The sequence below is a fragment of the Aeromonas sp. 600527 genome, assembly GCF_049175415.1.
In the GTDB taxonomy this organism is placed as follows: Bacteria; Pseudomonadota; Gammaproteobacteria; order Enterobacterales; family Aeromonadaceae; genus Aeromonas; species Aeromonas veronii_A.
Window position 1 is genome coordinate 1 of the sequence record NZ_JAAKVA010000022.1, and the last position, 57,295, is coordinate 57,295.

Annotated in this window: 50 protein-coding genes; 25 read left to right on the forward strand and 25 right to left on the reverse strand. The window is 59.1% G+C overall.

Annotated features, from left to right (window positions below):
- Nucleotides 1-223 precede the first annotated feature (223 nt).
- Together G5154_RS19380 and G5154_RS19385 are read right to left on the reverse strand one after the other, a co-directional pair.
- Nucleotides 224-658 carry a YcgN family cysteine cluster protein gene (locus tag G5154_RS19380; RefSeq protein WP_322112874.1) on the reverse strand — a complete coding sequence of 145 codons (435 nt, stop codon included), beginning with the start codon at nt 656-658 and terminating at the stop codon, nt 224-226.
- Nucleotides 659-1,110: 452 nt separating this feature from the next.
- Nucleotides 1,111-1,596, reverse strand: a complete 486-nt coding sequence (locus G5154_RS19385; protein ID WP_421251266.1) for a cell division inhibitor — start codon at nt 1,594-1,596, stop codon at nt 1,111-1,113.
- A 230-nt stretch (nt 1,597-1,826) separates the two neighbouring features.
- Between G5154_RS19385 and G5154_RS19390 the strand changes: the two genes are divergently transcribed.
- Complete coding sequence (locus G5154_RS19390) at nt 1,827-2,024, forward strand: DUF4250 domain-containing protein (RefSeq protein WP_005333612.1); 198 nt, start codon at nt 1,827-1,829, stop codon at nt 2,022-2,024.
- 375 nt (nt 2,025-2,399) lie between these two features.
- Complete coding sequence (locus G5154_RS19395; protein WP_005333609.1) at nt 2,400-4,874, forward strand: glycogen/starch/alpha-glucan phosphorylase; 2,475 nt, start codon at nt 2,400-2,402, stop codon at nt 4,872-4,874.
- Between the two features lie 371 nt (nt 4,875-5,245).
- On the opposite strand, the gene G5154_RS19400 is transcribed toward G5154_RS19395, so the two are convergent.
- Both G5154_RS19400 and trxC read right to left on the reverse strand, forming a co-directional pair.
- Complete coding sequence (locus G5154_RS19400) at nt 5,246-6,631, reverse strand: DASS family sodium-coupled anion symporter (RefSeq protein ID WP_337072889.1); 1,386 nt, start codon at nt 6,629-6,631, stop codon at nt 5,246-5,248.
- A 161-nt stretch (nt 6,632-6,792) separates the two neighbouring features.
- Nucleotides 6,793-7,227 carry a thioredoxin TrxC gene (trxC, locus tag G5154_RS19405; protein WP_005346144.1) on the reverse strand — a complete coding sequence of 145 codons (435 nt, stop codon included), beginning with the start codon at nt 7,225-7,227 and terminating at the stop codon, nt 6,793-6,795.
- Between the two features lie 166 nt (nt 7,228-7,393).
- On the opposite strand from trxC, the gene G5154_RS19410 reads away from it, so the two are divergent.
- The 4 genes from G5154_RS19410 (at nt 7,394) to G5154_RS19425 (ending at nt 14,488) form a co-directional block, all read left to right on the forward strand.
- On the forward strand, nt 7,394-10,198 hold the full coding sequence (locus G5154_RS19410) for a response regulator (protein ID WP_421251267.1): 2,805 nt from the start codon (nt 7,394-7,396) through the stop codon (nt 10,196-10,198).
- Between the two features lie 166 nt (nt 10,199-10,364).
- Complete coding sequence (locus tag G5154_RS19415; RefSeq protein WP_421251268.1) at nt 10,365-12,101, forward strand: ABC transporter transmembrane domain-containing protein; 1,737 nt, start codon at nt 10,365-10,367, stop codon at nt 12,099-12,101.
- Complete coding sequence (locus G5154_RS19420; protein WP_421251269.1) at nt 12,098-13,849, forward strand: ABC transporter transmembrane domain-containing protein; 1,752 nt, start codon at nt 12,098-12,100, stop codon at nt 13,847-13,849. The genes G5154_RS19415 and G5154_RS19420 overlap by 4 nt, the downstream gene beginning before the upstream one ends.
- A 165-nt stretch (nt 13,850-14,014) precedes the next feature.
- The gene (locus G5154_RS19425) at nt 14,015-14,488 is read left to right on the forward strand and encodes a DUF4442 domain-containing protein (protein ID WP_005352552.1); all 474 of its coding nucleotides are present in this window, start codon (nt 14,015-14,017) and stop codon (nt 14,486-14,488) included.
- Nucleotides 14,489-14,521: 33 nt separating this feature from the next.
- Here G5154_RS19425 and ybcJ read toward each other — a convergent pair whose 3' ends face one another.
- Nucleotides 14,522-14,755, reverse strand: coding sequence for a ribosome-associated protein YbcJ (gene ybcJ / locus G5154_RS19430; protein WP_005333598.1), 234 nt, complete (start codon nt 14,753-14,755; stop codon nt 14,522-14,524).
- 274 nt (nt 14,756-15,029) lie between these two features.
- On the opposite strand from ybcJ, the gene G5154_RS19435 reads away from it, so the two are divergent.
- The 3 genes from G5154_RS19435 (at nt 15,030) to pdxY (ending at nt 17,490) form a co-directional block, all read left to right on the forward strand.
- Nucleotides 15,030-15,593 (forward strand): VC2662 family protein, encoded by a 564-nt coding sequence (locus G5154_RS19435; protein WP_005346130.1) that lies wholly within the window; start codon nt 15,030-15,032, stop codon nt 15,591-15,593.
- 83 nt (nt 15,594-15,676) lie between these two features.
- Nucleotides 15,677-16,453, forward strand: a complete 777-nt coding sequence (locus G5154_RS19440; protein WP_421251270.1) for a DUF429 domain-containing protein — start codon at nt 15,677-15,679, stop codon at nt 16,451-16,453.
- A gap of 173 nt (nt 16,454-16,626) precedes the next feature.
- Nucleotides 16,627-17,490 (forward strand): pyridoxal kinase PdxY, encoded by an 864-nt coding sequence (gene pdxY / locus G5154_RS19445; protein WP_216953460.1) that lies wholly within the window; start codon nt 16,627-16,629, stop codon nt 17,488-17,490.
- Between the two features lie 75 nt (nt 17,491-17,565).
- On the opposite strand, the gene G5154_RS19450 is transcribed toward pdxY, so the two are convergent.
- Nucleotides 17,566-17,958: an NUDIX hydrolase gene (locus G5154_RS19450; RefSeq protein ID WP_216978908.1), complete on the reverse strand. Its 393-nt coding sequence runs from the start codon at nt 17,956-17,958 to the stop codon at nt 17,566-17,568.
- A 337-nt stretch (nt 17,959-18,295) separates the two neighbouring features.
- On the opposite strand from G5154_RS19450, the gene G5154_RS19455 reads away from it, so the two are divergent.
- Together G5154_RS19455 and G5154_RS19460 are read left to right on the forward strand one after the other, a co-directional pair.
- Nucleotides 18,296-19,141: a DUF5718 family protein gene (locus G5154_RS19455; RefSeq protein WP_421263982.1), complete on the forward strand. Its 846-nt coding sequence runs from the start codon at nt 18,296-18,298 to the stop codon at nt 19,139-19,141.
- A 58-nt stretch (nt 19,142-19,199) separates the two neighbouring features.
- Nucleotides 19,200-19,640, forward strand: a complete 441-nt coding sequence (locus tag G5154_RS19460; protein WP_421244969.1) for an acetyltransferase — start codon at nt 19,200-19,202, stop codon at nt 19,638-19,640.
- A 62-nt stretch (nt 19,641-19,702) separates the two neighbouring features.
- On the opposite strand, the gene G5154_RS19465 is transcribed toward G5154_RS19460, so the two are convergent.
- From G5154_RS19465 to G5154_RS19475, 3 genes are all read right to left on the reverse strand, one after another.
- Nucleotides 19,703-20,020 carry a DUF4377 domain-containing protein gene (locus tag G5154_RS19465; RefSeq protein WP_337072881.1) on the reverse strand — a complete coding sequence of 106 codons (318 nt, stop codon included), beginning with the start codon at nt 20,018-20,020 and terminating at the stop codon, nt 19,703-19,705.
- A 93-nt stretch (nt 20,021-20,113) separates the two neighbouring features.
- The gene (locus G5154_RS19470) at nt 20,114-21,400 is read right to left on the reverse strand and encodes a citrate synthase (protein WP_005346116.1); all 1,287 of its coding nucleotides are present in this window, start codon (nt 21,398-21,400) and stop codon (nt 20,114-20,116) included.
- A 189-nt stretch (nt 21,401-21,589) separates the two neighbouring features.
- On the reverse strand, nt 21,590-21,778 hold the full coding sequence (locus G5154_RS19475; protein ID WP_005346115.1) for a hypothetical protein: 189 nt from the start codon (nt 21,776-21,778) through the stop codon (nt 21,590-21,592).
- Nucleotides 21,779-21,842: 64 nt separating this feature from the next.
- Here G5154_RS19475 and sdhC point away from each other — a divergent pair, with 64 nt between their 5' ends.
- The 9 genes from sdhC (at nt 21,843) to G5154_RS19520 (ending at nt 32,486) form a co-directional block, all read left to right on the forward strand.
- Nucleotides 21,843-22,220: a succinate dehydrogenase cytochrome b556 subunit gene (sdhC, locus tag G5154_RS19480; RefSeq protein ID WP_005346101.1), complete on the forward strand. Its 378-nt coding sequence runs from the start codon at nt 21,843-21,845 to the stop codon at nt 22,218-22,220.
- Nucleotides 22,214-22,558 (forward strand): succinate dehydrogenase, hydrophobic membrane anchor protein, encoded by a 345-nt coding sequence (gene sdhD / locus G5154_RS19485; RefSeq protein WP_005346100.1) that lies wholly within the window; start codon nt 22,214-22,216, stop codon nt 22,556-22,558. The genes sdhC and sdhD overlap by 7 nt, the downstream gene beginning before the upstream one ends.
- A 1-nt stretch (nt 22,559) precedes the next feature.
- A complete protein-coding gene (gene sdhA / locus G5154_RS19490) occupies nt 22,560-24,326 on the forward strand; it encodes a succinate dehydrogenase flavoprotein subunit (RefSeq protein WP_323905619.1) in 1,767 nt (588 codons plus the stop codon).
- Nucleotides 24,327-24,342: 16 nt separating this feature from the next.
- Nucleotides 24,343-25,059, forward strand: coding sequence for a succinate dehydrogenase iron-sulfur subunit (locus G5154_RS19495; RefSeq protein WP_041210304.1), 717 nt, complete (start codon nt 24,343-24,345; stop codon nt 25,057-25,059).
- A 114-nt stretch (nt 25,060-25,173) separates the two neighbouring features.
- Nucleotides 25,174-27,984, forward strand: coding sequence for a 2-oxoglutarate dehydrogenase E1 component (gene sucA, locus G5154_RS19500; protein WP_421251271.1), 2,811 nt, complete (start codon nt 25,174-25,176; stop codon nt 27,982-27,984).
- Between the two features lie 33 nt (nt 27,985-28,017).
- Complete coding sequence (gene odhB / locus G5154_RS19505; RefSeq protein ID WP_421251272.1) at nt 28,018-29,205, forward strand: 2-oxoglutarate dehydrogenase complex dihydrolipoyllysine-residue succinyltransferase; 1,188 nt, start codon at nt 28,018-28,020, stop codon at nt 29,203-29,205.
- A 104-nt stretch (nt 29,206-29,309) separates the two neighbouring features.
- Nucleotides 29,310-30,476 (forward strand): ADP-forming succinate--CoA ligase subunit beta, encoded by a 1,167-nt coding sequence (sucC, locus tag G5154_RS19510; RefSeq protein ID WP_005346090.1) that lies wholly within the window; start codon nt 29,310-29,312, stop codon nt 30,474-30,476.
- Entirely contained in the window at nt 30,476-31,348 is an 873-nt protein-coding gene (sucD, locus tag G5154_RS19515; protein ID WP_005346088.1) for a succinate--CoA ligase subunit alpha, read from the forward strand. The genes sucC and sucD overlap by 1 nt, the downstream gene beginning before the upstream one ends.
- Nucleotides 31,349-31,550: 202 nt before the next feature.
- Nucleotides 31,551-32,486, forward strand: coding sequence for a 5'-nucleotidase (locus G5154_RS19520; protein WP_421251273.1), 936 nt, complete (start codon nt 31,551-31,553; stop codon nt 32,484-32,486).
- Nucleotides 32,487-32,885: 399 nt separating this feature from the next.
- Here the strand turns inward: G5154_RS19520 and G5154_RS19525 are convergent, their stop codons facing one another.
- Entirely contained in the window at nt 32,886-34,826 is a 1,941-nt protein-coding gene (locus G5154_RS19525) for an amidohydrolase (protein WP_421251274.1), read from the reverse strand.
- Nucleotides 34,827-35,051: 225 nt separating this feature from the next.
- Between G5154_RS19525 and G5154_RS19530 the strand changes: the two genes are divergently transcribed.
- The gene (locus tag G5154_RS19530; RefSeq protein WP_421251275.1) at nt 35,052-35,747 is read left to right on the forward strand and encodes a TetR/AcrR family transcriptional regulator; all 696 of its coding nucleotides are present in this window, start codon (nt 35,052-35,054) and stop codon (nt 35,745-35,747) included.
- A gap of 40 nt (nt 35,748-35,787) precedes the next feature.
- On the opposite strand, the gene G5154_RS19535 is transcribed toward G5154_RS19530, so the two are convergent.
- The 13 genes from G5154_RS19535 to G5154_RS19595 all read right to left on the reverse strand — a co-directional run bounded on the left by G5154_RS19535 (nt 35,788) and on the right by G5154_RS19595 (nt 50,225).
- A complete protein-coding gene (locus G5154_RS19535) occupies nt 35,788-36,240 on the reverse strand; it encodes an NUDIX hydrolase (RefSeq protein ID WP_421251276.1) in 453 nt (150 codons plus the stop codon).
- A 54-nt stretch (nt 36,241-36,294) separates the two neighbouring features.
- Nucleotides 36,295-36,924 (reverse strand): DUF2268 domain-containing putative Zn-dependent protease, encoded by a 630-nt coding sequence (locus G5154_RS19540; RefSeq protein WP_043824168.1) that lies wholly within the window; start codon nt 36,922-36,924, stop codon nt 36,295-36,297.
- A 91-nt stretch (nt 36,925-37,015) separates the two neighbouring features.
- On the reverse strand, nt 37,016-38,200 hold the full coding sequence (gene nrfF, locus G5154_RS19545) for a heme lyase NrfEFG subunit NrfF (protein ID WP_421251277.1): 1,185 nt from the start codon (nt 38,198-38,200) through the stop codon (nt 37,016-37,018).
- The gene (locus tag G5154_RS19550) at nt 38,197-38,784 is read right to left on the reverse strand and encodes a DsbE family thiol:disulfide interchange protein (RefSeq protein ID WP_421251278.1); all 588 of its coding nucleotides are present in this window, start codon (nt 38,782-38,784) and stop codon (nt 38,197-38,199) included. Before G5154_RS19550 ends, nrfF begins: the two co-directional genes overlap by 4 nt.
- Entirely contained in the window at nt 38,781-40,742 is a 1,962-nt protein-coding gene (gene nrfE / locus G5154_RS19555) for a heme lyase NrfEFG subunit NrfE (RefSeq protein ID WP_421251279.1), read from the reverse strand. Before nrfE ends, G5154_RS19550 begins: the two co-directional genes overlap by 4 nt.
- 162 nt (nt 40,743-40,904) lie before the next feature.
- Nucleotides 40,905-41,858 (reverse strand): cytochrome c nitrite reductase subunit NrfD, encoded by a 954-nt coding sequence (gene nrfD / locus G5154_RS19560; protein WP_421251280.1) that lies wholly within the window; start codon nt 41,856-41,858, stop codon nt 40,905-40,907.
- Nucleotides 41,859-41,945: 87 nt separating this feature from the next.
- On the reverse strand, nt 41,946-42,638 hold the full coding sequence (gene nrfC, locus G5154_RS19565; RefSeq protein WP_130632454.1) for a cytochrome c nitrite reductase Fe-S protein: 693 nt from the start codon (nt 42,636-42,638) through the stop codon (nt 41,946-41,948).
- Nucleotides 42,635-43,225 (reverse strand): cytochrome c nitrite reductase pentaheme subunit, encoded by a 591-nt coding sequence (nrfB, locus tag G5154_RS19570; protein ID WP_421251281.1) that lies wholly within the window; start codon nt 43,223-43,225, stop codon nt 42,635-42,637. The genes nrfC and nrfB overlap by 4 nt, the downstream gene beginning before the upstream one ends.
- A gap of 51 nt (nt 43,226-43,276) precedes the next feature.
- A complete protein-coding gene (gene nrfA, locus G5154_RS19575) occupies nt 43,277-44,722 on the reverse strand; it encodes an ammonia-forming nitrite reductase cytochrome c552 subunit (RefSeq protein WP_421251282.1) in 1,446 nt (481 codons plus the stop codon).
- Nucleotides 44,723-45,344: 622 nt separating this feature from the next.
- Nucleotides 45,345-46,547 carry an anaerobic glycerol-3-phosphate dehydrogenase subunit GlpC gene (gene glpC, locus G5154_RS19580; RefSeq protein ID WP_421251283.1) on the reverse strand — a complete coding sequence of 401 codons (1,203 nt, stop codon included), beginning with the start codon at nt 46,545-46,547 and terminating at the stop codon, nt 45,345-45,347.
- A gap of 51 nt (nt 46,548-46,598) precedes the next feature.
- Entirely contained in the window at nt 46,599-47,864 is a 1,266-nt protein-coding gene (gene glpB / locus G5154_RS19585; RefSeq protein WP_421251284.1) for a glycerol-3-phosphate dehydrogenase subunit GlpB, read from the reverse strand.
- Nucleotides 47,854-49,527, reverse strand: coding sequence for an anaerobic glycerol-3-phosphate dehydrogenase subunit A (gene glpA, locus G5154_RS19590; RefSeq protein WP_421251285.1), 1,674 nt, complete (start codon nt 49,525-49,527; stop codon nt 47,854-47,856). Before glpA ends, glpB begins: the two co-directional genes overlap by 11 nt.
- A gap of 242 nt (nt 49,528-49,769) precedes the next feature.
- Nucleotides 49,770-50,225 (reverse strand): YchJ family protein, encoded by a 456-nt coding sequence (locus G5154_RS19595; protein WP_421251286.1) that lies wholly within the window; start codon nt 50,223-50,225, stop codon nt 49,770-49,772.
- A 123-nt stretch (nt 50,226-50,348) separates the two neighbouring features.
- On the opposite strand from G5154_RS19595, the gene G5154_RS19600 reads away from it, so the two are divergent.
- The 4 genes from G5154_RS19600 to G5154_RS19615 all read left to right on the forward strand — a co-directional run bounded on the left by G5154_RS19600 (nt 50,349) and on the right by G5154_RS19615 (nt 55,268).
- The gene (locus G5154_RS19600; RefSeq protein WP_421251287.1) at nt 50,349-52,016 is read left to right on the forward strand and encodes a methyl-accepting chemotaxis protein; all 1,668 of its coding nucleotides are present in this window, start codon (nt 50,349-50,351) and stop codon (nt 52,014-52,016) included.
- Between the two features lie 130 nt (nt 52,017-52,146).
- Nucleotides 52,147-53,358 carry an ROK family transcriptional regulator gene (locus G5154_RS19605; RefSeq protein ID WP_005346056.1) on the forward strand — a complete coding sequence of 404 codons (1,212 nt, stop codon included), beginning with the start codon at nt 52,147-52,149 and terminating at the stop codon, nt 53,356-53,358.
- A gap of 174 nt (nt 53,359-53,532) precedes the next feature.
- Nucleotides 53,533-54,288, forward strand: coding sequence for a tRNA-uridine aminocarboxypropyltransferase (locus G5154_RS19610; protein ID WP_421251288.1), 756 nt, complete (start codon nt 53,533-53,535; stop codon nt 54,286-54,288).
- Between the two features lie 203 nt (nt 54,289-54,491).
- Nucleotides 54,492-55,268: a TSUP family transporter gene (locus G5154_RS19615; RefSeq protein ID WP_005333472.1), complete on the forward strand. Its 777-nt coding sequence runs from the start codon at nt 54,492-54,494 to the stop codon at nt 55,266-55,268.
- Nucleotides 55,269-55,344: 76 nt separating this feature from the next.
- Here G5154_RS19615 and G5154_RS19620 read toward each other — a convergent pair whose 3' ends face one another.
- Together G5154_RS19620 and G5154_RS19625 are read right to left on the reverse strand one after the other, a co-directional pair.
- A complete protein-coding gene (locus G5154_RS19620) occupies nt 55,345-56,211 on the reverse strand; it encodes a LysR family transcriptional regulator (RefSeq protein WP_421244987.1) in 867 nt (288 codons plus the stop codon).
- A 69-nt stretch (nt 56,212-56,280) separates the two neighbouring features.
- On the reverse strand, nt 56,281-57,198 hold the full coding sequence (locus G5154_RS19625) for a DMT family transporter (protein ID WP_421244988.1): 918 nt from the start codon (nt 57,196-57,198) through the stop codon (nt 56,281-56,283).
- Nucleotides 57,199-57,295 lie beyond the last annotated feature (97 nt).

Here is a 57,295-nt window from a genome sequence, read left to right on the forward strand (position 1 = left end):
TGCCTCTGCCTCTGCCTCTGCCTCTGCCTCTGCCTCTGCCTCTGCCTCTGCCTCTGCCTCTGCCTCTGCCTCTGCCTGCTTCCCAAATGTGCAGTTGGGAGAAGGGGTCAGGTTTAGCCTGCCAGATATGAGTGGGGCTTAAGCCAACACACTACAAACCCTGCATGCAGAAACAACAAGGGCTGCACAATGTGCAGCCCTTGCCTCTGGAAAATAGCGGGTATCAGCTGGCCCAGGTGATGATGTGATCGATCCATTCACCCGCCTGATCCTCGTGAATGACCTTGCCACGGACGGATTGACCTGCCTGATGCATCGCGGAGCGACTGCCGGTTAGCAGAGGATGCCACTCTGGCAGAACGTCACCTTCAGCCAGCAGACGATAGGCGCAGGTTGAGGGGAGCCAGTCATATTCGGCGATCTTGTCATGGGTGATCTGCAGACAGTCAGGCTCTTTTTTGAAACGATTGGCGTAATCAGAGCACTGACAGGTCTTGGTGTTAAGCAAATTGCAGGCGACATTGGTGAAAACCAGTTCGTCGGTATCTTCATCGATCAGCTTGTTGAGGCAGCATTTTCCGCAACCATCGCAGAGAGATTCCCATTCGGACTCAGTCATCTGCTGCAGACTCTTGGTCTGCCAAAAAGGGGATTGCATCATACCGCTCACTTATTACACCTGATAAAACGCGTGATTATACCCCTTGTTACCCGGTATTTCAAGGAGAGGGTCACTCCGGTGGGCAAATTGTCGTGATCAGCTCAAATGAATGCAATGACTCACCGTCTCTATATTGCTCAAACGGGTTCGCTGTTGGGCAGTTAGCCCCGCAGGCTTGAATACTTGGGCTGCATGATTGTCCACTTCAGGTTTTACTTTCTGCTTCTGCTTCTGCTTCTGCTTCTGCTTCTGCTTCTGCTTCTGCTTCGATATTAGCCACATCTGCTGATGTTTGTCTGCTTGCAGCGAGCAGGGCCAAATGATCTTCGATGCCTGCCGTCGGGCTGTTGCACGCTTGTCTTTCAAATAAAGCCGCTGGTCACATATTGTTTGTGCCCTTCTGTCACTGCGACCCGCGGGAGAGCCTGCGTAGGCGTTCGTTTTTTGTCTTAATGATTGAGATAGATATCTTGCTCTGCATAGGCCAGCAGAGGTTTGCCGGGGTTTGTCCGTTTCGCGCCAAAGAAGCGGGTGAATACGCCAGATTGCTGCCCCATTCGCTGTAGTTTGACGTGATCCAGCTCGATCTGCTCAGGTAGCCAGGTAAATACGGCTGCACAGTGACCATTACCCAGACTGCGCTCCAGAGTTTGCTGCCAGTTCTTGATTTTGGGGCTATGTACCACCAGCACTCTCTTGGGATCGATGCCTCGCTCCTCCAGACGGCTTACTGTGGGTCGTCCCGGTGGGGCGATCAACAAGATCCAGCCGGTATGAGCCTCCCCAAGCTTTGTCAGCTCGCTCAGAAACTGATCATCAGACTGGATAGTCACACCATAATGAGCCAACTCCGCTTTGCAGGCGGTTCTGGTGGGCCAAGGCTTGCTCATGACACGATTCATCGCAAAGGGCAGTGAGTGCAGGGGCTGGTTCATATATGGGTTTCCTGTATGAATATCCAAGCTGTATGCGCATACAGTAGTTCTATCCTGTGGCAGTGACAAGGTGTTTTTGCTGAAAAATGTGATGGTGTTGGCATGTGTCGTTAGTAAGGTTATGTTTTTAAACACTATTTAATATAAAGCTGGTTGGGTGTTTTTCGTACTATGGACAAAACTTGCGTAACCGCCCATGGTTATACAGGTCATTTACAGGAGGTGCCGCCATGGATATCAGTACCTTGCAACGTCTTGATGCCAACATCTTGCTGGGCATCATCAATGAGAAGCTAAGGCTTGAGTGTGACGGGTTGGAGGAGTTGCTGGCCTATTACGATATGAGTGAAGAGCAGTTGGCAGGGCGTCTGGATCAGATTGGGTACCATTACGATCCATTGAGCAATCAGTTCAAGGCACATCTTTAAGGGTGCAATGATTGCTTCATATTTATACGGTAATTTTTCAGGTACATTGAAATCGGTTTCAATGTGTCGTCTTGCTGCCTATTTTCAGGGATTTTCAAGGCTTGGCAATCTCTGAAAACCTATTCATGCCAGAATATTTTTATTGTTTCATTAAGCTTATGATAATAAAGGGAATGTTTGTTTTTGTGCGATCAATTAAAGGAAAGGGTTTTCAAGCTTTTCAGGCTGTTTTTATCGGTTAAAGTGTGACTTGCGTTAACTTTTAATTCTGCCGCTTTAGTTAGTATTCTCACGCCGGTACATATTTTGAGATAACAACAGCGCCGGTCCCGCAAGCGGGATAACAATTTTATTTGTAACGAAGGAATATGGTTTATGGCTACCAAGAAGAAGACAGACCAGGATCTCCAACTGGATAAAGATCAGCTCAAGGCGAGTATCGTGCGTCACCTGCGTTCTACCTTGGGAACAAGCGAACAGAAAGCCTCTCCCGAAGCGTGGTGGAAAGCCACTGCGGCGGCCGTCAATGAACAGGTGTACGAGCGCCTGACCCGCACTCAGCAGACTCATTTCAAGAAAGATACTCGTGCGATTCACTATCTCTCTGCTGAATTCCTGATGGGACGATTGACTTCCAACAACCTGCACAACCTCTCCCTCTACAAGACTTGCGAAGAGGCGCTGGGCGAACTTGGTCTGGAACTGACCGACCTGTGCGAACAAGAGCCGGATATGGCACTCGGCAACGGCGGCTTGGGTCGTCTGGCTGCCTGCTTCATCGACTCGCTGGCCACTCTGAACTATCCGGCGGTTGGTTACGGTATCCACTACGAACACGGTCTGTTCCGTCAGGAAATCCAGGATGGCCGCCAGATCGAGCGTCCGGACTCCTGGCGTGAATATGGCAACCCATGGGAGATCTGCCGTCCCGAGTCGGTACAAGAAGTGCCGCTCTATGGCTATGTCGAGACCGTGTTTGGTGACAATGGTGGCCTGAAGAAGGTATGGCACGCCGGGCGCAAGATCAAAGGGGTGCCTTGGGATATTCCGGTGGTCGGTTTTGGCGGTCATACCGTCAACATCCTGCGTTTGTGGGAATCCCGCGCCTCCGAGTTTTTCGATTGGGACGTGTTTAACGCAGGTGGTTACATCGACTCCCAGGCTGAGAAAGCCCAGGCCGAGACCATCTCCAAGGTGCTGTATCCGAACGATGAGACCGATGCAGGTAAAGAGCTGCGTCTGATCCAGCAGTACTTCTTCTGTGCTTGTTCCATCAAGGACATCATGCGCCGCTACAAGCGGGTCCATGGCAGTGACTTCAGCAACTTTGCCGCGCAAATTGCCATTCAGCTTAACGATACTCACCCGACTGTCGCCATCCCGGAACTGATGCGGGTGCTGGTGGACGAGGAAGATCTGAACTGGGATGCCGCTTGGGCCATTTGCTATCAGGTATTCTCTTATACCAACCACACTCTGCTGCCGGAAGCGCTGGAGAAGTGGTCGGTCAGCCTGTTCGAGAAAGTACTGCCTCGCCATCTGGAGGTGATTTACGAGATCAACGCCCGTTTCCTGAACGAGTTGGTGGAGCCCAAGTGGCCGGGCAACGATGCCATCAAGGCCAAGCTCTCCATCATCGAAGAGGGTGATGTACGCAAGGTTCGCATGGGCAACCTGTGCGTGATCGGTTCGTCCAAAGTGAACGGTGTGGCCGAGATCCACTCCAAGCTGGTGAAGGAAGATCTCTTCCCCGAGTATGCCGAGCTGTGGCCGGAAAAAATGTGCAACGTGACCAACGGGGTAACCCCGCGTCGCTGGCTGCTGGCGTGCAACCCGGAACTGGCTGGCCTCTACAACGAAGTAGTGGGGAAGGAGTGGCCGCTGCAACTGGACAAACTGCGTGGCGTGGTGAAGTTTGCCGACGACAAGGCGTTCCAGCAGCAGTTCATGACCATCAAGCGTCACAACAAAGAGAAGCTGGTCAAGGTCATCAAAGACGAAACAGGTATCGATGTCAGTGCCGAGGCGATCTTTGATGTTCAGATTAAGCGTCTGCACGAGTACAAGCGCCAGCAGCTGAACCTCATTCACATCATGGCGCTCTATCGTCGTCTGCTGGCCAACCCGGACTATGACATGCATCCGCGCGTGTTCATCTTCGGCTCCAAAGCGGCGCCCGGTTACAAGCTGGCCAAAGACATTATCTATGCCATCAACAAGCTGGCGGATCGGGTCAATAACGATGCTCGTATCCAGGGCAAGCTGAAAGTGGTGTTCATGCCGAACTACCGCGTGAGTCTGGCCGAGAAGTTGATCCCGGCGGCAGATGTCTCCGAGCAGATCTCTACTGCAGGCTACGAAGCATCCGGTACCGGCAACATGAAGATGGCGCTCAACGGTGCAATCACCATCGGGACGCTGGATGGAGCCAACATCGAGATCGCCGAAGAGGCGGGGGCCGAAAACTGCGCCATCTTCGGTCTGAACGTGGACGAAGTGAAGTCGCTGAAGGCGCGCGGTTACAACCCGTACGACTTCTACTATGCCAACTCCGAGCTCAAAGCCGTGCTGGACTGGTTTGATACCGACTACTTCACCCCGGGTCGTCCGGGTGAGCTGGCCTCCATCAAGCGCTCCTTGCTGGAAGGGGGAGACCCTTACCTGACCTTGGCGGACTTCCAGTCCTACTCGGATGCACACAAGCTGATCGATACCTGGTATCGGGATCCGGCGCTGTGGGCGAAGAAGGCCATTATCAACTCTGCCACCATGGGCAAGTTCAACTCTGACCGCTCCATTCAGGATTACGTTGATCGCATCTGGAAGCTGAAACCCTGCAACATTGGTTGATCGCTTCTGAATATGAGAACCCCGCTATGCGGGGTTTTTTTATGGCTGTAGGTATCGAGCATGAATATTGGCACACCATTCGGGACAAAATTGTGCTCAGAGCCAGATGCACAAGACATCGATTTATAACTTCTTCTGTTATTGCTAACCCTATTCCGGCAACAACACTCATCTCCTGGTCTCAGGATTGCGCAACTTTAGGAAGCCAACATCATTTGTACTCTCGGGGCTGTCGCATAGCACAAGCTGATGGATGTACAGGGATGTGGCAGATGGTCGTGAGTGTGCCAAAAAAGAGAAAGCCCCGACGATACGGGGCTTTGTTGGTACTTGGGGTTAATTGAGGAGCGCGGTGAGCGTGCAACCTTCCATCAATGCAGTATGTCGCCCATGAAATAGGCAAGCAGGGTCAAAATGACGGTGAAGACCAGGTTCAGCACCAGACCCGCCCGCATCATCTCACGCTGCTGGATATGACCGCTGGCGAAGACAATTGCGTTGGGCGGGGTGGCTACCGGCAGCATGAAGGCGCACGAGGCACCGACAGCGATCAGTACGGAGACGACAATGGGAGAGACTCCCAGTGCCTCTGCGACTCCGGCAAACAGTGGAACCAGCAGAGCGGCGGTAGCGGTGTTGGATACCAGCTCGGTCAGGAACACCACGAAGGCGGCAAGACAGAGCAGGATGACGAAGATCGGCATGGTGGCCAGACCGTTGGATAGGTGCTCCGCCAGGAAGGCGTTGGCCCCGGTCTGCTTAAGGATGGCGCTCAGGGTCAAGCCGCCACCAAACAGCATCAGTACTCCCCAGTCGGTGTTCTGGTTGATGTCATCCCAGCTTGCCACTCGGCTGACGGCAATGGCGATGATGGCTCCCATGGCGATCAGTGTATCAAATTGAGGTATTCCTCCCAGCGCCTGGGCAATAGGCTGGGAGCCAATCCACAACAGCACTGTGGTCAGAAAGATCAGCAGAGTCACCTTGCGCTGGCCAGTCCACTCTATGGTCACCTGCTCGGTGCTGACCTGGTGCGAGAGGTTGGGGCGGGTCACGAGATAGAGCAGACCGATCCCCACGGGCATGAAGATGAGGACTACAGGGATACCAAATTTCAGCCAGTCAGTAAAACCAAGTCCCATTTGGGCTGCTGCGATGGCGTTGGGCGGGCTGCCGACCAGGGTGCCGATACCGCCAATACTGGCGCTGTAGGCAACACCAAGCAAGACGAAGACCAGAGTACGCCGCTCCTTGTGAATGTCGAGGCCTTTGAGCATGCCAAGAGCCAGCGGCATCATCATGGCGGCGGTGGCGGTATTGCTGATCCACATGGAGAGTGCCGCAGTAATACTGAAGAGTACGATAGCAGCCCAGCCGAGGTGTCCCTTGGCAAGCTGCATCACCTTACCGGCAATCTGGGTGTCTAGTCCCTGTTTGGAAAGTGCAGCCGCCAAGGCAAATCCGCCAAAGAAGAGGAATAGTACCGGGTTAGCGAAGTCGGTCAACGACTTGCTCATATCAAACACCCCGAGCAGGGTGGCAAGCACCGGGATGGAGATCGCGGTGATAGTGATATTCACCGCTTCGGTTAGCCAGAGAATGGCGATAAAGATCAGAATGCCCAGCCCCTTGTTGACCATGGGGTCAAAAGGGAGCCAGGCGAGCATGGCGCATAGCAGGAGCAGATCCAGGATAACGATCCCGGTTTTGATATCCAGCCAACGAGATGGAGTTGCGGGTACAGCCGATGTGTGCATATCGTTCTCTCGGTTAATTTATGGTTGTTTTTGTGTTGCCGAGATTACATCCATTCACTTGTTTGAAACAGACTCACATATTGAAAATCAGCCTCTACTCACACACTCATTGATAAAAAAGGGGATTACCACACGCAAATAAAACAATATTGAAACATAAGTTAAACATTGATGAGCTGTGCCAGCCACTGCTTGAACATGGTTTTAGGCAAGGAGCCATTTATCTGATCCACCAGCTTGCCCTGCTTGAAGACCATCAGAGTGGGGATGCTGCGAATGGCATAACGTGTTGCAATTGCGCTTTGCTGCTCGGTATCGACCTTTACAAAGCGCATTCGAGGTTCGAGTTCGTTTGCCACGTCATGAAAGACGGGAGAGAATTGTTGGCAAGGTCCGCACCAGCTGGCCCAAAAATCGACCACGACCGGAATATCGGAGCTGATAAGGGTATCGAAGTTATCAGCCTTCCCGAGGCAAGGGGTCTGGCTGAACAGAGACGCCTTGCAGTGCCCACATTTGGCGGACTGGTTTACGTGGGTGGAGGGCAGGCGGTTTCTGGTAAAGCAGTGGCTACAATAAGTAGTGATAAATGACATAATAGCCTCCTTGAAGAGCGGCTCTGGTGGCTGTGACGAGAATAGTGCCAGAGTTAAATAGTCAAACAACGTTAACACAGTGCTCGGCTGGGGTGGATACTTCCACTCCGGGTTCTGCCCAAGCCGGATAATTCAGCGGCCCTTATAAGTAGAGAGTCAAAACGGGATGAATAAAGGATCACGGAAGAGCCCTGTGGTACTGCTGCTGGTTGCTGCCTTGTTGCTTGGCTTCTCGGTTATGTGCTGGCAGTTGCTTAGCCAGCAGCAGCGCGCATACAGCCTGAATCAGGCTGCGGAGGCTGTGCTGAACAGAATCAACACTGACAGTGTTTACCTGCTTGGTCGAGAGAGTGCCAATGATAGCAACGTCCAGCAACGGCTCGTCCAGTTATCCGGTATTCTGGATAGCTTTGTTCACAAAATCCGCAGTGATGCCGAGGTTGAGCAAACTCCTCTTTCCCGGAGGTTGCTGCAGGATTTGGATCTCTACCAGATGGAGCTGGCCAGACTGTACAGCATGGAAAAGGCGGTAGAATATATCGCGCAACCCTTTCAGCATCAGCTTGAGAAGGTTCGCACTATCACGCCGGCAGAGAGCCTTTTGCATCGTGACCTGAATGAGTTGGCCCAACTCAGCCATTTTTTGCAACACAGCGCCGATAACCAGTATCAACAACAGTTGAGCTTGTTGCAGCGCGATCTCGCTTCCCATTATGGCTCGCAACCCGAGGTGATCACCTTGGTTAACCTGAGCAAGGATTTGAGTCGTCAGGTGATGGCTTATCATACCCTGCGCCATCGTCTAATCGATATGCAGGTGAGCGATAACCTGGTGCGCTGGAAGATGGATAAACTGGAGCGGGCTTCATCATTGCTGAACCGCTTCTATTTAATGGTGCTTGGCGGTGCCTTGATCAGTTTTGTGCTGGTGGCCTATACCCTGTGGCGTCGTAATCAGAAATTGAGCGAGTTGTCCCGTCAGACAACTTTGCTGGCCCAGGCCAAAAGTGATTTTTTGGCCAACATGAGTCACGAGATCCGCACCCCCATGAACGCCATCATCGGCTTCAGCTCGCTGGCACTGCAGACTGAGCTTGATCAGCAACAGCGGGACTATCTGGGCAAGATCAAATCCTCATCCGATACCTTGCTTCTGCTGATCAATGACATCCTGGATTTGACCAAGGTGGAGTCCGGCAAACTGACGCTCGAGGAGATCGACTTCGATCTTAGCGAGCAGCTCGATTCGCTGGCAGGCATGTTTGCCGATTTGGCGGAGCGCAAACATGTGGAAGTGATCATTCGCAAGTCACCCGAGGTGCCGGTCTTTTTGCGTGGTGATCCCCTGCGGTTGGGGCAGGTGCTGGTCAATCTGGTGAATAATGCCATCAAATTCACCGAACGTGGCGAGGTCGAAGTCTGCATCGAGCTGGCCAACACTCATCCCATGCGGATCCGCTTCAGCGTGCGCGACACCGGTATTGGCATTGCTGAAGAGAAGCAGACTCAACTATTTCAGGCCTTTACCCAGCTGGAGGCGGGAAATACCCGTAAATATGGTGGCTCGGGTCTGGGGCTCAATATCTCCCAGCGGCTGGTTGAACTGATGGGAGGGCGGATCACCGTACAGAGCAAGCCCGGTGTCGGCTCTTTGTTCAAGTTCGATATACCGATGGCGCAAGCGGTCTATGGGGTGGCTGGACGAAAAGTCTTCTTCGAGAACCAACCGCTGGTGATGGTAATGGACGACAACGAACTGGTGCTGGATCTGGCCAAGGATATTCTCACTCGCGCAGGCGTGCGAGTGCTGCCGGTCAACTCCCTTTCCCGTGCCCGTCAGCTGCTCCGTGAAGAGGGGCCCAATCTGCGGCTGGCCATTCTCGACTGGCGCATGGGTCAGGAGGATGGACTCGATCTGGCGCTGGAGATGTATCAACACAGCCAGTGGCGGCGGATCCCCATCCTGATGATCAGTGCCTGGGCCAGGGAGGGGCTACACGCCCGGATGGACAGCATGGGACTGGTCCATTTTCTGCCCAAACCGATGACCGAGAATGCCCTGCTGGCCAAGGTGGACGAGCTGCTCAACGGCAGCTCCTACGAGCTCAACCTGCGCAAGGCCGAAGTGCAAGGGGATCAGCAGCACTTCAAATCCCTGTTGCAGGGTACCCGAGTGCTGTTGGCCGAAGACAACCGGGTCAATCAGCAGCTCATCATCGAGTATCTGCGGCGGGTCGATGCGGCGGTGTGCGTGGTCAGCAATGGTCGGGAGGCGGTGGAGCGGGTCGCCGAGCAGCCTTTTGACGTGATCCTGATGGATTTGCAGATGCCGGTGCTGGACGGGCTCGATGCTACCCGCCAGATCCGCAAGATGGTCGACAAACACGATGTGCCCATCATTGCCCTCACCGCCAGCGCCATGCCCGGTGACAAGGAGCGTTGCCTGGGGGTGGGGATGAATGGCTATGTCACCAAGCCGGTGAGCAAGCTGGATCTCTACAACAACCTGCTGCAGTGGGTAAAGCCGCAAGGGGTGGAGCAGGCGGGGATCATGGAGGTGAAACCGCCGGATATGATCGGGATCCTCGATCTGCAGGATGCACTCAAGCGGCTGGAGCAGGACAAGGAGGCATTGCAGATTCTGTTCAAGCTGTTCATGTCGGAGCACAAGGACGATCTGTGGGAGATCCGCTCCGCTCTGCGCCGTCAGCAGCCCGAGGTGGCCAGCAAGCTGCTGCACACCCTCAAGGGGGTGTCGGCCAATATCTCGGCGGCCCGTCTGCAATTGGTGGCTGGCGAGCTGGAGTGGCGCCTGCGGCAAAACGAGGTGCTAAGCGAGACGGATCTGGAGCAGTTGCAACAGGTCTTTAGCCAGACCCGGGAAGAGGTGTCACACTTCCTGTTGACCGGTGAGCAGCATGAAAATTCGTATAATCCCTATTCATCAGGGGATGATCGCATGTCACAGTGAATTAAATAGTAATTATTCTCAACCATCCCGGTTCGGGATATGATGAGCTTTCGTTCGAATCGCCTCCAGCCGGAGGCGATTGTTTTCATTCTTCTATTTCTGCGTGGCTTCTCTGATGGCCGTTCCTTGGAGCGGTCACGGGCAGAGAGCGCTAAAGGTTGGTGGTGTGAGCGTATTTTTACGATTGAGCTGGTTTTTCAAGGAGCAGTGGCCCCGTTATCTGGCCGCCATCTCCTTGCTGCTGATGGTGGCCCTGTTGACCGTTATTCCGCCCAAAGTGGTGGGCTGGGTGGTGGATGGCATCACCAAGGGTGGTCTCGACAATGGTACCCTGATGCGCTATCTGGCGGGGCTGTTTGGTCTGGGTGTGCTGATTTATCTGCTGCGCTACGTCTGGCGGGTGATGCTGTTTGGTGCCTCTTACCGTCTGGCCTATGTGTTGCGCAATCGCCTTTTCAGCCATTTCACCCAGATGAGCCCCGATTTTTATCAGCGCCACCGTACTGGCGATTTGATGGCCCATGCCACCAATGACATTCAGGCTGTGGAGATGACCGCTGGCGAAGGGGTGCTGACTCTGGTGGACTCCATCATGGTCGGGGTATTGGTGCTCTCCATCATGTGCAGCCAGTACTCCTGGCAGTTGACGCTGGTCTCCTTGCTGCCGCTGCCGGTGATGGCCTATTTCATGAACCGCTTCGGCACCCAGATCTACACCCAGTTCAAGGCTGCGCAAGGGGCCTTCTCCAGGCTCAACAACAAGACCCAGGAGGCTCTTTCCGGCGTGCGGGTGTTGAAATCCTATGCGGTTGAATCGCTGGAAGATGAAGGCTTTGCCGAGCTGACCAAACAGGCGGGGGAGCGCAATATGGCGGTGGCCCGCATCGATGCCAAATTCGATCCGGTCATCTATCTCTGTATCGGTTGCTCCTACTTCCTCGCGGTGGCGGGGGGCAGTGTGCTGGTGCTGCGCGATGAGCTGACCCTGGGTGAGCTCACCAGCTTCACCATGTACCTCGGCCAGCTGATCTGGCCGATGTTTGCCATCGCCTGGCTGTTCAACATCATCGAGCGGGGTCGCGCCGCCTACTCCCGTATCGAAAGCCTGCTTGGGGAGCGCAGCGATATCGAAGAGCCCGCCCAGCCGGCGGTGTTTACCTCTGCCTTTCCTTTGCAGATCAAAGGGGTGAGCTATCAACTCGAGCAGCGCACCCTGCTTGCGGATATCGACGTTACCCTCAAGCAAGGGGGAATGCTCGGAGTGGTGGGGCGCACCGGGGCAGGCAAGAGCTCCCTGCTCAAGCTGTTGATGCGCCTTGCCAATCCGACTCACGGTTCGATTGTCATGGGTGGCGTTCCGATTGACCAGCTGCCGCTCGCCACACTGCGCAGCCAGTTTGCCTATGTGCCGCAGGAGCCATTCCTGTTTTCCACCACTATCGCCGCCAATATCGCCCTCGGCAAACCCGATGCGAGCCGCGAGGAGGTCGAACGGGTGGCGCGCATTGCCTGTGTCCACGATGATATTGTGCGTTTCCCCAAGGGCTATGAGACCGAGGTGGGGGAGAAAGGGGTGACCCTCTCCGGCGGTCAGAAACAGCGGCTGGCCATTGCCCGCGCCCTGCTGCTGGATGCGCCCATTCTGGTGCTCGATGATGCGCTCTCGGCGGTGGATGCCCACACCGAGCAGCAAATTCTGCATGCCCTCAAAGCCCATCGTCGCACCCTGATCCTGGTCAGCCATCGCATGACGGCGGTGGAGCAGGCCGACGAGATCCTGGTGCTGGAGCAGGGGGCCGTTAGCGAACGGGGTCATCACGGTGCCCTGATGGCGCACAATGGCTGGTATGCAGATATGGTGCGTTACCAGCGTCTCGAAGAAGCGGTGGAGGAGAGCCTGTGAATCCGACCATTAAACGACTGCTCGCTTACTGCGCCCAGTATCCTCGCTGGCTTATTCAGGCGGGGATCTGTTTGCTGCTCGCAACCGGCGCCGAAGTGGCCGGACCGCTACTGATCAAGCTCTTTATCGATGACTATCTGGCGCCTCGCAATATTGTGCTGCCCACCATTGCCCTGATCGCAGCGGGCTATCTGGGTTTGCAGGTGCTGTCGGCGGCGGGTTTCTATTTGCAATCCTTGCGCTTCAATCGCATCGCTCAGGCGGTGGTGCAAACCCTGCGCGAGCAGGTATTTGCCACCGCCATCCGCTTGCCAGCCAGCTACTTTGACAAGCATCGCTCTGGCTCGCTGATTTCCCGCATCACCAACGACACCGAGGCGATCATGAACCTCTATGTGCAGGTGATCGGCTTGCTGGTGCAAAAGGTGGTGCTCTTGTGCGGCATCCTCATCTCCATGGCGCTGCTGGATCTGCGGCTGATGCTGGTCTGCTCCCTGTTGCTGCCTGCAGTGGGCGGGGTGATGTGGCTCTACCAGAAACTGAGCGTGCCGGTGGTGCGAGCGACCCGCAGTCTGCTCTCCGACATCAACAGCCGCCTCAACGAGTCGCTGCAGGGGATGCCGGTCATTCAGGCGATGGTGCAGGAGCGCCACTTTGCCAACGCCTTTGCCGAGGTGAACCAGCAGCACTGGTCGGCACGGATCAAGAGCCTCAAGATCAACGGCATTTTGCTGCGTCCGCTCATCGATCTCTTCTACATGATGGTGCTGATCGGCCTGTTGGCGCTGTTTGCCCATGAGGGGGGGAGCCACGCGGGTGCTATTCAGGTGGGGGTGCTCTATGCCTTTATCAGCTATCTGGGCCGGATGATCGAGCCGCTCATCGAGATGACCAACCAGCTTAACCAGTTGCAGCAGGCGATGGTGGCGGGGGAGCGGGTCTTTGCCCTGCTCGATGAAACCCGCGAGAGCACCGAGGGCGAGCTGCGCCCGCTGGAAGGACGGGTCAGTTTCGAGCGGGTGAGTTTTTCCTACGATGGTGAGCAACAGGTGCTGCGGGAGGTCAGTTTTGCCGCAAAACCGGGCCAGATGCTGGCACTGGTGGGCCATACCGGCAGCGGCAAGTCCACCATCATCAGCTTGCTGATGGGCTTCTATCCGCTGGATCAGGGGCAGATCCGCTTCGATGATCACGCACTGGATACCCTGTCGCTGGCGGCGGTGCGCCGCAGCATCGGGCTGGTGCAGCAAGATCCCTTTATCTTCGTCGGCACCCTGGCGGAGAATCTGCGTCTCGGCCGCGCCGGCATAGATGACGCGCGGCTCTGGCAGGCGCTGAGCGAGGTGCAGTTGGCCGACTTTGTGCGCAGCTTGCCACAGGGGATCAACACCCTGATGGAGGAGGGTGGCAAGAACCTCTCCGCCGGTCAGCGGCAACTGCTCTCCTTTGCCCGTGCACTGGTGGGAGATCCGCGTATCCTCATTCTGGATGAAGCGACGGCCAGCGTGGACTCCCAGACCGAGTTGGCGCTGTCGCAGGCGATCTCTGCCGCCCGTCGTGGCCGCACCACCATCGCCATCGCCCACCGCCTCTCGACCATCGTCGATGCGGACGAGATCCTGCTGCTCTCCCGCGGTCAGGTGACTGAGCGGGGTACCCATGGTGAGTTGATGGCCCTCGGCGGTCACTATGCCCAGCTGTTCGAGATGCAGAGTCAGGGGGCCTGGCTGGAAGAGAAGCGCGCCTGATCGGCACATTTGCTGTAACAGCGACATGAACGAAAAGAGGGAACCAGTGCGGTTCCCTTTGTTTTTTGCGTTGGGCAAAGGTCGTAACCGTGCTCCCTGTGCTTGTCGAATGGCGCAGATGCAGGCAACATGTTGTTTACATTAACTCATCGGATCAGTTCGCATATGGATTTGCAACGCTTCAAAGCCAATCTGGCACTTCGGCTGTTTGCCTGGCGCTATATTCCCGTCATCGGGTTTTGTGCCCCGATCATCGAAGAGATGAACGCCAAGGCGCTGCGCATTCGAATTCCCCTTGGATGGCGTACCCGCAACCATCTGGGCAGCATGTATTTTGGCGCGCTGGCGACCGGCGCCGATCTGGTAGGCGGTCTGCTGGTGATGGAGAAGGGGCGGCAGCGGCGCAAGAAGGTGCACTTTGCCTTCAAGGATGTGCAGGGGGAGTTTTTGAAACGCCCGGAGGGGGATGTGCAGTTCGACTGCGCAGCGGGGGAGGAGATTGACGCCATGATCGACGAATCGTTGGCAAGCGGTCAGCGCATCAATCGCCCCATCCGGGTGGTAGCCACCTGTCCGTCATTGAACGGGGATGAGGCGATGGCGCGTTTTGTGCTGACCCTGTCGATCAAGGCCAGCTAGCGGGTTGCCGGAGAGTGGCTCCCCGAAACGGGTTTAGCCAATCTCCGGGCTTACGCCCTCTTTCACCACGACCTTCATGCCGTTGAAGTTGACCACCTGTTCGGCCACGATCTTGCAGCGCTTGCGGGTCTCCACCTGACCGTCCACCTCGACCAGCCCTTCGGCAATGAGGGCTTTGGCGGCGCCGCCACAATCGGCCCACCCCTGATGTTTGATAAGGTCACACAAGGCAACGAAGGGGTGGCCTTCGAGCAGAAACGTCTCCATGGGAAATCCTCTAGATGGATAAATGCCGGATCTGGCAGGGCGGTTATTCTAGGCAGTTCATTCCGGCAAGAAAAGGGAAGCTGGACCACGGCAGTGAAAATGGTCTCCTCGCGCCAGCTTTTTATGTCGGGTTGTACTGAACTGTGCCATTGATCCCATTTGTGGAGTAGCTGGGACGAGTGATGACGCAAGAGATGTTCGCCGCACTGCTTTCTGCTTGCTACGGCTGTTAGGATGGCCTCCTTTGTTTGGTAAATGGTGCAAGGAGCCTCCAATGATTCTCTCCCGACTGCTGCTGGCGTGCAGCGCCCTGACTCTGTGTGGTATCGCGCAGGCCAGTACTCCGGTGCAGGTTTCGCTGCCCGGCGTCAACCTGCCCGCATCCCATCAGGTGGAAGGGGCTCGTGCCTCGCTGCTCTATGGCCGAACTGGTCAGGTGAAGGGCATTGATCTGCCGATCTTCGCCCTCTCTGATGTGGATCAGTTCAGCGGCCTGCAACTCGGGATCTTCCTTGGTGCCGGTCGGGTGCGTCACCAGTTTGGCGGGGTCGCCATCAACGCCATCAACTGGCACGAAGGGCAGGATACCGGCGTCAATCTCGGGCTGGTCAACCTGACCAACAATGTACAAGGGCTCAACTGGGGGGCGGTCAATATCGCCAAGGGCAATGCGCTGGCCAACGTTGGCTTTGTCAATTATGCCGAGCGTACCACCTTCCAGATTGGCTTTATCAATGCGACCAAGCACCTTGATGGCTTGCAGATCGGGCTGGCCAACTATGCCGCCAACGGCGTTTTCCCCATTCTGCCGCTGGTGAACTTCCAGAAATCGTTCTGAGTGGGCGGTTCGCTTTGCGTTAAGGGCCTCTGCTGATTACCCTGTGCCTCTTGCAACTTGTGACAGGCGAACAGAGGTAATTGATGACGGCAGGGCAGATGAGTGCAATCGGGATCGGCTGGGATGTGCGTGGCTGGCAGGGCAGTGCCCAGGCGGTGGCCGTGGTGGGCTGGCAGTCCGAATCCAACCGCCTGCACTGGCTCGGGGTGTCGCCGCTGTTTCGTCTGAGCTCGCGGGTGGCGCCGGATCTGGCCGCCCTGCTGCGTCCCGCCCTGCAAAACGAGCTGACCCTGATGCAGGTAGAAGCCTGCCCGCAACTGGCGCTCGGTATCGATGCGCCACTCGCTTTTCCCCGCGCCTTGCGGGATCTGCTTAATGGCCAGCCACACAGCTGCGCCGCTCCCGAGCGGGAGATAGACAACCCCTACGCCTATCGCGACTGCGAGCGTTGGCTGTATCAGCAGTACGGCAAGAAGCCGCTGTCGGCCACCTTCGACCGGCTTGGCAACAATGCCACCCTGGCGCTCTCCATGCTGCCGCGGCTCTCAGATCTGCAACTGGTGCCGACCGTTGCCCCGAAGACCAGTCGCGCCGTGCTGGAGGTCTATCCGGCATTGGCCAAAGTGGGCGGCAAGGCCTCCCCGGCACGGCCCGAGCTGGCGGCCTTACTGCCTGCGGACGTGCTGGTCGGCACCGATCGCTACGATGCGGCGCTCTGCGCCCTGATGGCGCTGCAATATGCCGCTGGTGGCAAGGTGACGGTATTGCCTGAGCTGATTTCGCCACCCAGTGACATGCCTTGTGATGAGGGATGGGTCTATCACTTTGCCCGTCATGCTGTAGAGCACAGCGGCATGTGACAACGGGGACGCGGCACATCATGGCGCCGCTCACCCTGTGGACGCGGGCCAAATGGCGCAAAAAACCTGTCTTTAGTCAGGAAATTGCCTGTTCATCCCGCGCCAAGGTGGCGCATCGTTATCTTCATCCGATATATTGCCCACCTTGCTGATCCTTTGCTGTGGTATTCCCGATGAAATCCGTTCTCTCTATTCAGTCCCACGTGGTCTTTGGTTGTGCCGGCAACAGCGCGGCCGTCTTCCCCATGCGCCGCCTCGGTATGGATGTATGGCCCATCAACACGGTGCAGTTTTCCAACCACACCCAATATGCCCAGGGGTGGCAGGGAATGGCGATGCCGGCGGGTCATATCAGTGCGCTGGTGAAAGGATTGGGCAATATCGAGGTGTTGAGCCAGTGTGACGCCGTGCTGAGCGGCTACCTTGGCTCCGCCGAGCAGGGGGACGAGATCCTGACCGTGGTCAACGCCGTCAAGGCGGCCAACCCCGATGCCATCTACTTCTGCGACCCTGTGATGGGGCACCCGGAGAAGGGGTGTATCGTCGCTCCCGGCGTCACCCGTTTCCTGACCGAGCAGGCGCTGCCGGTGGCCGACATGATGGCCCCCAACCTGCTGGAGCTGGAGACCCTCTGTGATACCCATCTGGCTGATCTGGATCAGACCCGCGCGGCTGCCCATCAGCTGCTGGCCCGCGGCGTCAAGCTGGTGCTGGTCAAGCATCTCGGTCGTGCGGCGCAGGACTCCAGCCGCTTCGAGATGCTGCTGGCGACCCCGCAAGGGGATTACCTGATTGCCCGTCCACTCTATGACTTTGCCCGCCAGCCGGTGGGGGTGGGCGATCTCATCAGCGCCCTGATGCTGGCGAATTTGCTGGCCGGCCACGATGCGGTCAGCGCGTTCGAGCGCACCAACGCCTCGGTGGATGCGGTGCTGCAAGAGACTTGGCGCCAGCAGGCTTACGAGTTGCAGCTGATCGCCGCGCAAGATGCGTTTGATTCGCCGAAGGTGGAGGTGCGAGCGGTGATACTGCCCTGATTGCTGCCATGTCTGAAGCAAAAGAGGTGAGCCATTGGCTCACCTCTTTTGTTTGTATCGCTCCCGGTTATGGGGTCAGCGGATCAACCCCTGTTCAGCCAGCCAGGCAAACAGCAGACGGGAGACGGGGGAGAGCTCATCGAGGTGAGTGCTGTCTAGCCAGCGCAGCTCGGCAATTTCGGCCGAAGCGATGGGGGTGCCGCTCGCTTCGCCGGTGTAGCAGCGCAGGCGCACCTCGACTCCTGCCGGCTTGCCATCGGCCTGGGCGCTGAACTCGCAGGCAAAGCGTAGGGTGTCGTGCAGCAGGGTGACGGCCAGCTCCTCCTCAATCTCGCGGATCAGGGCCGCCTCATCGCTCTCACCCGGTTCCCGTTTGCCGCCGGGGATGTAATAGATGTCCTTGCCGTGGGAGCGGGCGCAGAGCAGTTGCTGATCTTTAAAGGTGAGCCAGGCGAGTTTGTCGATCATCCGTTTTCTCTCCGATGGGGTTGCCGTGATGAGCCGGGCGCACTCAAGCGCACCGCTGTTTTGCATGCAGGCAGCCTAACAAAGATGAAGTTGAGTCCCAAGAAGAAAGAGGGGAGAGGCCGGAAACGCACTGTTTCCAGCGCGGTGACCGCGTAGCTGGAAGAGTGCGCACTAGCTGGTTCGCCACAGCCTTCTCGTCCCTAAAAAAGTAGACTGGCGCACACCACGACAGGGCCGGACTGGGCGAAGGCGGGGCCCTTGTGGTTTAATCTTGCCACTTTAGCGGTAGTGGGCGACGGGCCTGCTACCTTGCGTGGGCAAGATGCAGGTGAGCAAGATGCAGATAGCAGCAGAGAGCAAGTTTATCGGACTCGGGGTAGCGGGCAATTTCGCCGGTCATCTGGAGCAGGCGGGTGAAGCGTCGGATTTCGTGGCGGTTGTGGTGCGCGACACCACGGCGCCCAAGGCGTTGTTCCCCTTCTTCGTGCCCGGTCATCCGGGTCAGCTCGGGGTATTCCCGTTGAGCGACAAGGCTATCTTCCTGCCGGAGGCGGCGGTCAGTGGTGACGAGAAGGTGCAGATCGAGCCGGAAGTGGCCCTCTGGTGCGAGCTGGAGTATGTGGGCAAGCAGGTGGTGGCGATCCATCCCCGCGCCTTTGGCGCCTATAACGACTGCTCTATCCGTCGTCCCAACGCCAAGAAGATCAGCGAGAAGAAGAACTGGGGCGAAGAGAGCAAGGGGCTGGCGGCCAACCTGCTGCCGCTATCCGGTTTTGCCGCCGGCTGCGAGCTCGATGACTATCGCATCGCTTGCTATCTGGAGCGCGATGGCGAGCTGCACGCCTACGGGGTAGACAGCGCCGCCATCGACTACAGCTACTTCCATTGCAAGCTGCTCGACTGGGCCATCGACAAGTTCAACCATCAGCAGGATGAAGGGCCGGCGGAGCACATTCAGGGACTGCTGGCGCAGGCGGGGCATCCTCCCCACGCGCTCATCAGCATCGGTGCCACCCGTTATACCCCGTTTGGCGAGACCCACTTCCTCAAGCCTGGCGACACCTCCTGTGTGGTGGTCTATCCGGGCAGCCGCTACAGCGAAGCGGATATTCGCGAGGCGATCCGTACCCGCAGTTTTGGTGCCGATGTGTCGGTGCTGCTGCAGGCGGTGCATGCGCGCTAATCAGATTGGCCCGCGGGGAGGCCACAGCCATCCTGCTGGCTGCAACAAAGAGTCATTGATGAAGATTGATACTGCTACGCGGGCCGATTATCCGGCCCTGATCGAGCTGTGGGAGGCCTCGGTTCGGGCGACCCACCACTTCCTGCCCGAGGCCGAGATCCTCGCGCTCAAACCGCTTATTCTGGAGCACTACTTCGATGCAGTGACACTGCACTGTGCCCGAATGGAGGAGGGGCGCATTGCCGGTTTTTGCGGGCTATGTGATGGCAAGATAGAGATGCTGTTTGTGGCGCCGGCGGTGCGCGGCAGTGGCGTGGGTCGCCGGTTGGTGGAACATGCCATCAGCCAGTGTGGCGCGACGCTGGTTGACGTCAACGAGCAGAATGAGCAGGCGGTGGGTTTCTACCACAAGATGGAGTTCGTCGTGACGGGCCGCTCGCCGCTGGATGGCCAGGGCAAGCCCTATCCTTTGCTCCATATGGCGTTGCTGCCGCGATAGTCGTTCAAGTGTGATAATGAACGGGGGATGGCCTGCGCCATCCCCCGTTTTTGATCCTGCCGTTACTTGCTGGCGATCTTGCTGACCACCTTGATCAGCTGGTAGCGCAGGGAGGAGGCATCGGCCGGCACATTGGTAAGCTGCTCCTTGCTCACGGTGAGCTGATACTGGTAGCCCGGCTCGAACTGGAAACCCTCGATCTGCTGATAGAAAAGCGTCCAGGGCTGCTGCTCGTCGCTGCGCACCTGCATGCACTGCATCGGCCCGACCCCGACACAATCGACCAGCTGGCTGTTGATGTAGAGGGTCTCACCCTGTGGGGCCGCGGTGCCCTGACAGGCGGTGAGCAGCAGGGCGGCGCTGGCAAGCAGAGGTTTCATGGGGGACTCCTTCGAATTGAAAGGGGCATTAGAGCGATAAATAAAAAGGCGGTCAATGACCGCCTTTGTAACAAACCATGTTGATTCAGTTCATTAACGCTGATCAAGCGGCGTGAAATCCCGTTGCGGGTGGCCCACGTAGAGCTGGCGCGGGCGGCCAATCTTGCTATCCGGATCGGAGTGGAACTCGTTCCAGTGAGCAATCCAGCCGATAGTGCGGGAGATAGCGAAGATCACGGTGAACATGTTCATCGGGATACCGATCGCCTTCATGATGATACCGGAGTAGAAGTCCACGTTCGGGTAGAGTTTCTTCTCGATGAAGTAGGGGTCGGAGAGCGCGATGCGCTCCAGCTCCATGGCCACGTCCAGCAGCGGATCCTTGATCTGCAGCTCGGTTAATACCTCGTGACAGGTTTCACGCATCACAGTGGCACGGGGGTCATGGTTCTTGTAGACACGGTGGCCGAAGCCCATCAGACGGAACGGATCGTTCTTGTCCTTGGCCTTGGCGATGTACTCGGGGATGCGATCCACCGAGCCTACCTCCTCCAGCATGCGCAGGCAGGCTTCGTTGGCACCACCATGGGCCGGACCCCACAGGGAGGCGATACCGGCGGCGATACAGGCAAACGGGTTAGCACCGGAGGAGCCAGCCAGACGGACGGTGGAGGTGGAGGCGTTCTGCTCGTGATCAGCGTGCAGGGTGAAGATGCGGTCCATGGCGCGCTCGACCACCGGATTGACCTTGTACTCCTCGGTCGGTACCGCAAACATCATATGCAGGAAGTTGCCTGCATAGGAGAGGGCGTTGCGCGGATGCATGAACGGCTGGCCGATAGAGTACTTGTAACACATGGCCGCCAGGGTCGGCATCTTGGAGATGAGGCGGAAGGCGCAGATCTCGCGGTGCTGTTCGTTGTTGATGTCGAGGGCGTCGTGATAGAAGGCAGAGAGTGCACCCACCACACCACACATGATGGCCATGGGGTGGGAGTCACGACGGAAACCACGGAAGAAGAAGGCAATCTGCTCGTGCACCATGGTATGGCGGGTCACGGTACGCTGGAAATCGGCAAACTGGGCCTTGGTCGGCGCCTCGCCGTAGAGCAGGATATAGCAGACTTCGAGATAGTTGGACTCTTTGGCCAACTGGGCGATGGGGTAACCACGGTGCAGCAAGACACCCTGATCCCCGTCAATGTAGGTGATGGCAGATTTGCAAGAACCGGTCGCCATAAAGCCCGGGTCAAAGGTGAAATACCCTTGCCCACCCAGCTTTCTAACATCGACAACATCAGGTCCAACGGTTCCAGAGAGGATCGGCAGTTCAACCGGATCTTTCCCGGGCAGGTGTAGGGTGGCTATCTTATCAGCCATAGCACGTCTCCTTTGCTCTTTATAATTTGGTTCCAGTCCTACTCTATTACGACTTTTATGACGCTGGCAAAGGTTGTTACCCATACCGAGGTGGCTGGAGCGCCCTATTTGAAACAGAGTTCCCTATCAATGTCAATTTTGCTGGGGCGGCATTAACGGCATTAATGGAATGTTAAATTAAATATGCGATCAAGTTTGCGGTTTTGTGTTTTCTTTGTAGCTGTTTGATTGTCTTCGTTTAAGGGCGTGGATATACTGCGCCACGTGGGTCATGGCTGCTGGTGTTTGAAACGCTTTGGCAAAGCCTGATGTGAAACCAAAAATTCGCGTTTTGGCTTTTTCAGAGTGTTTTGGTAACAAATAGCCAACAATCACCATCCCGTGCCCTCAAGTGTGAGTTAAAACAATAACTAACGTGCTCAATAGAGCTGAGTGGGCAAGCGTGAAAAACAAACAGAGACCGGTCAACCTCGACCTACAAACGATCAGCTTTCCTGTCACTGCCATCGCCTCCATCCTGCACCGTGTTTCAGGGGTCATTACCTTTGTGGCACTGGGCATCTTGCTGTGGATGCTTGGCACTTCACTCGCCTCTCCCGAAGGATTTGAGACAGTGGTGTCCATCATGGACAACTTCCTGGTCAAATTCGTGCTGTGGGGGATCCTGACTGCGCTGGCTTACCACATTGTGGGCGGTTTGCGTCATCTGGTCATGGACATGGGCTATTGGGAAGAGCTGGAATCCGGTAATCAGAGTGCCCGTGTGGCCTTCGTGATCACCGCGATCCTGGCCGTATTGGCGGGAGTGCTTGTATGGTAACCAATTCTGCAACATTCGGGCGTAGCGGCGTTCATGATTACATCCTGATCCGCGCCACCGCCCTCATCATGACCTGCTATGTCCTCTATCTGGTGAGTTTTGTCGCGTTCAACGACATCACCTTTGAGGTGTGGACAGGTTTCTTCGCCAACACCTTCACCAAGGTGTTCACCCTGTTGGCCCTGCTGTGCGTACTGATCCATGCCTGGATCGGTCTGTGGCAGGTGTTGACCGACTATATCAAGCCGGTAGGGCTACGCGGGGCGCTGCAATTTGCCCTGGTCGTGGTGCTGTTTGTCTATCTGATGACGGGTTTCGTCGTGCTGTGGGGTGTGTAAGGTGACTATTCCAACTCGTGAATTTGATGCGGTCGTGATTGGTGCCGGTGGTGCCGGTATGCGCGCCGCGTTGCAGATTGCCCAGTCCGGCAAGAGCTGCGCTCTGTTGTCCAAGGTTTTTCCAACCCGTTCTCACACTGTTTCCGCTCAGGGCGGTATCACGGTTGCGCTGGGCAATGCCCACGATGACAACTGGCAGTGGCACATGTATGACACGGTAAAAGGTTCCGATTACATCGGTGATCAGGAGGCCATCGAGTACATGTGCAAAACCGGCCCCGAGGCTATCTATGAGCTGGAGAACATGGGCTTGCCCTTCTCCCGTTTCGACAACGGGTCTGTCTACCAGCGTCCGTTTGGTGGTCAGTCCAAGAATTTCGGTGGCGAGCAGGCTGCTCGTACCGCAGCGGCCGCCGACCGTACCGGTCACGCCCTGCTGCACACCCTCTATCAGCAGAACGTCAAGAACAAGACCACCGTCTTCTCCGAGTGGTATGCGCTGGATCTGGTGAAAAACCAGGATGGCCACGTGGTGGGTTGTACCGCCATCGACATGGAGAGCGGCGAGGTCGTCTACTTCAAGGCCAAGGCCACCGTGCTGGCCACTGGCGGCGCCGGTCGCATCTACCAGTCCACCACCAACGCCCACATCAACACCGGTGACGGTGTCGGCATGGCGCTGCGCGCCGGGGTCGGCGTGCAGGACATGGAGATGTGGCAGTTCCACCCGACCGGCATCGCCGGGGCAGGGGTGCTGGTGACCGAAGGTTGCCGCGGTGAAGGCGGCTATCTGCTCAATAAAGATGGCGAGCGCTTCATGGAGCGTTATGCCCCGAACGCCAAGGATCTGGCCGGTCGTGACGTGGTGGCCCGCTCCATCATGATCGAGATCCGCGAAGGGCGTGGCTGCGACGGTCCCTGGGGCCCGCACATCAAACTCAAGCTGGATCACCTCGGCAAAGAGGTGCTGGAATCCCGTCTGCCGGGCATCTGCGAGCTCTCTCGCACCTTCGCCCACGTGGATCCGGTCAAAGAGCCGATCCCGATCATCCCGACCTGCCACTACATGATGGGCGGCGTGCCGACCAACGTGAATGGCCAGTGCCTGACCCAGGACAAGAACGGCAACGACGTGCCGGTGGTCGGTCTGTTTGCGGTGGGTGAAATTGCCTGCGTCTCGGTGCACGGTGCCAACCGTCTGGGCGGCAACTCCCTGCTGGATCTGGTGGTGTTCGGCCGCGCTGCCGGCATGCATCTGGTCAACACCCTGGGCGAGATGGATCACGGCCGCGACGCCTCCGAGTCGGATCTGGATGCCGCGCTGGCCCGCTTCAACCGCTGGGAAAATACCCGCAGCGGCGAAGACCCGGTGCAGATCCGCAAAGACCTGCAGCGCTGCATGCAGAACAACTTCTCCGTATTCCGCGAAGGTGCGGCGATGGCAGAAGGGCTGGCCGAGCTCAAGGTTATCCGCGAGCGCCTGAAGTCAGCCCGTCTGGATGACACCTCCAAAGAGTTCAACACCCAGCGCATCGAGTGTCTGGAGCTGGACAACTTGATGGAGACGGCGTTTGCCACGGCGGTTGCCGCCAACTTCCGTACCGAGAGTCGTGGTGCTCACTGCCGCTTCGACTTCCCGGATCGCGACGATGAGAACTGGTTGTGCCACAGCCTCTATCATCCGGACACCGAGTCCATGACCCGTCGCGCTGTCAACATGTCACCCAAGACCCGTGAGGCGTTCCCGCCCAAGGTCCGGACTTACTGATTGCGGAGCCAGCCCTATGAACGTCACTTTCTCTGTCTACAGATACAATCCGGATGTTGATAACGTCCCCCATATGAAGGAATATCGTCTTGATATTCCTGAAGGTTCCGACATGATGGTGCTCGATGCACTGATCCAGTTGAAAGAGCTGGATCCCACACTCGCCTTCCGCCGCTCCTGCCGCGAAGGGGTCTGTGGATCTGACGGCATCAACATGAATGGCAAGAACGGTCTTGCCTGCATCACCCCGCTTTCCGATCTGCTGAAGAAGGGCAATAACGTGGTTATCCGCCCCTTGCCCGGCCTGCCGGTGATCCGGGATCTGGTGATCGACATGACCCAGTTCTACACCCAGTGGGAGAAGGTCAAACCCTTCCTCATCAATGAAGACAAATTGCCGCCCGTGCGTGAGCACCTGCAATCCCCCGAAGAGCGCGCCAAGCTGGATGGCCTGTACGAGTGCATTCTCTGTGCCTGCTGCTCCACTTCGTGCCCCTCCTTCTGGTGGAACCCCGACAAGTTCATCGGTCCGGCCGGGCTGCTTGCCGCCTACCGCTGGCTGGCTGACAGCCGCGACACCGCGACCACCGAGCGACTGGGTAATCTGGATGACGCCTTCAGCGTGTTCCGTTGCCACGGCATCATGAACTGCGTGAACGTCTGTCCGAAAGGCTTGAACCCGACCAAGGCGATTGGCCAGATCAAGTCGATGTTGCTCAATCGGGCTGTTTAGTATTCGGGCCGGCCAAGGTCGGCCCTGCTTCCGGACAGCCATCCCACCCGTGGCAGGATGGCTGTTTGAACCCTACAAGCTGCGTAGCAGTAACAAGAAGTACAAGGGATAGAAATGCATAACGGCGTGATGAAGGCCTGGTTGGAGTCATCTCACCTGGCTGGTGCGAATGCAAGCTACATTGAGGATTTGTACGAATCCTTCCTGGAAAATCCTGACTCCGTATCCGATGAGTGGCGCAGCCTGTTTAGCGAGCTGCCCCAGGTCAATGGCCATGCGGTTGAACAACCCCACTCCCAGGTCCGCGATTATTTCCGTCGTCTGGCCAAGGATCCCTCCCGTTACAGCGCGCCTGTCTCCGATCCGCAAGTGGATGCCAAGCAGGTGCGGGTACTGCAACTGATCAACGCGTTCCGTTTCCGTGGTCACCAGAATGCCAATCTGGACCCGCTCGGTCTGTGGCAGCGCGAACCCGTCGCCGAACTGGATCCGGCATTCCACAATCTGCAGGGCGCAGACATGGAAGCCACCTTCAATGTGGGCTCCTACGCCATCGGTCGCGAGACCATGGTGCTCTCCGATCTCTACGCCTCGCTGAAGAAGACCTATTGCGGCAGCATAGGCGCCGACTACATGCACCTCACCTCGACCGAGGAGAAGCGCTGGCTGCAACAGCGTCTCGAATCCATTGAAGGGAAGGGGAGCTACACCCTCGAAGAGAAGACCCGCTTCCTCGACAGTCTGACCGCCGCCGAAGGGCTGGAAAAATATCTGGGTGCCAAGTTCCCGGGGGCCAAGCGCTTCTCGCTGGAAGGTGGCGACGCCATGATCCCCATGCTGAAAGAGCTGATCCGTCGCGCCGGTGAGCAGGGCTGCAAAGAGGCCGTTATCGGCATGGCCCACCGCGGTCGTCTCAACGTGCTGATCAACGTGCTGGGCAAACGTGCTCAGGACCTGTTCGACGAGTTTGCCGGCAAGCACGGCGAATCCTGGGGAACGGGCGACGTGAAGTACCACATGGGTTTCTCCTCCGATTTCGCCACCCCGGGCGGCAACGTCCATCTGGCGCTCGCCTTCAACCCGTCCCACCTCGAGATCGTCAACCCTGTGGTCATCGGCTCGGTACGTGCCCGCATGGATCGTCGCGGCGACAAGGATGGCGCAAGCGTCTTGCCCATCACCATCCACGGCGACTCGGCCATGGCCGGTCAGGGCGTGGTGGCCGAGACCTTCAACATGTCCCAGACCCGTGCCTATGGCGTGGGCGGGACGGTGCGCATCGTCATCAACAACCAGGTCGGTTTCACCACCTCCTATATCCGTGACCTGCGCTCCACCGAATATTGTACTGACATCGCCAAGGCGGTGCAGGCGCCGGTGTTGCACGTCAACGGTGACGATCCGGAAGCCGTGGTGCTGGTGACCCAGATTGCGCTGGATTATCGCAACACCTTCAAGCGCGACGTGGTGATCGAGCTGGTTTGCTACCGCCGTCACGGCCACAACGAGGCCGACGAGCCGAACGCGACCCAGCCCTTGATGTACCAGAAGATCAAGCAGCACCCGACCCCGCGCAAGATCTACGCCGATCAGCTGGTGGCCGAGGGGAGCATAGCCCAGGAGCAGGCGACGACGCTGGTCAACGAGTATCGCGAAGCGCTGGATCGCGGCGAGCGGGTGAGCAAGGAGTGGCGGCCGATGGAGCTGCACTCCGTCGACTGGACACCCTATCTCGGCCACGACTGGAACATGGCCTATGACAGCACAGTGCCGATGGATTACCTCAAAGCCCTCGGCGAGCGGGTGAGCCAGTATCCGGCTACCCATGTGCTGCAGCGTCAGGTCGAGAAGATTTACGAAGACCGCCGTCTGATGGCCGCCGGCGAGAAGCTGGTGGATTGGGGCTTTGCCGAGACCCTGGCCTACGCCACTCTGGTGGACAAGGGTTCCCGCATCCGCTTTACCGGTGAAGACTCCGGCCGTGGCACCTTCTTCCACCGCCACGCCGTGCTGCACAACCAGACCGATGCCAGCACCTATACCCCGCTGTGCAACCTGCACGACGAGCAGGGTCCGTTCGAGATTTACGACTCGGTACTGACCGAGAACGCGGTACTGGCCTTTGAATATGGCTACGCCAGCGCCGAGCCGGCCGGCCTCACCATCTGGGAAGCCCAGTTCGGTGACTTCGCCAACTGTGCTCAGGTGGTAGTCGACCAGTTCCTCTCCTCCGGCGAGCAGAAGTGGGGCCGGATGTGCGGCCTGACCATGTTGCTGCCGCACGGTTACGAGGGGCAGGGGCCGGAGCACTCCTCCGCCCGTCTGGAGCGTTATCTGCAGATGTGCGCCCAGCACAACATGCAGGTGTGCGTGCCCTCTACCCCGGCTCAGGTATTCCACATGCTGCGCCGTCAGGTCGTGCGCCCGATGCGCCGTCCGCTTATCGTGATGACGCCCAAATCCCTGCTGCGCCATCCGCTGGCGGTCAGCAAGCTCGAAGATCTGGCGGAAGGTACCTTCCAGAACGCCATTGGCGAGATCGACGCGCTGGATCCGAAAGCGGTCAAGCGGGTGGTCTTCTGCTCCGGCAAGGTTTACTACGACCTGCTCGAAGCCCGTCGCAAGGCGGAGCAGAAGGATGTGGCGATCGTGCGGATCGAACAGCTCTACCCCTTCCCGGAAGAGGAAGTGCGCGCCATTCTGGCCGATTACAGCCACGTCACCGATTTTGTCTGGTGTCAGGAAGAGCCGCAAAACCAGGGCGCCTGGTACTGCACCCGTCACAACTACGATGACGTGCTGCCGTCCGGAGCCACCCTGCGTTATGCCGGTCGTCCGGCGTCCGCCTCGCCGGCGGTTGGTTACATGTCCGTCCACGCCAAGCAGCAGAAAGCCTTGGTGGAAGATGCCCTTACTCTGGCCTAAGCCCTGAACAAGAAGTAACAAGGAACTGATTAGATGACTATCGAGATCAAGGTACCGGACCTGCCGGAATCTGTGGCGGATGCCACCATTGCCACCTGGCACAAGAAGCCGGGTGATCTGGTTGCCCGTGATGAAGTGCTGGTCGACATCGAAACCGACAAAGTGGTGCTGGAAGTGCCGGCACCGCAAGCTGGCGTGCTGGGCGACATCCTGCAGGCAGAGGGGGCGACCGTCCTCTCCCGCCAGCTGATCGCCACCATCAAGGCGGCTGCCGTGGCCGGTGAAGAGACCAAAGAGAAGCCGGCCGAAGCGGTTGTCGATGATGGCGCCGAGGCCTTAAGCCCCTCCGTGCGTCGTCTGATTGGCGAGCACGACATCGACGTGGCCAAGCTGACCGGCACCGGCAAGGGCGGTCGCATCACCAAGGATGATGTGGAAGCCTACATCAAGGCGCTGAGCAAGCCTGCCGCAGCCGCTCCGGTGGCTGCTGCCCCGGCCGCGCCGGTTGCCGCGCTGGCCGGTCGCAGCGAGAAGCGGGTGCCGATGACCCGTCTGCGCAAGCGCATCGCCGAGCGTCTGCTGGAAGCGAAAAACACCACCGCCATGCTGACCACCTTCAACGAGGTCAACATGAAGCCCATCATGGATCTGCGCAAGCAGTACGGCGAGATCTTCGAGAAGAAGCACGGCATCAAGCTCGGCTTCATGTCCTTCTACGTGAAGGCGGTAGTGGAGTCCCTCAAGCGCTATCCGGAAGTGAACGCCGGGCTGGATGGTGACGACATCGTCTACCACAACTACTTCGACGTCAGCATCGCTGTCTCCACCCCCCGTGGTCTGGTGACGCCGGTGCTGCGCGATTGCGACAACATGAGCCTGGCCGACATCGAGAAGGCCATCAAGGATCTGGCCGGCAAGGGCCGCGACGGCAAACTGACCGTGGATGAGCTGACTGGCGGCAACTTCACCATCACCAATGGTGGCGTGTTCGGCTCCCTGATGTCCACCCCGATCATCAACCCGCCCCAGAGCGCCATTCTGGGCATGCACAAGATCCAGGATCGCCCGATGGCCGTTGACGGCAAGGTCGAGATCCTGCCGATGATGTACCTGGCCCTCTCCTACGATCACCGTCTCATCGACGGGCGCGAATCGGTAGGCTTCCTGGTTTCCGTCAAGGAGCTGCTGGAAGATCCGACCCGCCTGCTGCTGGACGTCTGAGCAAGCAACTGAAAGATAACGAGGGGCCCCCGAGGCCCCCACTCACAGGGGATTGAGAAACACGAGCCCCGGACGGAAATACCTACAACACGGATAGAGCATCTATGAATCTGCATGAATATCAGGCAAAACAGCTGTTTGCCGAGTATGGCCTGCCGGTCTCCGAAGGTTATGCCTGTGCTACCCCGCAGGAAGCGGCCGAAGCGGCCGACAAGATTGGCGGTAATACCTGGGTCGTTAAATGCCAGGTACACGCCGGTGGTCGCGGTAAAGCGGGCGGTGTGAAAGTGGCCAAGAGCAAGGATGAGATCCGTGCCTTCGCCCAGAACTGGCTGGGCAAGAATCTGGTGACCTACCAGACTGACGCCAACGGCCAGCCGGTCACCAAGATCCTGGTTGAATCCTGCACCGACATCGCCAAAGAGCTCTACCTGGGCGCCGTGGTTGATCGTGGCTCCCGTCGCGTGGTCTTCATGGCCTCTACCGAAGGTGGCGTGGACATCGAGAAGATCGCCCACGAAACCCCCCATCTGATCCACAAGGCCACCCTGGATCCGCTGGTTGGCCCGCAGCCCTATCAGGCGCGCGAGCTGGCCTTCAAGCTGGGTCTGGTCGGCGATCAGATCAAACAGTTCACCAAGATCTTCATGGGTCTGGGCCAGATGTTCCTCGACTGCGACTTCGCGCTGCTGGAGATCAACCCGCTGGTGATCACCGCGCAGGGCAACCTGCACTGCCTGGATGGCAAGATCAACATCGACGCCAACGCCCTCTATCGTCAGCCCAAGCTGCGCGAAATGCACGACCCGTCACAGGATGACCCCCGCGAAGCGCACGCTGCCCAGTGGGAGCTCAACTATGTGGCCCTCGATGGCAACATCGGCTGCATGGTCAACGGCGCGGGTCTGGCCATGGGCACCATGGACATCGTCAACCTGCACGGCGGCAAGCCGGCCAACTTCCTTGACGTCGGCGGCGGCGCCACCAAGGAGCGCGTGACCGAGGCGTTCAAGATCATCCTCTCCGACAGCAACGTCAAAGCGGTGCTGGTCAACATCTTCGGTGGCATCGTGCGCTGCGACATGATCGCGGAAGGCATCATAGGTGCGGTCAAGGAAGTGGGGGTCAAGGTGCCCGTCGTGGTCCGTCTGGAAGGCAACAACGCCGAGCTGGGTGGTATCAAGCTGGCCGAGAGCGGCCTCAACATCATTGCGGCCAAGAGTCTGACCGATGCCGCGCAGCAAGTCGTCAAAGCAGCGGAGGCCAACTGATGAGCGTACTGATCAACAAGGACACCCGAGTCATCTGCCAGGGTTTCACCGGCGGTCAGGGTACTTTCCACTCCGAGCAGGCGCTCTCCTACGGCACCCAGCTGGTCGGCGGCGTCTCCCCGGGCAAGGGCGGCACCACCCATCTGGGCCTGCCGGTGTTCAACACCGTCCGTGACGCGGTCGAAGCGACCGGCGCCACCGCCACCGTCATCTATGTTCCGGCACCGTTCTGCAAGGACGCGATCCTGGAAGCGATCGACGCGGGTATCAAGCTGATTGTCACCATCACCGAAGGCATCCCGACGCTGGATATGCTGGACGTCAAAGTGAAGCTGCAAGAGACCGGCGTGCGGATGATCGGCCCCAACTGCCCGGGCGTTATCACCCCGGGTGAGTGCAAGATCGGCATCATGCCGGGCCACATTCACAAGCCGGGCAAGGTGGGCATCGTCTCCCGCTCCGGTACCCTGACCTACGAAGCGGTCAAGCAGACCACTGACGAGGGCTTTGGCCAGTCCACCTGCGTCGGTATCGGTGGCGACCCCATCCCAGGCTCCAACTTTATCGACATTCTGGAGATGTTCCAGAACGACCCGCAGACCGAAGCGATCGTGATGATCGGCGAGATCGGCGGCAACGCCGAAGAAGACGCGGCCGCCTATATCAAGGCCCACGTCACCAAGCCGGTGGTCTCCTATATCGCCGGTGTTACCGCCCCTCCCGGCAAGCGGATGGGCCATGCTGGCGCCATCATCTCCGGTGGCAAGGGTACCGCCGCCGAGAAATTTGCCGCGCTGGAAGATGCTGGCGTGAAAACCGTCCGCTCCCTGGCCGATATCGGCAAGGCCCTGCGCGAAGTGACCGGCTGGTAATTTTTGTTAGCCCGTTATCTCTAATAAAAAGCCGCCCGATGGGCGGCTTTTTTATTGTGATAGATTGGTACTTTTTACGTAAGTTAGAATATGCCTTTGCTATTAGAACATACAGCACTATAACTTGATTGAAATCAATCGTTAGTGCAATGTGAATGTATTAAATATGGATGTTTCATGTTGATAAAAAGGAAGGTGCACCGTGCCATACGATTTAACAAAAAGATTGGTTGTTGGCTTGTCTTCTAGCGCGTTGTTTGACCTTGAGGAGTCAGATAATATATTCAGGACAGAAGGGGAAGAGTCCTATAGAGAATATCAGAGGAAAATGCAAGATGAACCGTTGGGTAAAGGTGTTGCATTTCCATTTATTCGCCGCTTACTTAAGCTAAATACATTGTGCCCACAAGATCCTTTGGTAGAGGTAATATTGCTTTCACGAAATGACTCTGATACTGGGCTCCGAGTTATGAACTCAATTGAACATTATGGGCTAGGTATTACAAGAGCGGTATTTCTACAAGGCAAGTCACCTTACATATATATTCCTGCTTTTGATATAGAATTGTTTTTATCAGCAAATTATCAAGATGTTCGACAAGCAGTCCTGGCTGGATACCCTGCAGGTCAAATTCTAAGTGGTGATATCAAAGATGATACTGAAGACCTAGAGCTTCGAATAGCTTTCGACTTTGATGGCGTTATTGCAGATGATGAGGCAGAGGGTGTTTATAAAAGTTCAGGGCAATTAGCTGATTTTCACTCTCATGAGTCTGAGCTAGTGGATGTTCCACATAACCCTGGTCCACTGAAAAATTTTCTGCAGCGTATTTCGGACATACAAAAACTTGAGTCGGAGAAGAAGAAAGAGGATTCAAGTTATTTACCGATGCTTAAAGTATCAATTGTGACAGCAAGAAATGCACCTTCTCATAAGCGAGTTATTAATACTATGCGCTCTTGGGATATCTCTGTAAATGAGGCATTTTTTATGGGAGGAGTGGAGAAGTCAAAGGTATTGAACATATTACGACCACACATATTTTTTGATGATCAAAAGTTACATTTACAATCATCTTCTATTTTACCATCGGTACATATTCCTTTTGGCGTCGCAAATAAAGACTTGGCTCTTTAATAGAGTCACAAGACTCGAATAGGGATTGATAATCGGACGATCGGGGGGTTAGTACGCCACAGCCTTTGTCTATAGGCAGAATCCAACCGGTCAAGATTGTTACGCTGTTGCAACCAAGTTGGCTAATGCTGTTGCGCTGGTGAATCAATCCTGCCGCCGCTTGGGGCAACCCGCTGGCCATGCTGGTTGCCAATGCCCCGCCGATTTGGGTTAAAGGGCCAAGCCGAATCGTTGATTGACCCTTGCTCAGCGTTTCTCTCTATCAAGCTCTGGCTATCACGCCACTCCATAAAAATGCCGACCCAAAGGTCGGCATGTTGCTTTTAAGAGGCACTGGTCTGGCTGCATACGCTCAGATCGCCGCTGACCAGATGCTCACACTCGCCATTGTGCTTGAGCCTATTGGCTAAAGACCGTCTGCCCGCGAAAGACGGTGCGGGTGACCTTGGTATCGGCTATCTGCTCCGGTTTACCGGCGGCGACCAGCTGGTAGAGATCCCGATCCAGCACGATAAAGTCGGCCGATTTGCCCGCTTCGATGGAGCCGCTGACGGCCTGCTGGCGCACCGCGCGGGCGCCGTTGATGGTGTAGGCATCCAGCATCTGGTTGAGGGTGATGCGCTGGCTCGCCCTAAAGTCATCGCCGCTCTGGGGGGCATGGTTGACCCCGGCAGCCATATTGGCGAAGGGGCGCGGATCGCGGCTGTCGACCGGCGCATCGCTGCCAGCCACCAGAATGGCCCCCGCCTTGCGCGAGCTGGCCACCGGATAGAGCGCCTGCTTGAGATACCCCTTGGGATCGTACATCGCCTCGTGCAGGGATTGCCCCTTGCGGGTCGGCTGGATAAAGGGGGTGACCAGCATGTCGTATTCGGGCTGGGGGTTGGTCCAGGCGTAGGTGAAGGTGAGGTAGAGGCCAAGCTGGCCGAGCCGCTGCTGATCGTCCGGATGCACCACCTGCAGATGGGCGAGGGTGTGGGGAGTGCCGTGATCGCCGTTGCTGGCGCGGGCCGCCTCCAGCGCATCGAGGGCCATGCGGGTGGTGCGATCGCCGATGCTGTGCATATGGATGCTAAAGCCCGCCTTGTCGAGCGCTCCTATATAGCGGGTGAGATCGGCCTCCCGGTAGTTGACGATCCCGTTGCTGCCGGACTCCTCGCTGTCGGCTGTGATGGTCACTTCATCGGTAGCCGGGTCTCTGGCCAGATGGGGGGTGTGGTAGTTTGCCAGCATGCCGGCATTAGGCAGGAAGGGGGGGGTTGTGAAGGGATCCCCTTCCAGCACACCGTCGAGGAAGATCTTGACCGCATCGGCCTTAATCAGCGGGTTGTTGGCAAAGGATTCTCTCACCTGGCTGGCCTTGGCAAGATGCCCCTCTATATCGAGTTTGCCCTGATAATCATCATCGCTAAAGCAGGTGGCGGCCGTCACACGCATATGCAGCAGATCCCGGGATTGCATGGTGAGTAGTCGCTGGCGAATAAAGTCGGTGGCGCAGGCATCCTGAATGCTGGTGATACCGCGAGAGGCCATCAGCTCGGCAATGGCGGGCAGGATCTGGTCGTATTGGCTGGCTGCCTGCTCATCACTGGCGCTCAGCACGCCGCTATCGGGCACTGGAATGGCGCTGCGGGCCGTGTCACGCACCACTCCGCTGGTCAGGTCGACATAGGGGATAAAGGGCTCGAAGACCCCGCCGGGGGCCAGCGTAGTTCCATTGAAGCCGATTGTGTTGCCGTCGTTATCTTGCGCCATGGCGAGGGCGCGGGAGTTGTAGGCACTGGCATGGCCATCGACCCCGGCCAGCACCACCGGATTGTCGGGGGCGGCGGCATCGAGGGCCGCCAGCAGGGTGGCATGGCTGGCGGTCGCCGTATTGCCCTCATAGGGGGACCACTGATTGACCACCAGCCACTCCCCCGGCTTGGCCGCATAGCGGGGCAGGCATGTGCTGATCTTGGCGGCCAGCTGATCCAGAGTGACGGGTTTGCCATCGAGATCGCACATGTCCAGCGCCACCGTGCCCAGCAGGTGGATATGGTTGTCGTGCAGCCCCGGCAGCACCATCTTGCCCTGCAAGTCGACCACCTGGGTGTCGGGGGTGCTGAGTGCCTCGGCCCCCTGCCGGTTGCCCACATAGAGGAACTGGCCGCCGCTCACCACCATGGCCTCCGCCACCTGGCGCTGACCATCCTGAGTGTGGACCTTGCCGTTGAGATAAAGAGTGCGTGCGGCGGTGGGCGGCTGCCCCTGCTGGCAACCCTCCAGCGTGGCGGCCAGCAGCGGGACGAGCAGCAAAAAGGTGCGGGAACGGGCGGGGTGTGGTGCCTTGCAATCCATGCAGTGATCTCCTTGAGGGTCGGGTTGAGTGCAGTTTTTACTGCACATTACGCGATCTCTTTATGGCTGCCCGGTCAAAAAATGCCAGCAATTGCTGCAAATATTTAACGTTTTGTTTACCATGTCACATCAATCGGTGGCGAGCGGGGCGCAGTGCCCGCTTTGCTGAGGTACCAAGATCTACCGCCAGAGCGCTTGCCAATGGGCCAACAACAGGGAGGAGTGATGTCAGAGGAGTCAGTGACCGAGGGGCCGTTACCCCAAGTGTTTGCCATGCGCCGCCAACCCAAACAGCAGCGCAGTCAGGCGGTGGCCAGCCGCATCGAGGAGGCGACCCTGAGCCTGTTGCAGGAGCAGGGCTTTACTGCTCTCAATACCAACGCCATTGCCGATCGGGCGGGAGTGGGGATCAAGTCGCTCTACCATCTCTATCCCAACAAGGAGGCGATCATCGGCCGCCTCGCCATGGGGTGGCTGGCGGCGGTCTGCGAGGCGCAGGAGCAGATCCGCATTCAGGCGACCAGCTGGCCACAGGCACTGGTGCTGCTCGACGAGGCACTGGAGGCGCTGGAGCGCCGCTTTGTCGGCTATGGCGCCCTCTGGCATGCGATGGATCTCATCCCCGAGCTGCATGCGCTGGAGCAGCAGCACGAACGGGGCCAGATTGACTTCTGGTTATCCCTGCTGCGTGACTTTGGCTGCCGCTGGCCGGAGCCCGAACTCACGACGCTGGTGCGCTACTTCTATCGCACCGCCGATGTCACCAAGCAGTGCACCCGGAGCGATGGGGATCTCGGCCAGCAGATGTGGCTGCTGCACCGTCACTGGAGCGAGCAGCTGATCGCCGCCGCCATTGCCGAGCCCGATCCCGAACGGGTGTGGCAGGGAATGCCTGCGCTGCGGCTTGGGACCAACGAGTAATACTGCAAGCATCCACCATGCCGCGCAGCCCCGGCATGCATCAGCCGAGCGCGACCCGCATCAGGGGAGAGGGGGCGTTGTCGACAAAGTGGTGCCAGATATGGTCGTAGAGCGCCTTCTGGCCGGGGAAACTCACCAGCGCCTTGGCCTCGGCCAGGCAACACCAGCGATATTCGGTGTGCTCGTCGTTGAGGGTCACCGCCTGATTGGGCGGACAATAGACCACAAAGACCGGTACCACCTCCACCGTATTCAGGCTCGCCTCGTAAAACTGCTCCAGATACTGGCCGTTGTAGAGTTCGGTGACCCTGATCCCCGTCTCTTCGCCAAACTCCCGAATAATGGTCTGCCAGCCGGTTTCACCCGCCTCCACTGTGCCCGCCACATGGCACCAGAAGCCCCCCTTGACCCGTTTCATCACCAGCAATTTTGTGTCGCCATCGACAGTGGTAAGGGCAACGCCAGAGACGGCCTTGCAGCGAATGGGGATCATGATCTTCTCTCCGGGTTTGGGCTCTGTGATAGCCATGAACAGTGTGAAGGCGTGTTAATTGAAATACGCCTCGGCGGGCAGGCCCATGACCTCTATTTCATTCAGTCCATTTTTGGCCAGATAGTTGGCCACCAGATTGAACCCCACCCAGTAACCGGCATATTTGGGAAATGGCCGGTTATCACGGCAGTAGAAAAAGTCTAAAAAGTTGAACTGCTTGCTGGATAGATGGGGCGTCATCTCTGCCAGGAGCGATTGCCAGTCATGGTGATGAGACTCCTTGAACAGCGAGGGGAGTGTGCCGCCATTGAACCTCTGCTCAAAGTAGCAGGCCAGCCCTTCAAAAATCAGGTTTTCGGCCAGTGTTTCTGCTTCCACCTTGTTCTTCTTTTGCACGATATGGTGGACTTCGTGGGCCAGCACGGCAGGCAATTCGGTGATGATCACCTCTTTGATATCAGGCCGTTCCAGATCAAGCTGGAGTTCTATTCGATACATGTTGATGGCCCAGCCACCGATACCCGAATCGGGAGCATCCCCCTCGGCAAAAGGGCTGAAGGTGACATCCAGTTGGGAGAGATCGAACAAGGCATTCAATTTGTGCGCCGTCTCGGCAAAAACGTGCCTAATGGTGTCATCGAGCCCATCGAATTTGCCCGAGTCGTTTAACAGGGTGAGTTGCATCCAGACATCCTTGTCTATTGAAAGAGAGTGCTGAGCCACTTGCGTGGTCGCGGCGCCATATCACCACGATTACCCTCCTTTAATCAAGGGGTTACCCGCCCATTATGCTTGCCGTCTGGATCGCCTCAATCAGCGCGGCCCGATTGATGCGAGGGCGCTCGTCATCGAGCAGTTGCTGCCACAGGGCAATGGCCTGGCTGTAGCGGCCATGCAGGAAGTGATCGGAGGCGAGCAGCATCAGGGCGCTCACTTCCCCCGCGTCCTGCTTGAGGGCGCTATCGAGCAGGTGCAGTGCCTCCGGGGTGAGCTGCTGGCCCGCCTGATAGTAGAGCACGGTGGCTTGGGCGGCCTGGGTCGCCGCGCCGGCGCCCCCCTCCAGCAGCGCGAGGCGCTGGTAGGCGAGCAGAGCGTTGTCATATTCGCCCCGATAGAGATAGAGCTGGCCGAGCGCCGCCCAGCTGTCGAGATCGGCGGGGTTGGTTTGCAGGCGCTGGTGCAGGGCGCCCAGCTCCTTGTCCTGCAGATCCCGCGGGCTCAATCCCGCCAGCGGATCGGGGCGCGACTGATAAGCCTGCCACGCCTGATAGCGGCCGGTGTCGGCATAAATGCCCGCCATCAGCGCCAGCAACAGGGCCCCAAGCAGTATCCATGACCGCAGCCAGGGCAGCGGACGGGCGGTGCGATCCTTGGCCAGCCGCTCGCGCAGGGCCTGCTCGGCGGTTGGGGTGGTGTTGGCGAGGCGGGCCAGCTCCCGGTAGAGGCGGCTGTGGGGTGCAAGCCCCGCCTGCTGCTCGGCCATGATCAGCCGGTTCAGCTCGGCCCTGGGGTCGTGGGCGAGCATCCCCTCGGCTCTGTCGCCAATAAGCGGTACCCGCGCCGGTTGCTGGCGATGCAGGCTTCTGCGCAGGCGATGGAGCGCCAGCAACAGCAAGAGGGCGGGGCCGCCCCACAGCAGCGCCGTGCTGCGCTTGAAGGGGGGATCGTAGCGGACGAAATCGCCGAAGCGCTCCGTCATGCGGGCGATCACCTGCTCATCAGACTGCCCCTCGTCCACCCAGCGGTAGACCTCGAGCCGCAGATCCCGGGCGATGGGGGAGTTGGATTCCACCAGATTCTGGTTCTGGCACTGGGGGCAGCGCAGGGCGCGGGCCAATTCCTGAGCGCGGGTCTGCCGCTCGGGGTGGCGAAACTGATAGGTGTCGACCCCGTTGGCAAGGGCCCCGAGGCTCAATGCCAGCAAGAGCGGCGCGATCAGGGCGTGGCCGAGGCGGCTCATGGCTTGCTCTCCTGCACTTCTCTCTCCACTTCTCTTTCCACATCGGGCTGGCTAGCGGTGTTGCTGCTGGCCTTTGCAAGCAGGGGGGCAAACTGGCGTTGCCAGATTTCCCGGGTGAGCAGGCCGGTATGACGGGTCAGCAGGGTACCGTCGCCGGCGAAGAGATAGGTCTCCGGCGTGCCGTAGACGCCGAGCTCCAGTGCGAGTCGGCCGTCGGGGTCGGCCAGCACGGCGCGATAGGGGTTGCCCGCCTGAATAAGCCAGGCGCGGGCGGCATCCCCCTTGTCCCGATAGTTGAGGCCATAGAGGGGCACGGCGCTAGCCAGCTCAACCAGCAGCGGATGCTCGGCGCGGCAGTTGGGGCACCAGCTGGCCCAGACGTTAAGGACAAAGGGCTCCCCCTTGAGCGCCGCGGTGTGGATGGGGGCACCGCCAAACAGGTCGTCACTCTGCCAGGCCGGCAGGGTGCGCCCGGCGACGGCCTCATCCTGGCTGTAGGGGTTGTTGCCAAGGCCGAGCCAGAGCAGGGCGCCGAGCCCCAGGGTGAGCACGAGCGGCACGAACAGGCGCAGACGGGCGTTCATAAGGACTCCTGTTCAAGCCGAGGGTTGTGGGCGGCAGCTGGGGCTGGATGGCTAGCTAGCAGCGGCCGGCGGGCGAGCAGGCGCAGGGTGCCGCCTGCCATCATCAACAGGCCACCGAGCCAGATCCAGCGCACCAGCGGCTTGTAGTGCAGCCGCATGGCATAGGCGCCGGGCCCCATCTTCTCGCCAAGCACCACGTACAGATCGCCGAGCATTCCCCACTTGATCCCGGGCTCGTTCATATTCATGGTGCGCACGCTGTAGTGACGCCGCTCTGGCGTCAGCCGCGCCACCTCTTTACCGTTCTTATGCACGCTGAGAGTGATTCGCTCGGCGGTGTAGTTGGGGCCGATGATCGGCTCGCTCCCCTCATAGCGAAACTCGAAGGCGCCGAGGTGATAGGGCTGGCCTTCGGCGAGCACTGCGCCCCCCTCCTGACTGTGGTGACTCACCTGCGCGATGCCGAGGGCGCACACCGCCACCCCGAGGTGGGCCAGCAGGCTGCCGAGCCGATTGAGGGTGAGCTCGCGCAGCGACGTCGGTTGCAAGAGCGGGAGCAGCAGGCTGGCAAGCAGCCAGAGACTCAGCACGTTGGCCGCAAGCCCCAGCCAGCCGCCCCGCAGCGGCTCGGGATAGGCGAGGCTCAGCAAGGTGCCCCCCAGCAGGCCGAGCAGGCATGGGAGCAGCACCTTGATGCGGCGCTGGGCTGCCAGATGCTGCCAGCGCAGGCGCGGCAGCTGGGTCATCAGCGCCATCAGGCAGAGGGCCAGCGGCACGAAGATGGTATTGAAATAGGGGGCGCCCACCGAGAGTGAACCCAGATGGAGCGACTGGAACACCATGGGGTAGAAGGTGCCGAGCAGCACGCTGGCGCAGGCCACGCTGAGCAGCAGGATGGCGGCGCCGAGCAGCCCCTCTTTTGACAGCAAGCCAAAGCGGGCATAGGGGGCGCGAATGTCCGCCCGCAGGGCAAACAGGGTGAGGGCGCAGGTCAATAGCAAGCCGAGCAGCAACAACAGGGTGAGGCCGCGGCTGGGGTCGACCGCAAAGGCGTGTACCGAGGTGAGCACCCCGGAGCGCACTACGAAGGTACCGAGCAGACTCAGCGAAAAGGTGAAGATGGAGAGCAGCAGCACGGCGTGGCCGTAAGCCCCGCGCTTCTCGCACACCACCAGGGCGTGCAGCAGGGCGGTGCCAAGCAGCCAGGGCAAGAGAGAGGCATTTTCCACCGGGTCCCAGAACCACCAGCCGCCCCAGCCGAGCTCGTAATAGGCCCACCAGGAGCCCAGCACGATACCGGCGGTGAGAAACACCCAGGAGCCGAGCGCCCAGGGGCGGCTCCAGTGGGCCACGGCGCCATCGAGCCGACCCGAGTGCAGCGCCGCCATGGCGAAGGCGAAGTTGACAGCAAAGCCGACGTAGCCGAGATAGAGCAGGGGCGGGTGGATGATGAGGCCGATATCCTGCAGCATGGGGTTGAGATCGCGCCCCTCCAGCGGCCCTGGGAACTGGCGGTCAAACGGGCTGGAGAAGATCAGGGTATAGAGGCCGAACAGCCCGACGATCAGCCCCATGATGGCCAATACCCGGGTTGTAATCAGCGGATCGACCCGCCTGGAGCAAAGGGCCACCAGCGCGCCCCACAGCCCCAGCGCAAAGACGAAGAACAGCATGGAGCCCTCGTGGCCGCCCCACACCGCCGCTAGTTTGAAGCCAAGGGGCAGGGCGCTGTTGGCGTGCTGGGCCACATAGACCAGGGTGAAGTCATCGAGGCCAAAACAGCTGGCGAGCAGCAGCAGGGCGGCCCCGAGCAGGAGCGCGACCAGGAGGGCCAGCGGTGTTGCGCAGCCGAGCAGCGGGCGTGAGGCGAGCCGCAGCCCCAGCCAGGGCAGCAGCCCTTGCAGCAGGGCGAGCCCGGTCGCCAGCAACAGTGAGAGATAGCCGAGCTCCGCCAGCACACAACCTCCAGTCAATCATTCGTCTATGTTATGCCGCAGCGTCTGCACCATACCGGCGCTGGGGGATAACATCTACATTTCTGGCAACAATCAATCGCAACAACTCATCGCAACAAATAAGCGCCAGTCACCCGAGGGTGGCTGGCGCTGGTGATCATACCTTTAAACTACCGTCATCTGGCCGGCGTAGAGCACGAAGTAGCGCAGCAGCAGGATCCCCACCAGAGTCAGGCTGCAGACCAGCACCAGATAGCCGTTTTTGGCCCGTAGCGGTGCGGGGGCCAGCAGGGCCAGCAACTGGGGCAGCAGCATGCCGATGCCCACCACCCCGAGCCAGAACACCTGAGCCCAGAAGCCGCTGCCGATGGCGGCCCACATGGCTGCCTCCTTCTGGCCGCCACCGAAGTAGAGGCCGGTAAAGAAGCAGACCAGCAGCAACACCTCCACCGCCAGCACCGGCCGCTCGAAGCGGTGAACGAAGCTCACCCCCTGGCTGTGATGGTTCTCCTTGAACAGGGTGACCGCCAGCAAGATGGTGGAAGCGATGCCGGAGCTGACGCCGGAGATGAGGAACAGCACCGGCAACACCGGGTTATTCAACAGCGGATAGGTCTTGAGCGCCGACAGCAGAAAGCCGGTGTAGGCCCCCAACAGCACGGCGAGCAGCAGCAAGAGCGGCGCCAGCAGCCGCTCGATGCGGGCAAGCCAAGCGATGAGATCATCCACAAAGGCGAACTTCTCTTGCAGCAGGTGACTGCGCAAGGTTTCGATCTCGGAGCGAAACACCACCGCCAGCCAGGCGAACAGCACCGCCATGTAGAGCTGGAACAGCATGACCCCCATCGACATCACGGAGTCGAACTGATAGTGGAACATCAGCTTCCAGAAGGTCCAGGGGCGGGCCAAGTGGAAGATGAGGATCAGTAACCCCAGCACCACGCTCACCGGCGCCAGAATGGCGGTCGCCTTGATGATGCCGCTCTCGCTGCCGGCCCCCTTGCGGCGCAGCAGCACCGAGAGGGTGGTGGCCCCGGCGGAGATGCCGAGCAGAAAGAGATAGATGGCGATGGGCCAGTCCCACACCAACGAGGAGAAGTGAAATGCGTCATGCAACATGATCCATTCCTCCTTCTGTTACTGCGGTAGATGGCGATCGGACAAATCCCCAGACAAGGGAGGGGAAGTGAAACGCCTCTTGCATGGTCATGACTTTATCTCCCCTTTGGGCACACGGTACATCTTGGGCGAGGTGCCGAGTGCCTGCTTGTAGCGATAGGTGGTCTCCTTCACCAGCCGTTTGGCGATAGGGCTGTCCGGGTCATCCAGATTGCCGAACACCAGCGCCTTGGTGGGGCAGGATTCCACGCACGCCGGCTCCTTGCCCGCCGCCAGGTTGGTCTTGCGGCAAAAGTCGCACTTATCGGCAACCTTGGTCACAGGGTTGATAAAGCGCACCTGATAGGGGCAGGCGGCCAGACAGTACATGCAGCCGACGCAGAGATCCGGGTTGACGTCGACGATGCCATCCTCCTTGCGGATATGGGAGGCACCGGTCGGGCAGACGTGTACGCAGGGAGCGTTGTCACAGTGCTGGCAGGACTTGCGAAAGAAGTGGTACTCGGCATCGGGGAAGGTGCCGATGGGGCCGGAGCGGATGATCTCGAGGCGCGAGACCCCCTCTGGCACCTGATTCACCTCCCGGCAGGCATCCATGCAGGCGGTACAGCCGATGCAGGCCGTCTCGTCGTGGATCATGCCATAGCGGATCCCATCGATGGTCTGGCTGTGGGCGAGGGTGGTGGCAAGGGATCGGGTGTTGGCACGAGCAGCCCCCGTCATCATGATGAGGGCCCCCGCGCTCATCCCCGCCATGAAGTGACGGCGAGAGCAGCTCATTGTGCCTCCTTGCCCGAGGTGGTGTTCGCCTTGGCCTTGACGGCCTCATGCTGCTTGCTGTGGCAGTCGACGCAAAGCTTGATGCGGGACTTCTCCGGGATCGCCACCATGGGCTCCTTGGCCGGGTGCAGCTGGTGGCAGCTGGTGCAGGTGAGCTTGGTTGCGTGCACGTCGTGGGCCCAGAGCGCCTCGCGCAGCACTTTGGGCTCGTGACAGCTCATGCAGACTCCGTTCTGCTCGGCGATGGGGTAGCTCTCGGTACTCTGTTTGTCCTTGAAGCTGTCGCTAAAGCGCATCACATCTTTGACCCCTTCCCGGTGTTGGGGGGAGGGCTGACCATGGCAGTTGGTGCAGGTGACCGGCGCCAGGTTGTTGGGGTTGGTTGCCTGGCCGTGCTTGCCGTGCATGCCTTCGATCTGCTCCTTGTGGCAGTCGGTGCAGGCCTTGTCGGCACTGCGCAGAAATTCCACTTCATGTGTAGTCGGTGCCGGGGCGGTTGCCGCATCGGCCGCCTGGCCCTGCAGGCTGGTCAGCAGCATGGCTGCCATCAGCATCAGTCGTAAGAAATCCATTGTTAAATCACCCATAGGAAGCCTCCATCCGGCTGCGGGCCCGACACTGCGGGCCCGCATGCCTCGTCATTGTGCGAGCCGTCCGGCCGCTTTGGCCTCGGCATCCCAGGCGGGGACTGTGGTCTTGAGGAACTGGGCCTTGTCGCTGTTGAACTGCTTCATATCCATGCCAAGAGCGGCTTGCGCTTTCTCTTTGCTGGAGATGTCAGGAATGGCGATCTCGTGGCTGATCCCCTTGGCGACCAGCAGACGTGCCAGCTTGGTGCGGGCATCGGCGGCCTTGTCCAGGGCGGTGCCCAGCATGCGCAGCGCCACTTCCGGGGCGTGCATCTGCACCCCGTGGGAGGCGATGGAGAAATCCCAGCGCCATTGGGCGTGACGGATGTCCTGCAGAATGTCCTTCATCTCGGCCTCGGTGGCGCCGGCATCCCAGGCGGCCTTGGCTTCAAAGTGGGCGTGCACCAGCTGCTTCTCGACTCTGAGCTTGAGATCGTGAATGGCATCCTTGCGCTGCTTGACCACCCCTTGCAGCATCTCTTTGCTCTGGGTGTGGCAGTTGCGGCAGGTCTGGTCGAAGCGATCGAAGGGGTTGCCCACCTTGTGATCGGTATAGACCTTGCCCTGCTCGTTCTGCACCTTGGGCATGTGGCAGTCGACGCAGGCGACGTTGTTCTGGCCGTGAATGCCGGCGCGCCAGGTCTCGTACTCGGGGTGCTGGGCTTTGAGCATGGGGGTCTTGGAGAGGGCATGGGTCCAGTCGGCAAAGCCTATTTCATCGTAATACTGCTCCATCTGCTCAACTGTGGTGCCCTTGTCCCAGGGGAATTTCACCGCCTTGGTGGGGCCGCTGAAGTAGTACTCCACGTGGCACTGGCCACACACCTGGGACTGCTGATCGAAACGCCCCTGCTCCTTGAACGGTTTGCCGATGGCGGTCATGGCCCGGTCGGCATAGGGACGGGAGAGGTGCAGGGCGGGTTTGCCCTCCTTGAACTCTTTCGAGGCTGTGTCGTGGCAGTCGGCGCAGCCGATGGTGTTGACGATTTCCGGTCCGCCTTTTGCCCACATCCCCTTGAAGTAGCCATCCTCACCCTTCTCGTCGATGACGCGGGCCACGTCCGGGCCTTTGCAGCTCCAGCAGGCCATGGGCAGCGGACCGTCTTCGGCGGTCTTGGGGGCGCCGGTACGCAGGGTTTCCCGCACGTCGGTCAGCGCATAGAAGTGGCCGCGCGGCTTGTTGTAATCCTTGGAGAAGGGGTAGCCGGCCCAGAGCACCACCATCTGCGGATCTTCCGCTAGGGCGTCGGCGCGCTCCTTGCTCTTGCTGGTGCCTTTCCAGCTGGTGAACTGATCGGCGTGATCCTTGGCGAACAGCTCGCTGCGCGCCTCAATCTTGCCCTTGGGTTGTGCCTCGTCGGTCGCCTGTACCCAGCCGCTGGTGCCAAGGCAGGTGGTCAGCAGCAGGGCGGCGAGGCCCAGCTTGATCTGTCTGTTGCGTGAACTCACGATCATCACTCCCTAATCGATCTCATTGCCAGACCTGACCGTTCCATCCTGGATGTGGGCATTGGTTCGCCCCCGCCAAGCAGGAGCAGGCAGGCCGCTTCATTGTTATTAGTGAATAAAACCCATGTTTTTATGCGATTGCTCGAGCTGGATATTACCAAATGGGTAAAAAGAATGATGATTTATCAGAGGGGGGCTTGCGCTAGATCAATTACCGAGAGCGCCAACAGATAGAAATGAGATCCCGGTTAAATTATTAAGAAAGTCAGAATATTGGAAGTGCAATGAGTCTCTGTGGCGGGACGGAGCGACACCTGAGGTATGCCTGCGTTATCTGGCAAGGCATTCATGGTTATCTGTCATATCAATTATCTATTTATGGGTATAAAAATAATAAGTGAATAAATATTCTTTTTTGAGAGGGCTGTCGGTTACAGTCTGTACGGGCCGGGCGTTCCGCCGATGGGCGAGATGGTCGGCAACATCAATGAGAGAAGCCGGCAATGCCGGCTCCTCTCAGCTCTTATCGTGATCAGATACTGTTTTGGTTGCAGCCCCAAGGCATGGTGCTTAACCAACGAACACCCCGGCTTCGGGGTTTACACCAGCGGATATGGTCACGCTCATCTTATGCCAGAGCCCGAGCCAGCAGGTGGATTGGATGTTCACAGCGGAAGCTGGTGCTCATCTCGATCTGCCATTTGCAGGTCTCGCAGTCGGTGATCACCAGATCGGGGGCTAGGCGGTTGATTTGATCAAACAGCCCTTCGCCGATGGTCTGGCTGGTCTGGTAGTTCTCCGACTTGAAGCCGTAGGTGCCGGCGATGCCGCAGCACTGGGACTCCAGTACCGTCACCTTGACCCCGGGAATGGCGCGCAGCAATTCGAGGGTGTAGATGACGCCCCCCATCTTCTCCATGTGGCAGGGGGTGTGGTAGGCGATGTGCAGATTGAGCGGCTTCATCGCCGGTTTGTTGCCCTTGTAGAACTCGTTCCACAGGAAGCGGGTCACCAGGGAGATGCGATCCCGCACCTTGTGGTTGTCCTGCTCCAGCAGGTGGGGGTATTCGTCCCGCAGGGTGAAGCCACAGGTGGAGGAGGTGGCCAGCAGCGGCATCTCGTTGCCCAGCAGGGAGTTCTCCATTTGCTTGATATTAAAGGCCGCCTGTTGCTTGGCCTTGTCCATGAAGCCGTTGGCAATCAGCGGCACGCCGCAGCACTTCTCCCGCTCCAGCAACTGCACGCCGATGTTCATGGCGTTGAGCACCTGTACCAGCTCCTTGCCTAGTTGCGGGTGGTTGTAGTTGACGTAGCAGCCGTGGAAATAGGCTATCTGGCGGTCATAACGGGCCTGAGCTTCTTTTTGCTTCTTGTACCAGCCGCGGAAGGTGCCCTGGGAGTATTTGGGCAGGTCGCGGTGGGAGGAGACCCCCAGCGCCTTGTCCAGCACCAGCTTCATTGGCTTGAGGCCGGTGGTGAAGTTGACCACCGGGGCCATCAGGGTAGACATGCTGCCCATCAGATCGGTGTGGGAGAGCACGAACTCGCGGATCCCTGGTTTGAAGCCGCTGTACTTGTCTTTGGCCTTGGCGATGATGTCGCCGATGCGCACTCCGCTTGGGCAGGCGACTTCGCAGCGTTTGCAGTTGGTGCAGTGCTTGAGAGCGCTGTCAAACAGCTCCGGGCTCTTGATCCGCAGCCGCTCCCCATCCGGGCCCGCCTGTTTCGGGCCGGGGTAGGCGGGATTGGCTTTGGCCACCGGACAGTAGGCGGTACAGACGGTGCATTTGATGCACTGATCGAAAGTTTGGTTGGCATGATCCAGTAGCATGTCAGTTCTCCTCCCGTAGGGTGTGAAGGCACGGGATATGGGACGAAGTAATCATTGGGCGGCGCCCAGAATATGGCCTGCGGCTTGCCAGCCGGTGGCAACGGCAACGCCGGAGCCGGAACCTTCACGAATTGGGTCGTAATGGGCCAAGACACTGCCCGCGCCATAGAGGTTGGTGAGCGGCTTGCCGCCATGCAGCACTCTGAGCTTGTCGTCGGTCTTGACCCCGAAGCCCATAAAGGGGTGGTGGTCGAACAGGCGGCGACCGGCCCAGGCGTCGCGCTCCTCCAGACTCAGCACATCGGCATCGAAGATGGGTTCGCGAATGCCGCGCAGACGGGACTCCAGCCCGCGGCTAAAGAAGCTGCCGGAGGCGAGCACGAAGTTGTCCGCTTCAAACAGCTGATCATCGCCATTCTGGGTGTGTACGCCGACCACCCGATCCCCCTCGTAACGGGCGCCCAGCACCCGCTCGCTGGTGAGGAAGGTGCCGCCAAGGGCCATGAAGCGGCGCTTGAGCGCCTCCTGCATCCGCATACCGATCAGCGACGGTGGCATGGTGGCTACCTCCTTGATGGTGCAGCCGGTACGTTGCTCCAGCTCCGCCAGACGCGGGCCAACCAGCCCCAGCGAAAGGCAGGCGGGCAGCACGATATGGCGGCAGTCGGGCACGCCGCTCTCCTGCACCATTCGACTGATCTCGCTGGCCAGATCGGCCACCAGATGGTGCTTGTCACACAGGCGCGCGATGTCGGCTGAGCGAAACTCGTGGGGATTGCGGCTGAATTCGGCCAGCTGGGGCAGGCGGATTTCGCCGGTCAGAATGCGGCAGTGGGCAAAGCGCGGATGGGTCGCCAGATTGGCGGCCGCCAGTGCCGGATGAAAGTCGCGAAAGCCCTCGAGGGTGGCCAGCAGCAGCACGTCCGGGATCGGCGCATCGGTGACGCAGGCACAGGTATCGGGGGAGAGCCAGGTGCGTTTGAGGGTACCGATGGGGGTCAGGCGCTGGTGATTGGTCTCGTGGCGCACCAGTGGCAATCCCTGTTCGGTGCAGTGGCGCTGCAGATCGGCCAGGCTCGCTTCGATATTTTGCATCCCCACTTTGCTGTAGGGGTGATCCGGATGGGCTGCCATAAAGGCAGGCAGCGCGGCGCGGGGATCCCCCTCGCTCTCCAGCAGGTCGACCGAGCCGGAGGAGAAGTGCAGAGCACTCTGGCCGGAGGCCATCAGCAGGGTCTTCTGGCCCGCCTCCACCAGCCGCAGGGCTGCCGAGAGTCCCGCCATGCCACCGCCGATAACGATATTGTCAAACTTCATGACGGCTCTCCTTGTGAGTGGTCTCGCTGGTTGGGCCGCATGGGGTATCGGCAACCAGCTGTGGCGTCGTCCATTCCCCCAGGCCAAACAGCCCTTCGTAGATCCAGTAGGTAAACTCGGCCTCGCGCAAGGCATCGCCCCACAGCACCGGGCGGGTGCCCTTGTAACGCTCTTCCAGGAACTGGCGCAGCATGACGCAGGCCTGACGACCGTCAGCCTTGCCATACTCCTGCATCAGGCCAGCGGCGCGATAGGCGCACAGCTCGCCTTGGCAGGGGCCCATGCCAAGGCGGGTGCGGCGGCGCAGGTCGATGAGGTTGTCCACATCGAGCTCGCGCAGGGCGTATTCGATTTCGCCCGCGGTGACCATTTCGCACTCGCAGATGAGGGCGTTGGCTTTCGGATTGTCACGGAAGAAGGCGATGACCCGTTCGCCGTGGCGGTATTGGGCTGAGCCTTCGACCGGCACCGAGAGGCCGGGGGCGGAGACCTTTTCCGGATCCCGCGAGCCGGGCAGGCTCAGTTCGGCGGTCTGGCAGGGTTTGCTGTTGCCGAGTTTCTTGGCCAGCAGATCGGTGGCCCATTCGGCCATCAGGCGGTAGGTCATCAGCTTGCCGCCGGTGATGGTGTTGAAGCCCTTGAGGCCGTCGCGCTCGGCGTGATCGAGCAGCACGATGCCGCGACTGATGTTGCGGCCGGTGTCGTCACCGTCCACCGCTACCAGCGGGCGTACCCCGGCGTAGGCGCGCAGCAGACGGGTGTGCGCCATGATGGGAGCGAGCTTGATCCCCTCGCGCAACAGCACCTCCACCTCTTCGGGTTCGACGGTGAGCTGGTCAATCTTGTTGTAATCGATGCGACTGGAGGTGGTGCCGATAAGGGAGATGGTATCGCCCGGCACCAGAATGTCCGCATCCGCCGGTTTGCGGGCTCGGTTGAGCACCAGCTGGTTGATGCGGTAATCCATGATGAGCAGGGAGCCCTTGGCCGGGAACATGCGGATGCCGAGATCGGCGTATTCGCAAATTTGCTGGCCCCAGATGCCGGCGGCGTTGATCACCTCCTGACACTCCACCTCGAACGCTTCGCCGGTGCGGGTGTTGATCGCCTTGACCCCGTGCACCCGATCTTGCGTGCGCAACAGCCCCAACACCTTGCAGTGGGTAAAGATGCGCGCGCCGTGCTCTTTGGCGTCCAGCACGTTGGCCGCGGCGAGGCGGAATGGATCGACCGTGCCATCCGGGACGTGGATGGCGCCGATCATTGCCGGGTTGGCGTTGGGCTCCATACACAAGGCTTCGCGGGGATCGAGCTGACGGGTTTCGATCCCGGCCAGGGCGCAAGCATCCATAAAGGTGGTTTGGAAATTGATGTCATCTTCCGGCAGGGTGAGGAAGAGGCCGCCGGTGTCTTCGACACAGTGGCTGGCAATCCGCTTGAGGATGCGGTTTTCCTGGATGCATTCGCGAGCTGACTCCTGATCCGTCACCGCGTAGCGGGCACCGGAGTGGAGCAGGCCGTGGTTGCGGCCGGTGGTGCCGGCGGCGATATCATCGCGCTCGAGCAGGATGCAGTCGATGCCACGCAGTGCGCAATCGCGCATGATGCCGGCCCCTGTGGCACCGCCGCCTATGATGACGACTTGTGTAGTTATTCTTTTCATTGTTGCCCGTCTCATCTCTTCCAGATGAGGCCAGTGTGGCCTACTTCTGAGTGGAAATGTTTGATATGGGCCAAATTTGCGTTCGCAAACGCTCATTTTCCCGCGCGTTAATGAGCATTGTGTGACATTTGTCACGCTTGTTATCGCATCGGTTTATGGGCAGCTGGCGAATAACAGGCACAAAAAAGGGGCATCGGATGCCCCTTGTCACTGTTTGACGAGTCTGGTGGGTGTGTTATGGGTCAGCCGCAGCACTTCTTGTGCTTTTTGCCGCTGCCACAGGGGCAGGGATCGTTGCGGCCGGTTTTGGGCGGAAGGGGATCGATCTCCCCTTCGGTGTAGACCCAGCGCCCCTGATAACGCACGAAGCGGGAGCGCTCATGGAGGCAGTGGCGCTCATTCCCCTCCAGAAACCAGGCTTTGAACTCCACCATCCCGGTTTCATCCTCCGGGCCGCCCTGGCTGGCGATGATCTCGAGACCATCCCAGCGGGTGTCGATGCGTGAAAGTTCTTCGGCGGTGAGGCCGCCAAGGTGGGCCGGGTGCCAGCTATGGACCAGATACTCCCCCAGACCAAGCACAAAAGCGCTGTAGCGCGAGCGCATCAGCTGTTCCGGGGTGTCAGCCACAGCGCCACTGTGACGTGAGCCACAGCACAATTCGAGAGAAAGGGTTGAGCCACAAGGACAAAGATTCATGATTTTCACGTTCTGGCCGATTTGTTTAAGGGAATTGTAACGAAAGCTGGGCTCGCCCTGCCAGCACCTATACTGATGAGTAAGCAAGGAATTCCAATAAAAACAGCTGCAAGGATGTGAAAGATGACGCTAAAGCAGAAAATCCTGTTACTGGGTGCAGTCCCCGTACTGTTGATGGCCCTGGTGGTCAATCTCAGTAACTACATGGTCTCCAAGAGTGATCTGGAGTCTGATCTGGTGGTGGCGAGGGAAAATGCCATCAAGGAGCGTAAAGCGCTGCTCAGCAGTTACATCATGATGGCCAAAACCGCCATTGATGCCGTTTATGCACTGCCGGATTCACCGGAGAATCGGCAGAAGGTCAAAGAGTTGCTCAGGCCACTGCGTTACAGCAGCGATGGCTACTTCTTTGTCTATGACTTTGAGGGGAACACTGTATTGCTTCCGGTGCGTGCCGAGCTGGAAGGGAAAAACCGCTGGAACGACAAGGATGCCAAGGGCAAGTTGCTGATCCAGGACATCATCAAGGTGGCCCGTCAGGGGGATGGCTTCTCCGAGTACTGGACGGCCAAACCCTCTATCGGTCGCGATGCCCCCAAGCTGGCCTTCAACATGGTGCTGGACAAGTATCAGTGGGTCATCGGTACCGGTTTCTATATCGATGATATCGACAACGATCTGGCCGCCCTGCGGGCAGAGCGCGAGAGCAATATGCACGCGTCGCTGCAGAGCAGTGTGCTGGTGATCTTGCTGATCCTCGGTATTACACTGGCGGCGACTGTGATCGTGGGAAATCGAGTCACCAAGCCGCTGGCAGATGCCGTGTTGGCATTGAACGATATTGCCAATGGAGACGGGGATCTGACCCAGCGGCTCAAGGTGCAGAGTGACGATGAGATCGGGCAACTGGCTAGCGCCTTCAACCGCTTTGTCGAGCGGATCCAGTCGGTAGTGAGTCAGGTTGGCGAGACCAGTAACCATCTCTTCACCGCCGTTGACAAGCTGCACCATCTGAGTGAGCACTACGACAAGCAGATGCATAGTCATAGCCGGGAGACCGATCAGGTGGTGACTGCGGTGACCGAGATGAGCTCCACCGCGCAGGAGGTGGCGGCCAGTGCCTCCAATGCCGCGACGGCAACCAGCGATGCGGCCCGTGAATCGGACGCCGCTCGTGGTGTGGTCAGCACGGCTATCAACAGCATCAACCGACTGGTGGGGGAGGTGCATACCGCGGCTGGCGTCATCGCACAGTTGGCCCAAGAGACCGCCAAGATTGGTTCTGTGGTCGAGGTTATTCGCGGCATTGCCGAACAGACCAACCTGTTGGCGCTGAATGCGGCGATCGAGGCTGCCCGCGCCGGTGAGCAGGGCCGCGGTTTTGCGGTGGTGGCGGACGAGGTGCGTTCGCTGGCCGGTCGTACCCAGCAGAGCACCAAGGAGATCAATGAGATGCTCCAGCGCTTGCAAGGGGGGGTGAAGCAGGCGGTGGATGTGATGCAGGCGAGCGAGGATCGCAGTCAGGAGACAGTGCAGGAGGCGAGCCATATTGCCAGCTCCCTCGACAGCATGGTGATGGCGGTCAGTACCATCAACGACATGAATATTCAGATCGCTACCGCTGCCGAAGAGCAGCACGCGGTGTCGGAGGAGATCAACAAGAACCTGGTAGCCATTCAGCAAATAGTCAGCGAGCTGACCGATGCAGCCATGGAGTCCAATAGCACCACCCGCGATCTGGCCAATACCGGTGACAAATTGCGCAAACTGGTCTCCCAGTTCCGTTATTGAGCCCGACCATCTCGGTGATATTCACTCAACAATGCGGTCTGAACCCCGGTTCAGACCGCGCTTTATTTGGGGATCGAGCAATAATGTGTGAAAATCGGTGGCCCCAGTTTCAGCCCTTAATCCATACCCTATGAATGAGATCGTGAAAGGCAGTATCGATTTGATCCGTCAGCTCAACTATGGCCTGGTCTATGCCAGTCTGGAGGAGCACAAGGAGCTGTCGCGCACCGATCTCTCCCGCCTGACCGGCCTCTCGCCAGCCAGTATCACCAAGATCACCAGGGAACTGCTCGATGGGGGTCTGGTGGTCACCTGTGGTGAAAGTTCGGTGGGGCGCGGCCGTCGTCAGACCCTGCTGCGTATTAACGAGCGCCGCTTCCAGTTTCTCTCCATGCGTCTTGGCCGTGGCTACGTGGATATGGCGCTGTTTGACTTCTCCGGTCGCTCGCTGGCTCGCCATCGCCACCTCTTTACCGAGCTTGAGCGTAACGACCTGCTGGGCAGCTTAGTACATGCGATCCAGGGGTTCTTGCCGAAAAAGTCTCTCAATCTGGCCTGTATCGCTCTCTGTCTACCCGGACAGGTAGAGCGTCACTCCGGTATGGTCAAACATTTCCCCTTCTATGATCTGCGCAACTGGCCGTTGGGGCCGACCTTGCAGGAGGTGTTCTCGGTACCTGTGCTGGTGAGTGGTGATGTGCGCACCTGGATCCAGGCAGAGCGGGAGTGGGGGGCCGCCAAAAATTGCGCCGATGCGGTGCTGGTGTTTGTCCACAACGACATCGGGGTTGGCATGGTGGTCAATGGCCAGCTTATCGAGAGCGAGAATGCGCTGCTCGGTGATCTTAGCCACCTGCAGCTCGAGCCCTATGGCCAGCGCTGCTACTGCGGCGGCTTTGGCTGCGCCTGTACCCTGGTGACCAATCAGGCGCTGGAGGCGCAATACCGGGATCTGCGCGAGCGGATGCAGGAGCACGACTTGCCCGAGAGCGTTACCATCCGCGAGCTGTGCGAGCTGGCGCTGGCGGGCAACAGCCTCTGTCAGGATATTCTCCATCAGGCGGCGGGCCGCCTCTCCAAGGTGCTATCCAACCTCATCTGCCTGCTTAATCCGGGCAAGCTGCTGCTGGGGGGCGAGATCACCCGTGCCGATCGGCTGCTGTTCCCCATGCTGCACCAGTCGCTGGCGAGCCAGTTGCCCGCCGAATATCTAGTTCGGCTGCAGATTGAATCCACCCACTTCTACGAAGATCCCACCAAGCCCACCTCGGTGCAGGTGCACAAGGCGCTGCGCGATGGCAGCCTGTTGCTGGAGCTGCTGCGCAGCTGTCAGGAGTCGTAAGACAAGAGGAGTTGGCGCAGTGTCTGGCGAAAAGGGCAGGGATTGCTGTTCCGCCAGCGCGTAACTCGGTACAATCTTGCGCTTTTCCGGCAGTCCCCCTGTTATCGCGCCCTGTGGCGCCGTGACATGTTGGCACCGCTGCCGTTCCTGTTTTGACTCCAGTTGTGAACCTAGATGAAGCCTGTTCCTGATCACGCCGTCAACCGCCTGCGGGCCTGGCGCAAGAGTATCTCTACCCGACCGTTTCTTGCCCGTGGCGGCACTCTGGCCCGCTGTCCGGCCTGTCAGCTGCGCGAGGATTGGTGTGCCTGCGAGTGGCGCCCCGAACTCAAAGCAGAGGCAGGTTTCTGCCTGCTGATGTATGACAGTGAGCCGATGAAACCCTCCAACACCGGTCGCCTCATTGCCGATGTGTTGCCGGACACTACCTGGGCGTTTCTCTGGTCACGTACCCAGCCCCATTCCGAGCTGCTGGCACTGCTGGCCGATCCTGCCTGGCAGCCCTATGTAGTCTTTCCCGCTTGCGAGAAGGAGCCTGCCCGCCTGACCGGCGAGGTGACGCTGGCACCCGGCAAAAAGCCGCTCTTTATCCTGCTCGACGGCACCTGGCCGGAGGCGCGCAAGATGTTCAACAAGAGCCCCTATCTCGACGGTTTTCCGGTGCTCGCCATCAAACCCGATGCGCTCTCCACCTACGGCATGCGGGTCGCCAACTGCGACGAGCACCTCTGCACCGCCGAAGTGGCGGCCTGTGTGCTGGAAGTGGCGGGAGAGCTCAAGGCGGGGCAGGCCCTGCAGCACTGGTTCAACTTGTTCAGCAGCCGCTACATGGCCGGTCGGGTCAGCCGTTTCCCCGGTGCCGATGAGGATCATCTCTGTGAAGCGCTGTCGGCCATCAAGGAAGCGAACGTCGCTTCACCGGCTTGCTAACGGACACTTTGAGGGTTGGGCCAGGGGCGTGCCCGTTCTAATTAATGAAAATAAGGAATCAATTGTCTGCCACTGTTTCGTTAGATTCATGGTCAGTGGCCCGCTAGGATAGCGAACAGCCTGTGCAGCCCCCCGCACAACGTCGCTTTGGTTAGCTCCGGTTGCTCGATCCTTCGGGCAACCCACTCTCGAGAGGTCTATGGATGGAATTGGAACTGGTTACCCTGTTTGCCCTGTTCGGTGTGGCGCTTGTCGCCGGCTTTATCGATGCCATCGCCGGTGGCGGTGGTCTGCTGACGGTGCCTGCTCTACTGGCGACTGGCATGCCCCCCGCGCTGGTGCTCGGCACCAACAAGCTGCAGAGCAGTTTTGGCTCCTTCTCCGCCACCTGGTTCTATGCCCGCAAGGGGTTGCTGGAGTGGGCCATGATCTGGCCTGCGGTGATCTGCACCTTTATCGGTGCGGCTATCGGCACGCTGGCGGTGCAGACCATAGACGCCGCCATTCTCGAGCGCCTGCTCCCTTTCCTGCTGATGGCCTTTGCCTGCTACTTCTACTTCTCGCCGCGGGTGAGCGATGCCGAGAGCTCCCGCCGTCTCACCCCCATGCTGTTTGCGCTGCTGGTGGGGGGCGGGGTCGGCTTTTATGACGGCTTCTTCGGGCCCGGCACAGGTTCGTTTTTTGCCATTGGTTTCGTGGCGCTGGCGGGCTTTGGCATGGCGCGCGCCACCGCCCATACCAAGCTGCTCAACTTCACCTCGAATATCGCCTCCCTGCTGTTCTTTGCGCTCGGTGGCAAGGTGGTGTGGAGTGTCGGCTTCTGCATGGCGCTGGGGCAGTTTATCGGCGCCCGCTTCGGCTCCAAAATGGTGCTGAAAAAAGGTGTGAAGCTGATCAAGCCGCTGCTGGTGACCGTCTCCCTGCTGATGTCCGCCAAGCTGGTGTGGAGCCAGTATCCCGAGCTGTTTGCCTGGATCTGAGTTGTGGCGACTGTGTGACAAATCAGATGTTTACGGGGCCCTCGGGCCCCGTTGTCATATCTGGTGTTTTACAGAGCTAACGTGGTAAGTCGCTGCGGTGGCGAAAGTGTTGGTGCAGGGCGCTAACCAGCCTGGCGATCCGCTCGCGCTTTAGGCTGTTTGGCCGGTAGACCAGATGCAGGGGACGGCCCAGCCCGAGCAGTTGGCGTGCCATCTCCCCCTGTTTTCCCACCAGTCCCAGCAGGCCAGCGGGGAGCAGCACAGGGCCAATACCTGCCTTGGCGAGTTCGATGAGCGCCAGATAGGAGTCGAGCTCCATGGCGGGTTCCAGCCCCAAATCAGCCAGCGGTTCGCGCAGGTAGCGGTTGGAGGGGTTCTCCAGATCCATAGTGAGGATCTTGCACCTGCTTTCTGCGCTGGCTGGCGGCAGGCTCTGCTGCTCCTCGCCAACCAGATAGAAGGGCTCTTCCAGTAGCAGATCTGCGCCGAGGCCATGGCCGGGAGGGAGCCGACCGGCGCAGATGCCGAGCAGGGCATCACCGCTGCGCACCCGCGCCAGAATGACCGGCGTATGGTGGGTGGAGAGGGCAAGGTGGGGATCGCGCTCCAGATAGTCGCGCATAAAGTGGGCGAGGTAGCCTGCCAGCAGGGTTTCGGAGCAGGCGATGGGGAGGGGGCTCTGATCCGCCAGATCCTGGCTATCGGCCAGCACTCCTTTCATCTCGGCCAGACTCGGGGCCACTCGTTCCAGCAGCTCCTTTGCCTGCGGGGTGAGGCGGATCTGGCGCCCCTCCGGCTCGATCAGCTTCTTGCCAAGGCGCAGCTCCAGCTGGGCAATCCGCTTGCTCACCGCCGACTGGCTGATATAGAGGCGACTGGCCACCTTGGCCATGGTCCCTTCACTCGCCAGCAGGCTCAGCGTCTCCAGCCCTTCCAGTAACATCTCGCCCCCTTGTTTATCGCCATCAGGATCGTCACAGATTGATCAGCGCTACCTTAGGGGCTGACTGGCTCAGGAGCAAGGGTCGTTTGCTGCCTTGGCCGGTCGAATGCGCCACTCGCTCAAGGGCGGCGCGAAGATCACCAGATTGCCGATGAGGCTGATCACTACTCCAGCCACCGAGACCGGCTGCCAGACAAAGCCTTCATAGAAGGTGGAGAGGGTAAGCGCCACCAGCGGAAAGAGCACGGTGGCGTAGGAGGCCTTGCTGGCACCGATGCGCCCCACCAGCGTCAGATAGGCGGTAAAGGCGATCACCGAGCCAAACAGGGCGAGGTAGACCATGGCCGCCAGATAGTGGCCATCGGTTGGCACCATCAGTTGCTGCCCGAGCAATGTGACCCAGCCCAGCAACAGCACCACGCCGTAAACCATGCCCCAGGGCACCAGTTGCAGTACGTGGTAGCCGTGGCGCTGGCCCCGGGCCGAGACCAGATTGCCCAGCGAAAAGCAGAGGGTGCCGCAACAGGCGAGCAGCAGCCCCTTCCAGCCGTTTGTACCCAGTTGCGCATTTGCCAGCACCGGCCAGAACAGTAACAGGGTGCCAAAGAGCCCCAGCAAGGAGCCTTGCAGCCAGCGCAGGGTGGGGCGCTTGCGCTCGAACAGCCAGAGGTTGAGACCGTTGAAGATGCTGGCACTGGCGAAGATCACCGCCGACATGCCGCTCGGGATGTAACGGGTGGCGTGGTAGAAGCAGAGAAAGTTGGTGGAAAAGAGCAGGGCTCCGAGCAACGCGGCGTAACGCTGGCCGTGCAAGGGGAGGCGTGGAAAGCGGCCGCTGGCGGTGAGCAGGGCAAACAGTGCCACCGCTGCCAGCAGGAAGCGGTAGAGCACCGACACCTCGATGGGGATGGGGCCAAGTTGCCAGGCGATGGCAATCCAGGTGCTGCCCCAGATAAGCACGGTGGCGAGATAGAGCATCAGGTTCATCACAGTTCCGGTGAGTCAGTGAGAGGTATGACCCACTATGGGGCGGGTCCTGATGGCTGGATTGCACCATCTTGCGGTTTTTCATCGTCACACGCTG

What these genes read in the sequence shown, in the direction of transcription:
- G5154_RS19380 (WP_322112874.1), bottom strand. Translation starts at nt 658, where the DNA reads ATGCAATCCCCTTTTTGGCAGACCAAGAGTCTGCAGCAGATGACTGAG.
- G5154_RS19385 (WP_421251266.1), bottom strand. Translation starts at nt 1,596, where the DNA reads ATGAACCAGCCCCTGCACTCACTGCCCTTTGCGATGAATCGTGTCATG.
- G5154_RS19390 (WP_005333612.1), top strand. Translation starts at nt 1,827, where the DNA reads ATGGATATCAGTACCTTGCAACGTCTTGATGCCAACATCTTGCTGGGC.
- G5154_RS19395 (WP_005333609.1), top strand. Translation starts at nt 2,400, where the DNA reads ATGGCTACCAAGAAGAAGACAGACCAGGATCTCCAACTGGATAAAGAT.
- G5154_RS19400 (WP_337072889.1), bottom strand. Translation starts at nt 6,631, where the DNA reads ATGCACACATCGGCTGTACCCGCAACTCCATCTCGTTGGCTGGATATC.
- trxC (WP_005346144.1), bottom strand. Translation starts at nt 7,227, where the DNA reads ATGTCATTTATCACTACTTATTGTAGCCACTGCTTTACCAGAAACCGC.
- G5154_RS19410 (WP_421251267.1), top strand. Translation starts at nt 7,394, where the DNA reads ATGAATAAAGGATCACGGAAGAGCCCTGTGGTACTGCTGCTGGTTGCT.
- G5154_RS19425 (WP_005352552.1), top strand. Translation starts at nt 14,015, where the DNA reads ATGGATTTGCAACGCTTCAAAGCCAATCTGGCACTTCGGCTGTTTGCC.
- ybcJ (WP_005333598.1), bottom strand. Translation starts at nt 14,755, where the DNA reads ATGGAGACGTTTCTGCTCGAAGGCCACCCCTTCGTTGCCTTGTGTGAC.
- G5154_RS19435 (WP_005346130.1), top strand. Translation starts at nt 15,030, where the DNA reads ATGATTCTCTCCCGACTGCTGCTGGCGTGCAGCGCCCTGACTCTGTGT.
- G5154_RS19440 (WP_421251270.1), top strand. Translation starts at nt 15,677, where the DNA reads ATGACGGCAGGGCAGATGAGTGCAATCGGGATCGGCTGGGATGTGCGT.
- pdxY (WP_216953460.1), top strand. Translation starts at nt 16,627, where the DNA reads ATGAAATCCGTTCTCTCTATTCAGTCCCACGTGGTCTTTGGTTGTGCC.
- G5154_RS19450 (WP_216978908.1), bottom strand. Translation starts at nt 17,958, where the DNA reads ATGATCGACAAACTCGCCTGGCTCACCTTTAAAGATCAGCAACTGCTC.
- G5154_RS19455 (WP_421263982.1), top strand. Translation starts at nt 18,296, where the DNA reads ATGCAGATAGCAGCAGAGAGCAAGTTTATCGGACTCGGGGTAGCGGGC.
- G5154_RS19460 (WP_421244969.1), top strand. Translation starts at nt 19,200, where the DNA reads ATGAAGATTGATACTGCTACGCGGGCCGATTATCCGGCCCTGATCGAG.
- G5154_RS19465 (WP_337072881.1), bottom strand. Translation starts at nt 20,020, where the DNA reads ATGAAACCTCTGCTTGCCAGCGCCGCCCTGCTGCTCACCGCCTGTCAG.
- G5154_RS19470 (WP_005346116.1), bottom strand. Translation starts at nt 21,400, where the DNA reads ATGGCTGATAAGATAGCCACCCTACACCTGCCCGGGAAAGATCCGGTT.
- G5154_RS19475 (WP_005346115.1), bottom strand. Translation starts at nt 21,778, where the DNA reads ATGGTGATTGTTGGCTATTTGTTACCAAAACACTCTGAAAAAGCCAAA.
- sdhD (WP_005346100.1), top strand. Translation starts at nt 22,214, where the DNA reads ATGGTAACCAATTCTGCAACATTCGGGCGTAGCGGCGTTCATGATTAC.
- G5154_RS19495 (WP_041210304.1), top strand. Translation starts at nt 24,343, where the DNA reads ATGAACGTCACTTTCTCTGTCTACAGATACAATCCGGATGTTGATAAC.
- sucA (WP_421251271.1), top strand. Translation starts at nt 25,174, where the DNA reads ATGCATAACGGCGTGATGAAGGCCTGGTTGGAGTCATCTCACCTGGCT.
- odhB (WP_421251272.1), top strand. Translation starts at nt 28,018, where the DNA reads ATGACTATCGAGATCAAGGTACCGGACCTGCCGGAATCTGTGGCGGAT.
- sucC (WP_005346090.1), top strand. Translation starts at nt 29,310, where the DNA reads ATGAATCTGCATGAATATCAGGCAAAACAGCTGTTTGCCGAGTATGGC.
- sucD (WP_005346088.1), top strand. Translation starts at nt 30,476, where the DNA reads ATGAGCGTACTGATCAACAAGGACACCCGAGTCATCTGCCAGGGTTTC.
- G5154_RS19525 (WP_421251274.1), bottom strand. Translation starts at nt 34,826, where the DNA reads ATGGATTGCAAGGCACCACACCCCGCCCGTTCCCGCACCTTTTTGCTG.
- G5154_RS19530 (WP_421251275.1), top strand. Translation starts at nt 35,052, where the DNA reads ATGTCAGAGGAGTCAGTGACCGAGGGGCCGTTACCCCAAGTGTTTGCC.
- G5154_RS19535 (WP_421251276.1), bottom strand. Translation starts at nt 36,240, where the DNA reads ATGATCCCCATTCGCTGCAAGGCCGTCTCTGGCGTTGCCCTTACCACT.
- G5154_RS19540 (WP_043824168.1), bottom strand. Translation starts at nt 36,924, where the DNA reads ATGCAACTCACCCTGTTAAACGACTCGGGCAAATTCGATGGGCTCGAT.
- nrfF (WP_421251277.1), bottom strand. Translation starts at nt 38,200, where the DNA reads ATGAGCCGCCTCGGCCACGCCCTGATCGCGCCGCTCTTGCTGGCATTG.
- G5154_RS19550 (WP_421251278.1), bottom strand. Translation starts at nt 38,784, where the DNA reads ATGAACGCCCGTCTGCGCCTGTTCGTGCCGCTCGTGCTCACCCTGGGG.
- nrfD (WP_421251280.1), bottom strand. Translation starts at nt 41,858, where the DNA reads ATGTTGCATGACGCATTTCACTTCTCCTCGTTGGTGTGGGACTGGCCC.
- nrfC (WP_130632454.1), bottom strand. Translation starts at nt 42,638, where the DNA reads ATGAGCTGCTCTCGCCGTCACTTCATGGCGGGGATGAGCGCGGGGGCC.
- nrfB (WP_421251281.1), bottom strand. Translation starts at nt 43,225, where the DNA reads ATGGGTGATTTAACAATGGATTTCTTACGACTGATGCTGATGGCAGCC.
- nrfA (WP_421251282.1), bottom strand. Translation starts at nt 44,722, where the DNA reads ATGATCGTGAGTTCACGCAACAGACAGATCAAGCTGGGCCTCGCCGCC.
- glpC (WP_421251283.1), bottom strand. Translation starts at nt 46,547, where the DNA reads ATGCTACTGGATCATGCCAACCAAACTTTCGATCAGTGCATCAAATGC.
- glpB (WP_421251284.1), bottom strand. Translation starts at nt 47,864, where the DNA reads ATGAAGTTTGACAATATCGTTATCGGCGGTGGCATGGCGGGACTCTCG.
- glpA (WP_421251285.1), bottom strand. Translation starts at nt 49,527, where the DNA reads ATGAAAAGAATAACTACACAAGTCGTCATCATAGGCGGCGGTGCCACA.
- G5154_RS19595 (WP_421251286.1), bottom strand. Translation starts at nt 50,225, where the DNA reads ATGAATCTTTGTCCTTGTGGCTCAACCCTTTCTCTCGAATTGTGCTGT.
- G5154_RS19600 (WP_421251287.1), top strand. Translation starts at nt 50,349, where the DNA reads ATGACGCTAAAGCAGAAAATCCTGTTACTGGGTGCAGTCCCCGTACTG.
- G5154_RS19605 (WP_005346056.1), top strand. Translation starts at nt 52,147, where the DNA reads ATGAATGAGATCGTGAAAGGCAGTATCGATTTGATCCGTCAGCTCAAC.
- G5154_RS19610 (WP_421251288.1), top strand. Translation starts at nt 53,533, where the DNA reads ATGAAGCCTGTTCCTGATCACGCCGTCAACCGCCTGCGGGCCTGGCGC.
- G5154_RS19615 (WP_005333472.1), top strand. Translation starts at nt 54,492, where the DNA reads ATGGAATTGGAACTGGTTACCCTGTTTGCCCTGTTCGGTGTGGCGCTT.
- G5154_RS19620 (WP_421244987.1), bottom strand. Translation starts at nt 56,211, where the DNA reads ATGTTACTGGAAGGGCTGGAGACGCTGAGCCTGCTGGCGAGTGAAGGG.
- G5154_RS19625 (WP_421244988.1), bottom strand. Translation starts at nt 57,198, where the DNA reads ATGAACCTGATGCTCTATCTCGCCACCGTGCTTATCTGGGGCAGCACC.